This is a genomic window from Stenotrophomonas sp. 05L414_2 (assembly GCF_056397905.1).
In genome coordinates, this window is sequence record NZ_JBFTOJ010000006.1 from 1 (window position 1) to 48,920 (window position 48,920).

A 48,920-nucleotide genomic window follows, 5' to 3' on the forward strand; every position below is an offset into this window, starting at 1 on the left:
GGCATCTTCTGTTCGCTGGCGATCAGTGCCAGCTACTTCGAAGCCGTGCACGTGCTGGGCCTGGACAACGGCGTGTTCTGGTCGGCGCTGCGTGGCAGCGTGGACTTCTGGGACGACTTCGGCGTGGCGATGCTGAAGTCGGCGATCTTCGGTGGTACCGCAGCCCTGGTGGCCGCCTATGTCGGCTTCCACGCCGAACCGACCATCGAAGGCACGTCCGTCGCCACCACCCGTGYGGTGGTCAACGCCTCGCTGCTGGTGCTGATGTTCAACTTCGTACTGTCGGCAATGTTGTTCACCTAACCCCTCCATCGGCGGTGCGCATCGGCGCGCGGCCACCACGACTGATCAGGTAATCCACATGGCCATCCGCGGTCCCAGACTCGAATTCTCCGTCGGCGCCTTCCTGCTGCTGGCCCTGGCCTCGCTGATGGTGCTGGCCGTCGCCTCGACCAACCAGCGCTGGAGCTGGGGTGGCGAAGGCTATGAACTCAAGGCACGCTTCTCCCAGGTCGGCCAGCTGCGCAAGCAGGCGCCGGTGAAGATCGGTGGTGTCACCGTCGGCCAGGTCGCAGCGATCGATCTGGACCCGGTGAAGTTCGAATCGATCGTGACCCTGCGCATGGACAGCAAGGTCAAGGATCTGCCGGCCGATACCTCGGCGGGCATCTTCACCAGTGGTTTGCTCGGCGAGAGCTATATCGGTCTGCAGCCCGGCGGCGATCCCGACGTGCTGAAGCCCGGCGAAGAGATCGTCTTCACCCAGCCGGCCGTGGACCTGATCCAGCTGGTCGGCAAATACATGTTCAGTGGCGGCGCCGGTGGCGGCGCTGCTCCGAAGCCCAACGATGGCGCGCAGGCGCCTGCAACGGAAACGCAACCATGAAGATGAAACTGATCCCGGCCCTGCTCGCCTCGTCGCTGCTGCTGGCTACCCCGTTCCTGGCCCAGGCGCAGGCCGCCGCCCCCGCTGCCGCCGCCCCCCAGGGCCAGGCCGGCAAGGTGGTGATCGACGCCAGCACGCGCATCCTCACCACCCTGCAGCAGCGCCGTGCCGAATTCAGCGGCAACCCGGCCAGCCTGCGCAGCTATATCGACAGCGAGCTCAACCGCACCTTCGACCGCGACTATGCCGCGCGCCTGGTGCTGGGCACGCACGCCCGCGGCGCTGCGGACGCTGACATCAAGCTGTTCGCCAATGCGATGGCCGACAACCTGATGCAGCGCTATGGCTCGACCCTGCTCAACATCCAGGGCAAGCCGAGCTTCCGCCTGAAGGGCGAAAGCCCGCTGCCGGGCAACCGCGGCGTGCGCGTGAGCACCGAGCTGGTGCGTGCCGGCAGCGAGCCGACGCCGGTGGAGTACTGGATGCGCAACGAAGGCGGCCAGTGGAAGATCTTCGACGTGAACATCGAAGGCATCTCCTACGTGCAGACCTTCCGCAACCAGTTCGATGCCCCGCTGCGACAGAAGGGCATCAAGCAGGTGGCCACCGAACTGCGCAGCGGCAGCATGCAGGCTGGGCCGGCCGGCAATGGCAAATAAGGCGCTGGCGCTGCTGGAAGGTGACACCCTGCGCCTGCGCGGGGTGCTCGACCGTGCAGCGGTGATCGCGCTGTGGCCGCAACTGCAGGCCCTGCCTGCGCAGCTGTCGCGGCTGGAACTGGCGGAGGTCGAGCGCGTGGACAGCGCCGGCCTGGCGTTGTTGGCCGAGTTGGCCGCACGCGCGCGCCAGGGCGGCCATCCGCTGACAATCTCCGGCGCCCCCGCCGGCTACAACGAGCTGAGCGCGGCCTACCGGCTGTCGCCCGACCTGGACTTCAACGCTACTTCTGCTGCGAGCTGACATGAACGTCGTGCGCGTTTTCCCTCTGATCCTCCTGGCCGCCGCGCTCAGCGCCTGTGCCGGCAAGCCGGCGCGCAGCGACGCGCCGACCGCCGACACCGTGGTGCCGGCGACGAATACCACCACGGTCGACAACGCTGCTGGTGCGGATGCGCCTGCTGCGAGCGTCGCAGCCGACGCCCCCGTACCTGCTGCGGCCGCGCCGGCACCGGCTACCGCCTCGCAGGGTGCAACCGGCAGTGATGCCACCGCCGCCGCACCGGGCGGCGATGACGACTTCGACGCGCTGTACGGCGCCAATGGCAGCACCACCAGCACTACCRCGTACGACCCGTGGGAACCCTTCAACCGCAAGGTGCACGGGTTCAACAACGCCGTCGACCGCGGTATCGCTCGCCCGCTGGCAACCGCCTATACCCACGTGGTGCCGCGCTTTGCCCGTACCGGCGTGAGCAACTTCTTCAGCAACCTGCGTGCGCCGCTGACCATCACCAACCAGCTGCTGCAGGGCCGCCCCGGCGACGCCTGGGACAGCCTGGGCCGGTTCCTGATGAACAGCACGCTGGGCATCGGTGGCCTGTTCGACCCGGCCAGCAAGGCGATGGTGCCGCGACGCAACGAGGACTTCGGGCAGACCCTGGGCGCCTGGGGCTGGCGTCGTTCGCGCTACGTGGAACTGCCGTTCTTCGGCCCGCGTACCGTGCGTGATGTGTTCGGCCTGGCCGGTGACATCCCGCTGTCGCCGATCCGCCGCATCGAAAGCGACAAGTACCGCATCGGTCTGCAGGGCCTGCAGCTGGTCGATACCCGCGCGCAGCTGCTGGCGATCGACGACCTGCGCGATACCGCGGTGGACGAATACGCCCTGGTCCGCGATGCCTGGATGCAGCGCCGCAACTACCAGATCGAGAACGACCTGCGTGGCAAGCGCGAGCGTGGCAGCGACGATGCGAACTCGCCGATCCCGGTCGATGCGATGCCGATGCCGCAGTGGACCAATTGACCGCTGCCGGCAACGCATGAAAAAACCCCGCCTCGGCGGGGTTTTTTGTTTTACCGACGTCCACCCACCTTCCGGCAGGTGCCAACCTTGGTTGGCACGTCGTCTTCAGGCCGCCAGCGCCGCCTCGACCGCTTCGCGCAGGCGCGCGTCATCGGCGGCAACGTCCGGGGCAAAGCGGGCGATGACCTCGCCATCGCGGCCAACCAGGAACTTCTCGAAGTTCCACAGCACCGCCGGTGCCGGGTGGATCGGAATCTCCTTGCTGGCCAGGCGCTCGCGCAGCGGGCCTTCACCGATCGCCTGCGGCTGCGCGGCGGTCAGCTGCTGGTACAGCGGGTGGGTATCTTCACCGGCCACGCTGATCTTGGCGAACATCGGGAAGCTCACATCGTAGGTCAGCTGGCAGAACTGCTGGATCTCCGCCTCGCTGCCCGGCTCCTGGCCGAGGAAGTTGTTGGCCGGGAAGCCCAGTACTTCCAGCCCCTGCGCGTGCTTTTCCGCATACAGCGCCTGCAGGCCTTCGTACTGCGGGGTCAGGCCGCACTTGGACGCCACGTTGACCAGCAGCAGCACCTTGCCCTGGTAGTCGGCAAGAGAGGACGGCTGGCCGTCGATGGTGGTGAGGGAAATATCCTGGATCGAGGTGCTCACGCGGGGCTCCGGCTACAGTGGGGAAAGGCCCACCAGCATACCGCCGCACGTGACCGGTAGTGCCGGCCGCTGGCCGGCAGCCTCATGAMTCTTCGGGAACGRTCGTGCCGGCCAGCGGCCGGCACTACCGTCAGTCGACGCAGAGGGTGCCTTGTGCCTTGCCACCGTCGATGCGTTGCCGGCAACCGAAGTTCTGGCTGACATCACGCTGGCAGGTGCCGGTTGCCACCGCGCCTGCGGTCACCTCGGCGGACGCCAGGCACTGGCCGCTGCAGTCGCTCTTGCTGCTGCAGGACTTGCCCGCGTCAGCATAGGGAATCACGCACTGCACCCGTTGCAGGCGGCCCAAGGGCTGCAGGGTACCGCCCGCCGCGCGGCAGTCCACATCGCGTGCTTCTTCATAGGCTGCAGCGGCTTCAGGGCTGTCGGCCACCGTGGCTGCCGCGCCTGCATCGTCACTGGCGGGTGGAGCACTGCTGCAGGCGGCAAGCAGCGCGCCCAAGGCAGCGCTGGCAAGGAATCGGAGGCGCATGGCGGTACCTGGTCAGTGAGGACGGCGCCAGCATACGCACCCGGCGATGCAGGTGGCGTGTCAGCCGGCGTTGCCGTCTTCCTCTCCGTCGGCAGAGGTCAACTGCTGCAACGGATCGGGGGTCAGCTCAGGGGGCAACGCGCGCTTTGATTTGCTGCCCAGTTCGGCAAGTCGGCGGGCACGGCTGATGGCTGACTGCGGCGAATCGATCAGGCGGTTGCGCGCGTCGGCGTAAGCCTTGCCTGCATCGTCGAGCTTCCTGCCCATGGCATTGAAGTCCTGCAGGAATCCGGTCAGGGCATCCAGCACCAGTCCACCGGCTTCACTGATCTTCAATGCCTGCTTCTGCACCTTGTCACGTGTCCACAGACGCTCGGCCACCCTCAACAGGGCCATCAGCGTGTTGGGCGAGGCAAACACCACGCGGTTGTCGAAGGCATAAGCCTGCAATGCCCCATCCGCGCCCAGTGCCGCCGACAGTGCGCCTTCGATGGGRACGAAAGCGATGGTGATATCCAGGGTCTCGCTGCCAAGAGCCTTCGGATAGTTCTTTTCGCCCAGATCCTTGACGTGCTGGCGCAGCGCCACCGCATGGCGGCGCAGTGCATCTTCGGACTGTTCCGGCGTGGCGGCATTCATCGCTTCCTGCCAAGCGATCAGGTTGACCTTGCTGTCGATCACCACGCTGCGCTCATCGGGGAACTGCACCACCACGTCCGGCCGCAGGCGCGCGCCCTCATCATCCACCGCGTGCTTCTGCCGCTGGTAGTGGACGCCTTCCTCCAGGCCTGAGCCACGCAGCACGTTGTCGAGCATCAGCTCACCCCAGTCGCCGCGTACCTTGGCACTGCCTTTCAGTGCATTGGTCAGCGCCGAGGCCTGTGCGGCCATGTCCTGGTTGAGGGTCTTCAGTTCGCCCACCGCGCCAAGCAGGCTGGCACGCTGCCGCGCCTCTTCCCCGTACAGCGTGTCGACCCGGTTGCGGAAATCCCCCAGCCTGTCGGCAAAGGGTTTGAGCAGCCCTTCGATGTCCGCGCGTGACTGCACCGTGGCCTGGCGCACGTTCTTTTCGAACTGTTGCCCGCGTTCGTCGAAAACCTTGCCCGCCAGTTCCGCGAAGGCACCGGACAGTTTTTCCTTGGCGGTATCCAGATAGCTGCGCAGCTCGGCGCTGGCGCGTTCGGAATGCTGCAGGTTGGCCAGGGCGCGCGCGTGTTCGCCATGAAGTTGCTGGTAACGCTGCTGCGCCTGCTGCAGCTCCGTGCTGGACTGGGCCAGATCGGCCCGTACCTGCGCCAAGGCAGCTTCGCGCTCGGCCAACATCGCTTCACGACTGGACGCCAACGCGGCCTCCCGCTCCACGCGTGCGGTCAGGGTAGTGACAAGCTGGGCGTGCTGCTGGCTTCGGCCGCGCTCGCTTTCCAGCTCCGCCAGCAAGGTTTCCAGCCGCCCTCTCAGTTGGCCGGCGTCAACCAGTGCGAGGCGATGCTGTTCGCGTTCGGTAACCAGCTGTTGCTGTACTTCGGCAGCGGGTGCGCTGGTGGATGCGCGACGCCACAACAGCACCAGCACCAGCAGCGTCGCCAGCAGCAGCGCCACGGCGACAATCATGAGGACTTCGATGTTCATGCGGCCAGTGTAGCCCCGCTGCGCTAGCCTTGGTTGGACCACGACGGACCCGCCCATGCTTGTTCTCTACGGAAAGCCCACCTCGATCAACGTGCGCAAAGTGCTGTGGCTGTGCGCCGAACTCGATCTGTCGTTCTCCCATGATCCGGCACCTGCGCCGGAGCGCTTGGCTGCGCTGAATCCGAACTTGCAGGTACCGGTGCTGCGCGATGGCGACTTCGTGCTGTGGGAGTCCAACAGCATCTGCCGCTACCTGGCCGCCCGGCAGGGACGAGACGATCTACTGCCGGCCGCTGCACAAGCCCGTGCCCAGGTCGAGCAGTGGATGGACTGGCAGGCCAGCGACCTCAACAGCGCTTGGCGCCACGTGTTCATGGCCCGCGTGCGCCAGCACCCCGACTTCGCGGACGACGCACGCGCCGAGGCAAGCCTGGAACAATGGAACCGCCTGATGACCGTGCTCGACCACCAGCTTGCCGCCAGCAATGCCTACGTGGCGGGCACCGACTTCAGCCTGGCCGACATCGTCCTCGGCCTGTCGACACAGCGCTGGCGCAGCACCCCCGGCAACAAACCTGTGCTGCGCCACGTAGACGCCTGGTTCGAACGCCTGCGCCCCCGGCCGGGCTTCAACGAGCATGTAGACAACGGCGTGGCGTAGCCCGTTTGCTTGGCTTCATCCACGCATGGCGTGGAGCTACTGTGTCGACCAAGGTCGACACCTACCAACAGCGGCGGGAAACCGTCGAAGGCGGGGCGGTGTGGGTTGGCAGGACCGTTGGCGCCATGGATGGCGCCATCGAGCCCCCATGGACGGGTTTACGGCGTGTCCTGCCTGCCCACACCGTCCCGCCAACCCGCAGGAGCCCCGCTTTGGCTTTGGCTTTGGCTTTGGCTGTTGCTGTCGCCTCTGCGGGTGCCGGGCGCAGCCCGGCGTTACCAGCCTTCCAGCACGATCTTGCCCTTGGCCCGGTGGCTCTCCAGCAGCGCATGCGCGCGCCGCAGGTTGGCCGCGTCAATGCGCCCGAAGTGCTCGCCAAGCGTGGTCTGCAGCACGCCAGCATCGACCAGATCGGCCACCCGGTTCAGCAGTTCGTGCTGGCGCTGCATGTCCGCGGTCCTGTACAGCGGCCGGGTGAACATGGATTCCCAGTGCAGCGACAGCGCCTTGCGCTTGAGCGCCATCACATCGATCTGGCCCGGATCATCGATCAGCCCCAGCTGCCCCTGCGGTGCCAGCAGCTCGACGAGCTGCGCATAGTGCTGGTCGGTGTGGGTCAGGCTGGCCACATGGTCCACCTGGGTGATGCCCAGCCGGGCCAGGCCCTCGGCCAGCGGCCGGGTGTGGTCGATCACATGGTGCGCGCCCATCGCCTGCACCCAGTCCTGGGTCTCCGGGCGCGAGGCGGTGCCGATCACCGTCAGCTTCGTCAGCCGGCGCGCCAACTGCACCAGGATCGAACCCACGCCACCCGCTGCACCGATCACCAGCAGGGTCTGGCCCTCGCCGCCGCCTTCGGCAATACGCAGGCGGTCGAACAGCAGTTCCCATGCGGTGATCGCGGTCAACGGCAGCGCCGCAGCGGCGGCATCGTCCAGGCTGGCCGGCTTGCGGCCAACGCTGCGCTCGTCCACCAGCTGGTACTCGGCATTGCTGCCCGGGCGATCGATCACACCGGCGTAGTACACCGCATCGCCGGGCTGGAACAGGGTCACCTCGCTGCCGACCGCATCGACCACACCGACCGCATCCCACCCCAGCACGCGCGGGCCGTCGGTGGCGGCGCCGCGCCGCACCTTGGTGTCGACCGGATTCACCGCCACCGCGCGCACCGCCACCCGCAGGTCGCGCGGGCCCGGCTGGGGCAGGGGCAGGTCGAGATCGATCAGGGCCTGCGGGTCGTCGATCGGCAGGCCGGCTTGGGTGTAGGCAATGGCACGCATGGGGGATATCCAGGGAGGAGAGACCACAGCGTGCGCCGTGCGCAGGGGGGCGGAAAGGCGCAGAATCGGTCAACACTTTCACTGCAGCAATGAAAATGGTCCGCTTCGACGATCTGCAGCTGTTTGTCCGTACCGCCGCGCTGGGCAGCTTCTCCCAGGCCGCGCGCGAGGCCGACCTGCTGCCGGGCCAGGTTGCCGCAGCGGTGGCGCGACTGGAACGCGAACTGGACCTGCGTCTGTTCGTACGCACCACCCGCAGCCTGCGGCTGACCGCCGAAGGCGCGCTGTACCTGCCCTACGCACAGGAGGTTCTGAGCACCCTGCGCGAAGGCCAGGCGCGGGTGCAGGGCGAGGACGCCGAACTGCACGGCACCCTGCAGTTGTCGGCGCCGTCGGACTTCGGCCGCAACCTGCTGCTGCCGTGGCTGACCGCGTTCCGCGCGGCGCATCCACGGCTGCGCCTGCACCTGCGCCTGTCCGACGAAGTGGCCGACGTGTTCCGCGACCCGGTCGACGTGGCCATCCGCATCGGCCACTTCGACGACGCCAGCTACGTCGCCCTGCCCTTGCTGGAACAGAACCGGCGGGTGCTGGCTGCGTCGCCCGGGTACCTGCGGCGGCGTGGCACGCCCAGCCGCCTGGAAGATCTGCGCGAGCATGATTGCCTTGTCTACCAGCTCGGCGGCCGCGCCTACGATCGCTGGTCGTTCGAGATCGAGGGGCGCCGCGTGGTGATCCCGGTGCGCGGGCCGCTGGTCTGCGACGACGCCGACGTGGTGCGGCGCTGGGCGGTCGCCGGCGAAGGCATCACCTACAAGTCCTGGCTGGACGTCCGCGACGACGTGCTGGAAGGGCGCCTGCAGGTGCTGCTGGATGGCATCGGCAGCCACATTCCCCTGCAGCTGGTCTGCCCCCATCGCAAGCAGTTCTCACCGGCGGTGCGGCAACTGCACGCGCAGCTGCGCCAGCATCTGCAACCGCTGCTGTCCGCCATGCCCGGCAATGGCGACACGCCCCTGTCGCCTGCGCCAGCACTGGCCGACAATGGCGCTCCCCCGTTGTAAGAGAGTCGCGCCATGCCGTGGATGGGCATCCAGGATCTGTGGACCTTCCTGCTCGCTGTGCTGGTGTTTCTGGCGCTGCCCGGGCCGGGCACCTTCACCCTGCTGACCGCTACCGGTCGCGGCGGTGTGCGCGGCGGCTACACGGCGCTGGCCGGCCTGCTGGTCGGCGACCAGATCCTGATGTGGCTGGCACTGGCCGGCGTGGCCGCGCTGCTGAAGGCCAATCCGACGGTGTTCCATGCCGTGCAGTATCTCGGCGCGGCGTATCTGGTGTGGGTAGGCATCAGCCTGCTGCGCACGCCCAAGGGTGACGGTGCCGACGTTGGCCCGGTGCGCATGCAGCCCGGACGCTACTTCCACCAGGCGATCCTGGTCAGCCTGCTCAATCCGAAAGCGATCCTGTTCTACATGGCCTTCCTGCCGTTGTTCATCGACCCGAAGGCCCACCAGGGCATCGCTACGTTCGCCGCGCTGGCCGGGATCATCTTCGTGGTCAGCATCGCCTACTGCTCGCTGCTGATCTGGGTCGGCAACCTGGCCCGCCGCCGGTTGATCCAGCACCCGCGGGTCAGCGATGCGCTACGGCGTGTTGCCGGCCTGTTCCTGGTCGGCTTCGGCATCCGCCTGGGCCTGAACGGCTGAGATCCCGTCGGCCTGGCAGGCCGCGCGCAGGTGGTCGATGAACACCCGCAGCTTGGGCGCCATATGCTCGCGCGCCGGGTAGTACAGATGAAAGCCGGGGAACGGCGGCTGCCAGTCCTCCAGCACGCTGCGCAGGCGGCCGGCAGCCAGGTCGTCGGCGACCAGTGAGGCGAACCCCTGCGCCATGCCCAGCCCAGCCAGCACCGCCGCATAGGCCAGTTCGGCATCGTTGAACACCAGCCGGCCCTCGACGGCTACGTCCAGGTCACGCCCCTCACGGCTGAATTCCCAGGGCATCAGCCGGCCATTGGCGCGGCGATGGACGATACAGTCGTGGCCCTGCAGCTCCTGCGGGCTCTGCGGCACACCGTGGCGCGCGAAGTAGCCCGGCGTGGCCACCACCACCTGGCGCTCGGGCGGCCCGATCGGCACCGCGATCATGCCCTGCGCCAACGATTCCCCCAGGCGGATGCCTGCGTCGAAACCCTCGGCGACCAGATCGGTCAACGCCGGTTCCACGCACAATTCCACCTCCACCTGCGGATACCGGGCCAGGAAGGACGGCAGCGCCGGCAGGACCCGGCGCTCGGCAACGATGCGTGGCAGGGTGATGCGCAGCCGACCGGCCGGCACGGTCCGCGCGCTGTCCAGGTCCTCGAAGGCCGATTCGATCTGTGCCAGCCCGCCACGTACGCGCTGCAGGAAGCGTGCACCGTGCTCGGTCAGCCCCACCCGGCGCGTGGTCCGTTGCAACAGGCGCACGCCCATCCGCGCTTCCAGCGCGCGCACGCTCTGTGACAGTGCCGAGGTCGAGACACCAAGCGCATCTGCGGCGCGGGTAAAGCTGGCGTGGTCGGCCACGTGGACAAACGCGACCACCGCCGACAGCGGTGCGGAGGGATCCATTGTGAAGCGTTCCTTCATTGTCAGTTCGGCTGTGTCCAGTTTATCCACAGGATCATCGGACGGATGCTTTCCCTCCCGGCGGCACACCGCCTCCTCCGATGGAATGCCACATGTCACTTGATCACTACCGCCTGCTCGGTCGCTCCGGCCTGCGTGTCAGCCCGATGGCGCTGGGCACGATGACCTTCGGTGCCGACTGGGGGTGGGGCGCGGACGAAGCCGAGGCCCGCCGCATCTTCGATGCCTACGTCGAACGCGGTGGCAACTTCGTTGATACCGCAAACAACTACACCAATGGCAGCGCCGAGACGCTGCTCGGGCGATTCGCCCAGGGCCGCCGCGAACGGCTGGTGATCGCCAGCAAGTACACCCTGGCGACCGTGCCCGGCGATCCGAACAACGCCGGCAACCACCGCAAGAGCATGATGCGCTCGGTGGAGGACAGCCTGCGCCGGCTCGGCACCGACTACCTGGATCTGCTGTACCTGCACGCCTGGGACGACACCACCGGGGTGGACGAGGTGATGCGCGGTTTCGACGATCTCGTGCGCAGCGGCAAGGTGCTGTATGCCGGCATCTCGGACACGCCGGCCTGGCAGATCGCCCGCATGCAGACCCTGGCCGACCTGCGCGGTTGGGCGCCGCTGGTGGCCCTGCAGATCGAATACAGCCTGATCCAGCGCAGCGTCGAACAGGAGCTGCTGCCGATGGCCGAGGCGCTCGGGTTGGGCGTGGTGGCGTGGTCGCCGCTGGGCAGCGGGGTGCTGACCGGCAAGTACAGCGCGGCTGATCTCACCGCGGCCGAGCCGCCGGAGGCTACGCCGGGCGGTTCCCGGCGCAACGTGGCCCTCATCAATGGCGCGTTGACGCCACGTTCGTTGAACATCGCCGGGGAAGTCGCTGCCGTCGCGGCGGAACTGTCGCACTCGGCTGCGCAGGTCGCTCTGGCCTGGCTGCTGCAACGACCCGCGGCCGGGGCCATGCCGATCGTCGGTGCACGCACCCTGGACCAGTTCGAACACAACCTGGCGGCGCTGGATCTGGCGCTGCCGGCTGAGGCGCTGGCACGGCTGGATGCGATCAGCGCGGTCGCGCCTGCCTTCCCGCACGACTTCCTGCAGATGCCGCTGCCACGCATGCTGATGAGCGGCGGTACGCGTCTGCAGCCACGCGCGCTGGGCAGGTAACAATGGGGGCGCGCTATGCTGGCGCCCCTCGTGGGACAAAAGCGCCATGGCCGCAACACCAACGCTCGCGGTCGCAGCAGCCCTGGTGCTGCTGCTTGCCAGTGGACCGGCCACGGCCGCACCGGACCACCGCTGCCTCAGCGATGGCCGCGACAACACGATCCACCTGGAATGGCGCTGGCTGGACGATGGCCGCGCCGATGTGCGCTACGCCGGGCACAGCGAGCGCCTGCCGCTGCGGCGGGTCTCCGAACAGACCACGGTGCTGGACGAAGACCGCCCCTACCAGTTCGACACCGTCTGGGAAGAGCGCGTGGACGGTCGCATCAACGGTCACTACACACTGAGCACGCAGGGCACACGGATCTACAGCTTCAGCTACGTGCGTGCCCGGGACGGTCGCCGCGCGGACTTCGACGAAGACGTCAACGCCTTCCAGGACGACGGCTGTCACTGGTAGGCGCCTGCGCTGAGGCCGTTTGTGCCGTTTCCGGCAGAGTGCCCAGCGTCCAGCGCGCGCTGTGTCGGCCATGACCCCCGTCAGTGGCAATGCTGCGCTGCGTTCGGTCACACTCGGGGACTTGTCGTTCTCAGTCACCCCTTCCGAGGCCTGCATGTCCCTGCTCCGGCGCAAGTCCCTAGATTCCGTCACCGTCCATGAAGCCGGCCGGCGTCTGGTCCCGACCCTCAGCTGGCCGCACCTGATCGCGCTGGGCATCGGCGCCATCGTCGGCACCGGCATCTACACCCTGATCGGCGTGGGTGCCGACCGCGCTGGCCCGGCCTTGCTGATCTCCTTCGCCATCGCCGGCGCGGTGTGTGCCTGCGCGGCATTGGCCTATGCAGAGCTGTCCACGATGATGCCTGCCGCCGGCAGTGCCTATACCTACAGCTACAGTGCCCTGGGCGAAGTGTTTGCCTGGGTGGTGGGCTGGAGCCTGATCCTGGAGTACTCGCTGGTGGTGAGTACCGTGGCGGTCGGCTGGTCCGGTTACTTCGTCGGCTTCCTGGAATGGGTGCATACCCAGTTCGGCTGGGACCTGCGCCTGCCGGCGATGCTCGCGGCAGGCCCGCACGTCGATGGCGGCATGATCAACCTGCCCGCCATCGTCATCACCTGGCTGGTGGCCCTGATGCTGATGGCCGGTACCAAGGAAAGCGCCACCCTCAACGCGATCCTGGTCGTGTTCAAGCTGATCGCGCTGGCGATCTTCGTGGCGGTGGCCCTGCCGGCGTTCGACGCCAACAACCTGCAGCCGTTCATGCCTTACGGATTCGCCAAGACGCTGGGCCCGGATGGCGTCGAGCGCGGCGTGATGGCGGCGGCGGCGATCATCTTCTTCGCGTTCTACGGCTTCGACGCGATCTCCACCGCCGCCGAAGAAACCAAGAACCCCGGGCGCGACCTGTCCATCGGCATCATCGGCTCGATGGTCGGCTGCACCATCGTGTACGTGCTGGTGGCGCTGGCTGCGATTGGTGCGATGAGCTACACCGTGTTCRGCCAGAGTGCCGAGCCGCTGGCATTGATCATGCGCCAGCTGGGCCAGCCCACCGCCGCGATGCTGATCGGCGTGATCGCGATCATCGCCCTGCCGACCGTGCTGCTGGCCTTCCTGTACGGCCAGAGCCGCATCTTCTTCGTCATGAGCCGCGATGGACTGCTGCCGCGTGGCCTGTCCAAGGTCAACGCACGTACCGGCACGCCGGTGGCGACCACGCTGTTCACCGCCCTGGTGGTGTCGGCACTGGCCGGCGTTGCACGCCTGGACGAGATCGCCGCACTGGCCAATGCCGGTACCCTGGCCGCGTTCACCGCCGTTGGCATCTGCCTGGTGGTGCTGCGCGTGCGTGAGCCGAACCGCGAGCGCACCTTCCGCACGCCTTTGGCCTTCATTGTCGGCCCGCTGGCGGCACTGGGCTGCATCTACCTGTTCATCAGCCTGCCGCACACCACCCAGCTGTACTTCCTGGCGTGGAACGTGGTCGGCCTGGTGCTGTACTTCGCCTACAGCCGTCGCAACGCGCTGATCGGCCGGTAAAGGCAGCGCCGGGCCATGCCCGGCGGTCTTTGGGTCGTGCCGGCACTACCGCAGGGCGGCTAACCGCCCTGCTTTGCCGCGTAGTCCTGCGCCTGGCGCATCACCCGCAACAGGTTGCCGCCCCAGATGGCGGCGATCTGTTGTTCGCTGTACCCCTTGCGCAGCAGCCACGCGGTGATCTTCGGCAGCTGGCTGACATCGGGCAGGTCGCTCAGGCCACCACCGCCATCCCAGTCCAGACCGATGCCGACGTGCTCGGGGCCGACCACCTTCAGGATGTGCTCGAAATGGGCGAAGAAGTCGTCCAGGCTGGCGTGGCGCACCGGGTGTTCGTGGTCCAGTGCCTGCTCGGCCTTCTGCAGCGCCACGCCCTGTTCGATGGTCATGCCTTCCCAGCCACCCAGCTGCTTGCTCAGGGCTTCTTCGGCCTGCTTGCGCTCGGGCGACTTGGCGGTGTCGATCAGGTAGCCGCCGTACGCGTTCACCTGGATCACCCCGCCAGCCTTGGCCAGCTTGCGCAGGCGCGCGTCATCAAGATTGCGTGGGTGGTCGTAGACCGCCTTGGCCGAGCTGTGCGACAGCACGAACGGCACCGGCATCATCGCCAGCAGATCGTCGAACACGGCATCGGAGGCGTGCGACTGGTCGATGACGATGCCCAGCTTCACCGCCTCGCGCACCAGGTCCTTGCCAGCCGGGCTCAGGCCCTTCCATTCAGCCCCCTTGGGATCGGTGACCGAATCGGCGAACTCGTTGTTGGCGAAGTGCACGGTGCTGAGCAGGCGCAGRCCCGCACGGTGATAGAACGACAGCAGGCTGGGATCGGCCACCAGCGGACTGGCGTTCTCCATGCTGATGTAGACCACGCGCTTGCCGGCGGCCTTGATCCGCGCCGCGTCATCGGCGGTCAGCGCCAATGCGAAGCGCTCGGGATTGGCGGCCAGCATCTGCCGGATCTCCAGCAACCGCTGCAGGCCGTGGTCGCGCTCGGCCAGATGCGCGGCGGCCGTGCGGTCGCCCTGGTCGGTATAGATCGCCCAGAAGCCGCCATCAAGCGCACCTTCGACCATGCGCGGGTAGTCCACCTGCGAGAGTGCGTTGCGGTCGTGCCGCTGCTCGATGTCGAAGCCGTCGCGGCCGAAATTGGCCGGCGTATCCAGATGACTGTCCAGGGTCAGCAGGCGCTGCTGCAGTGCCTTGGCACGGGCCAGCTCCTGCGCGCTGAAGTCGATGGCATGGGCGGACAGCGGCGCACTCAGCGCCAGGGCGAGCAGCAGGGACAGACGACGCAACGACGGCATGGGCATCCACCGGCAATGGGAAGGACACGACCATAGCGCCGCGACGGCCAACGCCGGTAGTGCCGTATTGATCCGCCAGCTCCATTACACTCGCCGGCAGCCGATAAGTCAGCGTGCAGCACCGCGTGCTGCGTCGACCATGGAATGGAAGCATTGATGTCGAACTCCCAGCCTCCAGCGCTGCCCGCGCAGGGCCAGGCCCCCGTCCCCGCCAGCACGGTCACCGTCGAACAGCTCAAGCGTGATGTGCTGCCAACGTTGTTTGCCGGGCGTACCGACATCGGCCGCTATGGCCCGGCCGACCTGGCCAGCGCCAGCGCCGAGCCGGCCTGGCAGGATGGCAGCGCCAACGCACTGGCCCAGGCGCTTGCCGAACTGGTCAGCCGGCTGTCCGAACACGATCCCAATGCGCTGCTGCAGCGCGCGGGATGGTGGGAGCGGTTCACCGGTGCCGATATCGAAGAACGCCTGCGCCGTCGCATTGCCATGGGCAGCAACGGCGACGTCCTGGCCAGGATCGAGCGCGAAGCCATCGCCGTGCGGGCCAGCGTCGATCGACTGGATGCGCAGCTGCTCGAGCATGACGTGCAGGGGGTGCGACTGCAGGTGTACATCGATGCAGGCGTGCAGTTCCTGCAGGAGCTGCCAGCGGCCGTCGACAGCGACGATGGCGCGCCGGTGCTCGACCGTCCGGTCGAGCGGCTGCAACGCCGCGTAGCCAACCTGACCGCGCTGCTGGCCAGCCATTCGATGAGCCGGATGCAGGTGCAGCTGGCACGCAGCCATGCCATCGACCTGCTGGACCGTTACAGCGAGACGGTGCAAATCCTGTTGCCGATCTGGCGCCAGACCATCCAGGCGCTGCACAACAGCGACAACGCCAGCCCGCAGATGATCGCCAGCGCGGCCCAGGCACAGGACCAGCTGAAACAGGCCCTGCAGCAGTTGCTGCGCACATCGGCGGTGCCGGCATGAGCGCGCCGGTACGCGATCCGCTGCAGATCCCGCCGGATCTGCAGGCGCGGGTGGAGGCTGTTCCGGGCCTGCGCGCGTTCTACCGGCGGGCCTCGCTGCTGCGGGTCTTCGGCCTGGCCTGCCTTCCGCTGGCGGCAACGGCGCTGTCCTGCATGGCGCTGGCATTTACCGGCACCGAGCTGGGCCCCCCGTCGTGGGCACAGGTGCCGGCCGGCTATGGGTCGAAGGACACGGGCAGGCAGTTGCTCATCCTGCTGGTCATGACCCCCTTGCTGCTGGTGTGGATGTTCTTCGGCGTGCGCGACCTGCTCAGCCGCCATCGCCTTCGCCGCTTCGCCTGGTCATTCGCGCTGGGTTCGATGCTGCTGTGCGGTGCCTGGGGAAGCATGGGCATCACCGCACCCGCCATCGGCCAGGGCGATCGCCTCGACTATCGCCAGCTGGACGCGCTGATCGCCAGTCCAGACTTCAGCGGCTTCAGCCCCCAGTGGCAGGCCTATCTGCGTGCACAGCAGGAGCTTCCCTACGGCGTCGCCTCGTCGGCCGTGGTCGCCACTGCCCGTGCGTTGGCCAATGGCGAAGACATCGGTGTTCCGGTATCGCCGGCAATGCAGTCCCGCTTCGAGAAGGCAGCAGGGCTGCCCCGCTCTGAACGGTCGCAGCGATTGCATCAGCAGCGTCTGCTGGGCTGGCTTCTGTTCGACGTCGGCTGGGTGCTCGCGCTGCTCGCGGTTCCGGCGCTGCTGGCGCTGGGCGCGGTGGCGATCGTGCTCGGCCACCATCTGCGGCGCAGGTCCGAGGTGATCAACGGGTTGCTGCAGCAGCTGCAGCCGGTTCCTGCGCCGCCACGCGCGCAGCCCTGAGGCTGGCGCGCGGGGGCAGTCTTCGGCGCTGTGTGGGGGAGCCGGGCATCGCCCGGCTCCACACCCCGTAGGTCAGTCCACCACGCGGCAGAACACGGCCTTCAGGTAACGCGATTCCTGCACGTGGGCCATGAACGGATGGTCCGGGCCGGCGCCGGCCACCTTCAGGATCTGGATGGTGCGGCCGGAGAAGTACGCCGCACGACGCAGCATGTCCAGGAACTGGTCCTCGGCCACGAGGCCGGTGCAGGAGAACGTGGCGAACAGGCCACCGGGCTTGACCACGCCCAGCGCCAGCTTGTTCATGTCCAGGTACTTCTTCAGCGCGGTGATGACCTGGTCGCGGTCGCGGGTCATCTTCGCCGGGTCCAGGATCACCACGTCGTACTGCTCACCGCGGTTGGCCGCATCGCGCAGCCACGGGAAGATGTCGGACTGGACGAACTTCGGGCGCACGTTGTTCAGACGTGAATTGCCCTTGGCGATCTGGATGACGTCCTCATCGATGTCGATGCCGACCACTTCCGATGCACCGCGCGCGGCCGCGTACACGGCGAAACCGCCGGTGTTGCAGCACAGGTCGAGCACGCTCTTGCCTTCCACCTGCTGGCTCAGCCACTCACGGTTCTCGCGCTGGTCGGCAAAGAAACCGGTCTTGTGCGCACCGGCCGGGTCGGCACGGAACTTGATGCCGTACTCGGTGATCACCGACGCTTCGGTGGTGGTGTTGCCGTGGAAATCGAAGCTTTCCTGCTTCTGCACGTGTTCGTCGGCGAAGCTGTGGAAGCGGCAACCCGGGAACTGTTCACGCAGGGCGTCGTAGATCCATTCGCGGTGGCGGAACATGCCGGCGGCGAAGAACTCCACCACTACCAGGTCGCCGTAGCGGTCGACCACCAGGCCGGACAGGCCATCGCCCTCGCTGTGCACCACGCGCCAGGCGTCGGACACCGCATCGAGCTTCAGCACCTCACGACGCAGCGACACCGCCTGGGCGATCTTGCGCGAGAACCAGCCGGCATCCAGCGGGATCTGCGGGTCGGTTTCGAGGATGCGTACGGCAATACGCGAATGCCCGTTGTAGAAGCCACGGCCGATGAACTCGCCATCCACGCCGACGACATCGACGAGGGAGCCGGGCTTGGGCCGGACGGTCGGCTTCTCGACCAGTTTCTGGAAGATCCACGGGTGGCTGGAACGCCACGCGTTCTTGAGGCGGACAACGGGAAGGGGGGTATTCATCCACCTATTGTAGCCGGGGGGCATGGGGCGCCGGAAATCCGGTGAAGGCCCGCCATTTGACGCGGGCCCGGCCAGGCCGCAGAATCGGCTGCAGAAGGGGAGTAGCTCCCAGACGTTGTCGCCGTCAATTCGAGCCCGCAGGCTCCGGTGCAACGGCAGTTCCGGCCCATCGGAACTGCGAGCGAGACCTTCGCCGTACTGGCGAAGCTCTGTCCCTGGATCCCCTCCCGATCCTCCGTTGCAGATCCTCGCCGTCCGGCTTGAGGCATTTTTCATTTCCCAACGGACAAACCCATGCAGACGATCGGTAATTTGTGGTTGTGGGGCGGCTTCGCAGCGGTGGTGGTCATCGCCCTGCTGGTCGACCTCGTATTGATGCGCCACGGTGGCCCGCACAAGGTCACTTTCAAGGAAGCCCTGTGGTGGTCCATCGGCTGGGTCGCGCTGGCGCTGGCCTTCAACGGCGGCCTCTGGTTCTACCTGAACGAGACCGCCGGCCAGGTCGTGGCCAACAAGGTCGGCCTGGAGTTCCTGACCGGCTATCTGGTCGAGAAGGCGCTGGCGGTGGACAACATCTTTGTCTTCCTGATGATCATGAGCTACTTCGCGGTGCCGGAGGAACAGCGCCAGAAGGTGCTGATCATCGGCATCCTGGGCGCGATCGTGCTGCGTACGATCATGATCTTCGCTGGTAGCGTGCTGATCACCCAGTTCCACTGGCTGCTCTATGTATTCGGCGCCTTCCTGCTCTTCACCGGCTGGAAGATGTGGTTCGCCGCGGGCCAGGAGCCTGACCTGGAAGCCAACCCGGCCCTGCGCTGGATGCGCAAGCACCTGCGCCTGCTGCCGGACTACGAAGGCAACGCGATGAGCGTCAAGCGCGACGGCGTGCGCTGGTTCACCCCGCTGTTCGCGGTGCTGATCCTGATCGCGGTGACCGACGTGATCTTCGCAGTGGACAGCATCCCGGCGATCTTCGCGATCACCACCGACCCGTTCATCGTGCTGACCTCCAACGTGTTCGCGGTGCTCGGCCTGCGTGCGATGTTCTTCCTGCTGGCCGGCATGGCCGACCGCTTCCACCTGCTGCCGTACGGCCTGGCCCTGGTGCTGGCCTTCATCGGCATCAAGATGATGATCATCGACCTGTTCAAGATCCCGACCCCGATCTCGCTGGGCGTGGTCGCGGTGATCATCGCCGCCACGGTGGTGCTGAGCCTGAAGAACCCGCCGAAGGAAGGCGGCGCCTGATCCTGGCCGATTGAACGCTGCGGCCGGTGGATTGTCCCGCCGGTCGCAGCCACTCTCCCGCGGCGGTGGCCTTGGTTTCGCGCCAGCCACCGCCATTGCTGAGGGTATGAACACGAACGCGCCCCTGCCCGCCGGCGACGCGCCGGCCGCCCGCAACGACCGCACGCGCATCCTGCGCGCCTTCAATGCCAGCCTGGCCGCCGTGCTGGTGCTGGTGGCCGTGTTCGCCCTGCAGGACCATTTCGACTGGCGGCCCTGGGCGGTCGCACCGCTGGAAGCCAAGGGCCTGCTCGGCCTGATCGGCGGACCGCTGCTGCATGGCTCGGTCGAACACATTGCCGCCAACAGCTTCGCCATCCTGATCCTCGGCACCCTGGCCGGCAGCGTCTATCCCAAAGCCACGCTGCGTGCACTGCCCCTGCTGTGGCTGGGCTCGGGCATCGGTGCGTGGATGCTCGGCAACCCCGGCAGCTTCCATCTCGGCGCCAGTGGCGTCACCCACGGCCTGATGTTCCTGCTGGCCAGCCTTGGCCTGCTGCGCCGCGACCGCGCGGCGATCGCCACCGGGCTGATCGGCATGCTGTTCTACGGCGGCATGTTGATGACCGTGCTGCCGCATGCCGACGGTGTGTCCTGGCAGTCGCACATGGGCGGAGCCTTCGCCGGCATCATCGCCGCACTGCTGTTCCGCAACGCCGACCCGCTGCCGCCGCGCCCGCGTTACAGCTGGGAGGACGAGGAAGACGAGGTCGAGCCGCTGGCCGATGACGAACTCGAGCCGCCGTCGCCGCAGCGCGTGCCGGTGCTGTGGCAGCCGCGCGAAGGGCAGGACTATGTGGTGATCCCGTTCCGCCGGCCGGAAGACCCGCGCTCGTGATGCAACGGTAGTGCCGGCCGATGGCCGGCAAGCTCCTAAGCGTGTCGAGGTCGGATCCCCGAAGGGGCTCTGACCCTGGGCGCCGCATTCTCGCGTTCCGGTAGTCGCCGACCTTGGTCGGCGCTCATGCGTCCGGCGTTCCCATGCTTCCTGCTGCGACCGCGTGCCAACCAAGGTTGGCATCTACAGAGCGGGTCAGTTCGCCGCGTTCGCCGCCGCGCCCGTTCCATCCACCGCCTGCCGGCCCAATGCCGGGTCATCGGTGAAGAAGGCATCGATGCCGGTTGCCAGGTAGGCACGCATCTCCGCGATCGACCCCTCCGCGTTGCGCGCATTGTCCGCGCCCTTGCGCAGGTTGCTGGCCTGGAAGTGGTTCTCCGGGCGGAAGGTGTACGGAATCACCATCAGGCCCACCGCGTGCGCATCGCGCACCAGCGCCGTCGGCGTGCCCAGCGCACCGTTGGCATCCAGCGGGATGATCGAGCGCAGCTCCGGGCCTATGCCGTCGGCATAGGCCGCGATGTCCTTCAGCCCCGCCGGGGTCATCATCTGCGCATAGGTCAGCGCGCCGCCGGCCTTGGCGATGTCGGCCGGCTGGGTATCGCCCTTCCACAGCAGCTGCAACAGGCGGATGTTGCTGCCACGCGGGATCTTGCCGCGCAGGTAGCGCAGGTTGGCCGTCTCGAACGACTGGATGGTGACCGGGCCGACGTTGGTATAGGCGTTGCCGCGCAGCGCGGCCAGCAGCGTGTCTTCCATCGGCAGGCCGATCGACTGGAAGTAGGTCGGGTGCTTGATCTCCGGCACCAAGCCGATGCCACGGTTGGCACGACCGGCCTGCTGGACCAGGAACGCCAGGATCTCGTCCAGGCTGGCAATGCGGAACTGGCCGTCATAGGCGGTGCTGCGGAACTCCGGCAGGCGCTCGCGGGCGTACAGCGTCTTCAGCTCGGCCAGGGTGAAGTCTTCGGTGAACCAGCCTTCGACCGTCTGCCCGTCGATGACCTTGCGGGTCTTCCGCTTGGCGAATTCCTTGTGCTCGGCCACATCGGTGGTGCCACCGATCTCGTTCTCATGGCGGGCCACCATCACACCGTCCTTGGTCATCACCAGGTCCGGTTCGATGTAATCGGCACCGTCGGCGATGGCCTGCGCATAGGCCGCCAGCGTGTGCTCGGGCAGCAGCGCGCTTGCACCGCGGTGGCCGTAGACCGACACCTTGGGCGCGGCCGGAGGGGAGGATTCAGCACTCATGGCCACCGATGGTGCCACGGCCAGCGACAACAGCAACGCACGACCCCACGACTTCACTGCGACTTCCTCAAGCGGTTTGTGATGGGCGTCAGTATGCGGCGGGAATGTGACAGGTTTGGGGGAGATGATTTCCCTGGATTGCCGGCCAGCGGCCGGCACTTACCAAGCGCTACTTGCCGATGCAGAAGCTGGAGAAAATCTTGCCCAGCAGATCATCGGCACTCATCTGCCCGGTGATTTCGCCCAGCGCGTCGTGCGCCAGACGCAGCTCCTCGGCAGCCAGCTCCAGGTGCTCGTGCACCAGCTCGCCATCCGCCCGCTGCGCGTGTTCCTGTGCGCGTTCGATCGCATCGACGTGGCGGGTGCGTGCGGAGAATTCGCCCTCCACCTGCTCCCCTGCCCCGGCCGAAGCGATCGAACGCAGGCGCGCATGCAGCTCGTCCAGTCCCGCGCCGGTGGCAGCGGAGACGAAAACGCGGTCCGGGTCGTCCCGCACCGGCATCGCATCCAACAGATCCGACTTGTTGTGGATGTAGACCTTGTGCGGCACCGCCAGTACCGCTTCGCCGATCGCGGCTTCGCCGGCTGCCGGATCGCGTGCATCCAGCACGATCAACGCCAGGTCGGTGCGCTCGATCTCGGCGCGCGCGCGACGCATGCCTTCGCGTTCGATGGCATCGCCGCCATCGCGCAGGCCGGCGGTATCGACCAGGGTCAGTTCCAGCCCATCCAGGCGGATGGTCTCGCGCAGCGTGTCACGGGTCGTGCCGGCGATGTCGGTGACGATGGCACGCTCGCTGCCGGCCAGCGCGTTCAACAGCGAACTCTTGCCGGCATTCGGTGGGCCGATCAGCACCGCATGCAGGCCATCGCGCAGACGACGGCCACGCTCTGCGTCGCGGCGCAGCAGGGCCAGATCGCTGCGCGCCTGTTCCAGGCCACGCCGCACCTGTGCACCGCCGAGTGTGTCCAGCGGTTCGTCGGCGAAATCGATGGCTGCTTCCACGTGGATGCGCAGCAGCACCAGCTGTTCGACCACCGCCTCGATGCGGCGCGAGAACACCCCGTCCAGCGAGCGTCGTGCCGCGCGCGCCGCTCGGTTGTCGCCGGCCGCGATCAGATCGGCGATGGCTTCGGCCTGTGCCAGGTCGAGCTTGCCGTTGAGAAACGCGCGCTCACTGAACTCGCCGGGCCGSGCCTGCCGCGCSCCCAATGCAATGCAGCGTGCGACCAGCTGCTGCAGCAGTACCGGGCTGCCATGGCCCTGCAGTTCCACCACTTCTTCGCCGGTGAAGCTGGTCGGCGCCGGGAACCACAGCACGATGCCATCATCGATCACCTCACCGTCTGCATCGCGCAGGCGCGAGTAGTGCGCGTGGCGCGGGCGCAACGTCGGTGCGCCGAGTGCGTTGGCAATGGCTGCGGCACGCGGGCCTGACAGGCGCAGCAGGCCCACGCCGCCCGCACCGGGTGCGCTGGCAATGGCCACGATGGTTTCGGTGCGCTTCATATCGTTCATCGCTCAGAGCTTCTCCAGCTGCGCGCGCGCCTGCGCCGCACCAGTGCCCTGCGGCTGCAGTGCCAGGTAGGTGGTGTAGGCCTGCTTCGCCTTGGCCTTGTCGCCTGCGTGGAAGTACGCGTCACCCAGATTCWGATGGGCCACCGCGCGCGACGGATCGATCTTCAGTGTGTTCTCCAGCCAACGCGCCGCTTCGGCGTAGCGTTGCTGGCGGTAGTAGACGAAGCCGAGATTGTTGGCCGCCTGGGCAAAATCCGGGCGCAGCTTCAGTGCCTCGGCGAACTGCACGGCGGCTTCGTCGTAGCGCTTCTCGCGGTACAGCTGCAGGCCACGGTCGTTGGCCTGCTGCGAGCGCTGGCGGTCCGAGGCCGGTCCGGCCGTCGGCACCACCAGCTTGGCCTTGCCGCCCTGCAGGTCGGCCACGGTCACTGGCGCTTCGCTGTTCTTGGCGTCCTGGGCAGCGTCGACCTTGTTGTTCAGGGCGATCGCATCGGCAGTCAGCTGGCGCGTATCGGCGTTGAGGTATTCCTGGCTGTCCGGCACCTGGAACACGAACTCGCCCCCCTGCGAGCCGGGCAGGCTGCCGAAGGCCGGCGTCTGCTGCGAGACCGCCGACACCGCCGGCGCCACATAGGCGGCCAGCTCGGTACCGGTGATCAGGCCATCGCCATTGAGATCGCCCTTGCCAGCCAATGCCTGCAGCAACACCCAGGTAAACACCGAGTGGCCGTTCGGGCCGGCATCGGCCACCTGCTGGTCGGCACCGCCGGCGGTCAGCATCTGCCGCGCGCTGCGGCGTGCGTTCTCGCGCAGGAACGACGAGGACGACGGGCCGCCGCGGGTCAGACCAAGGCCGCTGTAGCAGGCATCCATCACGAACATCACATGCTTGGCCTGCATGCTCTCGGCGATGTTCTGGATRTCGGTCATCGCGATSGCRTCGGTGGCAAATTCCTTCGGGTCCGAATCAACCGGAATGATGTAGCCGAGGTCGCGCCCGGATGCCAGCTGACGGGTAGCACCGTGGCCGGCGAAGAACACGAACACGCGATCATTCCTGCCGGTGCGGTCGTCGGACAGCCGGTCGTGGAAGGCGGCCAGGATGTTGTTGCGGGTGGCCTGCTCGTTCTTCAGYACGATCACCTGCGASGACGGGAAGCCGAACTGCCCGGTCAGSGTRTCGGCSAYGGCCTGKGCATCGTGGCTGGCGTAYTCCAGCTTCGGCCACTTSGCGTAGTYRTCGATGCCGAYCACGATCGCCCACGATTTTTCATAGCCGGTGGTGACGGTGGCATCGCGGTCGCTGCCCTTGCGCGGTCGGGCGACGCTGAAGTCGCGGCCATTCCAGCCGGCGAACTGGTAGCCGTCGGCGATCAGCCGGTCCAGGATCTGCGGCAGTGCCTTCACCGCGCGGTCGTGGATATCGTGGAACAGGATGATGCCGCGCTGTTCCTTGTTCACCTGGTCGAGCACGCGCTGCACGATCGATTCGGGCACCGGGTCGGCCCAGTCCATCGAATCGATGTTCCACATGATCGACTTCAGGCCCGCCTCGTTGAGCAGCTGCAGGCCTTCGGCGTTGCGTGCGCCATACGGGAAGCGGAACAGCGGCGCGCGCTTGCTGTCCACGTCCTTCAGCAGGGTGTCGGTGTCCAGCACCTGCTGGCGCAGCGCATCGCCGGTGGTGCGCGACAGCTGCGCATGGGTCAGGCTGTGGTTGCCGACGGCGTAGCCCTCTTCCATCAGGTTGCGGCTGATCTTGGCCATCGGCCCAAGGCTGACCTTGCCGTCGGTGTCGACCTTGCCCAGGTTGCGACCGACCTCGAAGAACACGCCCGGTACGTCGTAGCGCTTGAGGATGGCCACCACTTCATCGGTATAGGCCTTGTGCGGGCCATCGTCGAAGGTGAGCACCACCGTCTTCGGCGGCAGATCGCGGCCGAAGATCTCGCGGTCGCTGTCCTTCATCGACATCGGGTACGGCTCGATCACGCCGTAGTCGCGCAGGATCGCTTCGCGGCTGTAGTCCTTGTGCAGGTGCGCGATGTAGTCGTCCCACTTCTCGCGCTTCAGTTCGATGGCACGGGTGCGCTCGAAGCGGCTGAAGATGCGGGTCAGTTCCTGGTTGTAGTTGCGCTCGATCTCGTCCAGCGCCTCCAGGTCTTCACCGATGCGCTGGTGCAGCTTCACCGCCGGCAACGAGGAATCGGCGCCGATGCGTTCGTGCAGGTCACGCAGCACCTCGCGGAACGCCAGGCGATCGGCATCGAACAGTTCGGGCGCCGACTCGATGTAATCCAGCACCGTGCCCAGGGTAGCGAAGCGCTGCGGGCTGGTGCCGCGCAGCAGGGTGTCGAACTGCGTGGCAATGGCGCCGCGCTGTTCCAGGCCATCGTGGAACAGCTGCTGGCCGATGCGGGTGGAAGTGGTGCGATCGGCCGCGGACTGCTGTTCCTCATCGGCCAGCAGCACGATGATCCGTCGATAGCCGTCGAGCTGCTTCTGCAATGCGCCCAGCAACGGCGCGGCGGCCGGGTCGGCGGCAGCGGCAGCCTGTGCGCTCGGCTGGGTAACCGCCGCCGGTGCCTGCGCGTCCTTGTCGCCACAGCCAGCAACGAGCAGGGTCAACAGCAGGCTGGGCAGAAGCAGGCGGAACGACGGCGCACGCGGCATGGCGGACTCGAACAAAGGGGAATGGTGTGCCGGCGATTCTAACGCCGCATGCGAAAAGCCCGCCTTGCGGCGGGCCTTTGCTGGGCCGGCCGGCCGGCGGCCGGCTCTACCCGTCGGCGCAGACGCGCCTTACTTTTTCTTGGCCGGAGCGGTGGCTGCCGTGGCCGGCACCGGATCGCTGCCGTGGCGCTTGGTCATCCACCACTGCTGCAGCAGGCCCAGTCCACCATTGACCACCCAGTACAGGACCAGGCCGGACGGCATGAAGGCCATCATGACGCCGAACACCAGCGGCATGAACTGCATCATCTTCTGCTGCATCGGGTCCATGCCCGGTGCCGGCGTCAGCTTCTGGGTGAACCACATCACCGCTACGTTGATCACCGGCAGGATGAAGTACGGGTCACGGGCGGTCAGGTCCTGGATCCAGCCGAACCAGGGCGCCTGGCGCAGTTCGACCGAYTCCACCAGCACCCAGTACAGGGCGAAGAAGATCGGCATCTGGATGAGGATMGGCAGRCAGCCGCCCATCGGATTGATCTTTTCCTTCTTGTACAGCTCCATCATCGCGGTCTGGAACTTCTGGCGGTCATCGCCATAGCGTTCCTTCAGCTGTGCGATGCGCGGCTGGAAGCGACGCATCTTGGCGCCACTCTTGTACTGCGTCGCCGACAGCGGGTACAGCACGATCTTCAGCAGCACCACCAGGCCGACGATGGCCCAGCCCCAGTTGCCCACCAGCTTGTGCACCTGGTTGAGCACCCAGAACAGGCCCTGGCCGATCACCGCCATCATCGAGAAGCGGCTGTAGTCGACCACACGGTCCAGACCCGGCACGTCTTCCTTGGCGATCAGGTTGACCAGCTTCGGGCCGACCCACAGGCGGGCCTCGGTGCTGGTGGACTGGCCCGGGGCCACGGTGAAGGCCGGGCCACGCGCTTCGATCAGGTCACGACCGGCCACCTGCGACAGCACGTAGTGGGCGGTCTGGTCCTTCTGCGGGATCCAGGCGGTGAAGAAGTGGTGCTGCAGCATCGCCAGCCAGCCGCCGGTGATGTTCTGGTTCAGCGCGCCATCGTCCAGGTAATCCTTGAACGCACGACGCTGGTACTTCTTGTCGTTGTCGTACCAGGTGGCACYGTTGAAGCTGAACGAGTCCGGGTTGGTCATGCTCCGCGACAGGATCGTCGGGCTGCGGTCCAGGGTGCGGTAGACGTAGCCGTTCCACGGCGCGGCGCCGGCATTGCTGACTTCATCCTTGAAGCGGATCGCATACTCGTTGCGGCCCACGATCAGGGTGCGCTTGATGGTCACGCCGTTGTCGGCGGTCCATACGAACGGAACCTGCAGTTCGTTCTGGCCCTTGGCCAGCACGAAGTCGCGGGTGTCACCGACCAGCTTGAAGCCGTCGGCACCCGGCACCGGGGTGTTCTTGTCTTCGCTGGCCCAGCCGCTGATCGCGCTGTAGGGATGCGCGGGATCTTCGGTCAGCAGGCGCACCGGCGGGCTGCCTTCGTCCTTGCTCTGCGGGAACTGCAGCAGTTCGGCGTCGAGCACGCGGCCGCCATCGAGCTTCAGGCGCAGCACGTCGGTGGTGATGGTCACGGTCTGTGCGGACGGGGTGGCGCTGGCCTGGGCCTGTGCAGCGGCCTGACCCGGGGCACCGGGAACCTGCGCGCTGGGGATGCTGCCCGGGGACGCGCCGGGGACGCTCTGGGCGGCGGCCGGGGCCGAGCTGGTCGTCGGCGCCGGGGTCGGGGCGGACTTCTCACGGCTCCACTCCATCCACAGCAGCACGGCCACCATCAGCCAGGCAAAGATCAGGAAAACACGGGTCTGGTTCATCAGCAGGCAGGCTCAGCGGGGCCGGGACGCGGTGCCGGCTCGGTGACGGAGGAAATGGCAATGCCATCAGGCGGCGGCATTGTGCCGTCCACGCCCGGCGCGGGCAATGCGCGCAGGCGCCGCAGCAGGCGCAGGAAGGCCTGGCGGATATCTTCGTTGCTGGCATGACGCGCAGCAGTACGAGCCACGACGACGAAGTCGCCTGGCTGTATGTCGGTTCGTGTCTGACGCAAGGCGTCGCGCAGGACGCGCTTGATCCGGTTACGCCCAACGGCGTGAGGATCGACCTTGCGGGAAACCGCCAGACCCAGCCTGGCCGGCCGGTCAGCCGGTAGCCAGTGCAGGGTCATCAGCGGATCGGACACACGGCGGGCGCCGTTGAAGACCGTTGAATATTCGGCACGCGTGCGAACCCGCGCAGAGCGAGGGAATCGCTTGCGCGGGTCTGCAGTATTCACTGTCGAATGGATTGCGTCTGCCGCTGGATGCGGCATGGCAATCAGGCGCTCAGGACTTTGCGGCCCTTGGCGCGGCGACGCGACAGGATCTTGCGGCCGTCAGCGGTCTTCATACGGGCACGGAAGCCGTGGTCGCGCTTACGCTTGAGGTTGCTGGGCTGGAAGGTGCGCTTGGTGGCCATGTGGGCCTCTCGTATGAATGGGACGGAAAGAACCGGAAATTTTAGAGAGGTGTCCCCCCTCCCGTCAACCCCTGTCTGCTACGCCAATTCACCGGGCTGTGCAATAGCTGTGGATCTTTTTGTGAATAAGTAGGGGACAAGCATTCCGAAGGCGGGCGCTCGGTGGTAGGCTGAGCCATCCATTTCCCCCCTTTCAGGCCTGTGTTTGGGCGCCTTTTCGCGCCTATGCATCGGCCACCGGACAATTATTGCTGATGGATGCCTGGTCACGTAGTCTCGAGCGACTCGAGGCGGAGTTCCCGCCCGAGGATGTTCACACCTGGTTGAAGCCGCTGCAGGCAGATCTGCGCGCTGACAGCCTGGTGCTGTATGCACCGAATGCCTTCATTGTCGATCAGGTGCGCGAACTGTACCTGCCGCGGATCCGCGAGCTGGTCACCCACTTTGCCGGTTTCGGCGACGTATTTCTTGAAATCGGCTCGCGTCCGCGGCCCGTGGACGCGCAGATCGCGCCGGTTTCCAGCCATTCGGCGCAGGCGCCGGTGCAGCCGCAGGTTCCCTTTGCCGGCAACCTGGACAACCACTACACCTTCGCCAACTTCGTGGAAGGCCGCAGCAACCAGCTGGGCCTGGCCGCAGCATTCCAGGCGGCGCAGAAGCCGGGCGACCGCGCGCACAATCCGCTGCTGCTGTACGGGGGCACCGGCCTGGGCAAGACCCACCTGATGTTCGCCGCCGGCAACGCGATGCGTCAGGCCAATCCGGCCGCCAAGGTGCTGTACCTGCGTTCGGAACAGTTCTTCAGCGCGATGATCCGGGCCTTGCAGGAAAAGACCATGGATCAGTTCAAGCGCCAGTTCCAGCAGGTCGACGCGCTGCTGATCGATGACATCCAGTTCTTCGCCGGCAAGGATCGCACCCAGGAAGAGTTCTTCCACACCTTCAACGCGYTGTTCGATGGCAAGCAGCAGATCATCCTGACCTGCGACCGCTATCCGCGCGAAGTCGAAGGCCTGGAAGCGCGCCTGAAGTCGCGGCTTGCCTGGGGCCTGTCGGTCGCCATCGAGCCGCCGGACTTCGAGACCCGCGCTGCGATCGTGCTGGCCAAGGCCCGCGAGCGTGGTGCCGAGATTCCCGATGACGTTGCGTTCCTGATTGCCAAGAAGATGCGCTCCAATGTGCGCGACCTCGAGGGTGCGCTGAATACCCTGACCGCCCGCGCCAATTTCACCGGCCGTGCGATCACCACCGAATTCGCCCAGGAAACCCTGCGCGACCTGCTGCGCGCTCAGCAGCAGGCGATCAGCATTCCCAACATCCAGAAAACCGTTGCCGATTACTACGGGCTGCAGATCAAGGATCTGCTGTCCAAGCGTCGGACCCGGTCGCTGGCCCGGCCGCGCCAGGTTGCCATGGCGCTGACCAAGGAACTGACCGAACACAGCCTGCCCGAAATCGGCGACGCCTTTGCCGGTCGCGATCACACCACGGTGCTGCATGCCTGCCGGCAGATCCGCACCCTGATGGAAGCCGACGGCAAGCTCCGCGAGGACTGGGACAAGCTGATCCGGAAGCTGAGCGAATGATGCACGTACGCCGATGAGGCGTCACCGCATAAAACGGTGCAGAATCCGGTAGCAAGCGCGGGACAGGGTGTGGATAAAAATGCCGTTGGATTTCCCGGAAGATTTATCCACAGCTTTCCCCACCCCTTGGGGGCTGGTAATGCAGAGGGTTTCGAAGCCTGAAACCCTTTTGTTTACAAAGACTTAGCTGTGTTTTCCAGCGATTCTGGCTCTACCAGCACCACCAAGCTTTTGATTTATTCCACATTTTTTTAAAGCATAGGGGCACGGAACCACATGCGTTTCACACTGCAGCGCGAAGCCTTTCTCAAGCCGTTGGCACAGGTCGTCAACGTGGTCGAACGCCGCCAGACCCTTCCGGTTCTGGCCAATTTCCTGGTGCAGGTGCAGAACGGCCAGCTGTCGCTGACCGGTACCGACCTGGAAGTGGAGATGGTGTCGCGGATCGCGGTTGAAGATGCCCAGGACGGCGAAACCACCATTCCCGCCCGCAAGCTGTTCGAGATCATCCGCGCCCTGCCTGATGGCAGCCGGATCACCGTCTCGCAGACCGGTGACAAGATCACCGTGCAGGCAGGACGCAGCCGCTTCACCCTGGCCACCCTGCCCTCCAACGACTTCCCGTCGGTGGACGAAGTGGAAGCCACCGAGCGTGTTGCGATCGGCGAAGCAACCCTGAAGGAGCTGATCGAGCGCACTGCGTTCGCGATGGCCCAGCAGGACGTGCGCTATTACCTCAACGGCCTGCTGTTCGACCTGCGCGGAGATGCGCTGCGCACTGTCGCCACCGACGGTCATCGGCTGGCCCTGTGCGAAACCGATCTGGCCAAGCCCAGCGGTTCCAAGCGCCAGATCATCGTGCCGCGCAAGGGCGTGACCGAGTTGCAGCGCCTGCTGGAAAGCGGTGATCGCGAGATCGAACTGGAAGTCGGCCGTAGCCACGTTCGCGTGAAGCGCGACGATGTGACCTTCACTTCGAAGCTGATCGACGGTCGCTTCCCGGATTACGAGGCAGTGATTCCGATTGGTGCCGACCGCGAGGTGAAGGTTGATCGCGAAGCACTGCGTGCCTCGCTGCAGCGTGCTGCGATCCTGTCCAACGAGAAGTACCGCGGCATCCGCGTGGAAGTTTCGCCGGGCAACCTGAAGATCAGCGCGCACAACCCGGAGCAGGAAGAAGCCCAGGAAGAGATCGAGGCCGACACCACGGTCAGCGACCTGGCCATCGGCTTCAACGTGAACTACCTGCTGGATGCCCTCTCCGCCCTGCGCGACGAAGAAGTGATCATCCAGCTGCGCGATTCCAATTCCTCGGCGCTGGTGCGCGAATCCAGCAGCGAGAAGTCGCGTCATGTGGTGATGCCGTTGCGTCTCTGACAGCTGCGCCGTTCCACGTGGAACACATGGACGCCCGGGATCTCCCGGGCGTCTTTTTTTGTTCCACGTGGAGCATCGTTGCGAATGCTTACCGCCGCCCTTGGCGGCTCCTGCAGATGAGAGAATCCACGTTGCCCTGATGGGTTGTCGGCGCATGGAACCCACGATCCCGGGAAGCCAGCTGTGGAATCCACATGCTGAGATGACGAGACACGTTGGATATGAGCACGCAGCGGGATCCGATCCAGCGGCTTCCGCTTGCGTGCTGACCTCTCTGTCCACAGGCCTCGTTCGTAGGAATTCGGCGCTTCCCTAGCTTCTAAATCTGGGTATAAATCAAAAGCTTGGTGGTGATGGTAGGGCCAGATTTCATGTAAAAGTAGGCTATGTGCCTGTTTTAAAAAGCTTTTATAGGGTTGAAACCCCCTGTATATAGGCCATCAAGCCTGGGGGGGAACCTGTGGATAGTTTTACAGCCGAGGAAAAGTGCCTTTTTTATCCACAGTTCGCCCACACCTTGTGTATAAGTCATACAGACCCGCTGTGGATGGCGTGGAACTGCCGCTTTGAATTTCTTGAAATCTGTGGAACCTGGCAGGGGCCTTGGCCGCAGATTTCAAGAAATCTGGGGAGCACTGACTGCAATCTCGGTGGAGTCAGGCCATGAGCCGGGGAAACCGTCTTCGGAATGGCGAAATCTGGACGCCTTGAGCCTTGGCTTCCTGCCGGATTTGAACGATTTCGGCCACTGTCTCCGGCCGCCTGCATGCCGGCAGGCCTCCGCCACGTGGAACCCGTGTTCTCCAAGGCTGCAACGCCCCGCTGATGCCGGTCCACGTCCGATCCACGCTGGCTGGCTTGACCAATGCAGTAAGCTGGGAGATTCCCCGCCCCTCTACCGCCATGTGCGGATGGTCTGTCGCATCCCATGCAGATTCGTCGTCTTGCCCTCCACCAGTTGCGTCGTTTCGATGCGGTGGAGCTGTCGCCCCAGCCAGGGGTGAATCTGCTGACCGGTGACAACGGCGCTGGCAAGACCAGCGTCCTGGAAGCGTTGCATCTGATGGCCTATGGGCGGAGTTTCCGCGGGCGGGTACGCGATGGCTTGGTGCGTCAGGGCCATGAAGCCCTGGAAGTCTTCGTGGAATGGGACGAGCAACGCGGTGATCTGCCCGTGCAGAGGCGAAAAGCCGGGTTGCGGCACAGCGGGCAGGAGTGGAAGGGGCGGCTGGATGGCGAAGACGTCGCCCAACTCGGAAACCTGTGTGCCGCCCTGGCTGTGGTGACCTTTGAACCGGGCAGTCACGCCTTGGTGAGTGGTGGTGGCGAGCCGCGTCGGCGCTTTCTGGATTGGGGCCTGTTCCACGTGGAACCAGACTTCCTATCCTTGTGGCGGCGCTACTCGCGCGCGTTGAAGCAGCGCAATGCCCTGCTCAAGCAGGGCGGGCCGTCGCGGATGCTCGATACCTGGGATCACGAGCTGGCCGAGGCGGGAGAACCGCTGACCAGCCGTCGGCAGCACTACCTGGAGCGGCTGCAGTCCCGAACCATCGCCCTGGCCGAGGCATTGGCTCCGCAACTGGGAATCGTCGGCCTGAATCTGAGTCCCGGCTGGCGCCGGCACGAGGTTCCGCTGGCAGATGCCCTTCTGCTGGCGCGCGATCGCGACCGTCAGGCGGGTTACACCTCGCTGGGCCCCCACCGGGCGGACTGGAGCGTGGCGTTCCAGAGCATCCCGGGTCGCGATGCGCTGTCACGCGGCCAGGCCAAGCTCACCGCCCTCGCCTGTCTACTGGCCCAGGCGGAGGATTACGCCGAGCAGCGTGGCGAGTGGCCCGTCATCGCGCTCGACGATCTGGCCTCGGAGCTGGATCGCACCCACCAGGCCCGGGTACTGCACCGCCTGTTGGCGGCACCGGCGCAGATATTCATCACTGCAACAGAAACGCCTGCAGCACTGGAGACTCTGAGCAACATCACCCGGTTCCACGTGGAACATGCACAGATCGTGGCTGTGCCATAGTGGGCACGGCAAGGCCGCTCAGCCCCGGCTGGTATAATTCAGGCTGCTATCCCTTCATTCTCGGCACATCGCTCAAAGCGGTGTCCGACCTGCGGAGCCTACGGCAAGCGCAATGACCGACGAACAGAACACCCCGGCAAACAACGGCAACTACGACGCCAACAGCATTACGGCCCTGGAAGGCCTGGAGGCTGTCCGCAAGCGCCCAGGTATGTACATCGGCGACGTCCATGACGGCACCGGACTGCATCACATGGTGTTCGAGGTCGTCGACAACTCGATCGACGAAGCCCTCGCCGGCCATGCCGACCACGTGTCGGTGACGATCCATGCCGACGGCTCGGTCGGAGTGTCCGACAACGGTCGCGGCATTCCGACGGGCAAGCACGAGCAGATGAGCAAGAAGCTCGACCGCGACGTGTCTGCAGCCGAAGTCGTGATGACGGTCCTGCACGCAGGCGGCAAGTTCGACGACAACAGCTACAAGGTTTCCGGCGGCCTGCATGGCGTGGGCGTCAGCGTGGTCAACGCGCTGTCGCAGAAGCTGGTCCTGGATATCTACCAGGGCGGTTTCCACTACCAGCAGGAATACGCCGACGGCGCAGCACTGCATCCGCTCAAGCAGGTCGGTCCCAGCACCAAGCGCGGTACCACCCTGCGCTTCTGGCCGTCGGTAAAGGCTTTCCACGACAACGTGGAATTCCACTACGACATCTTGGCCCGTCGCCTGCGCGAACTGTCCTTCCTCAATTCCGGCGTCAAGATCGTGCTGGTGGACGAGCGTGGTGATGGCCGCCGCGACGACTTCCATTACGAGGGCGGCATCCGCAGCTTCGTGGAGCATCTGGCGCAGTTGAAGACGCCGTTGCACCCGAACGTGATCTCGGTAACCGGCGAATCCAACGGCATCACCGTGGAAGTGGCGCTGCAGTGGACCGACTCCTACCAGGAGACGATGTACTGCTTCACCAACAACATTCCGCAGAAAGACGGCGGTACCCACCTGGCCGGCTTCCGTGGCGCGTTGACCCGCGTGCTCAACAACTACATCGAGCAGAACGGCATCGCCAAGCAGGCCAAGATCAACCTGACCGGCGATGACATGCGCGAAGGCATGATCGCGGTGCTGTCGGTGAAGGTGCCGGACCCGAGCTTCTCCAGCCAGACCAAGGAAAAGCTGGTCAGCTCGGATGTGCGTCCGGCCGTGGAAAGCGCATTCGGCCAGCGCCTGGAAGAGTTCCTGCAGGAAAACCCGAACGAAGCCAAGGCCATCGCCGGCAAGATCGTCGACGCTGCCCGTGCCCGCGAAGCCGCGCGCAAGGCCCGCGACCTGACCCGCCGCAAGGGTGCGCTGGATATCGCCGGCCTGCCGGGCAAGCTGGCCGACTGCCAGGAAAAGGATCCGGCGCTGTCCGAACTGTTCATCGTCGAGGGTGACTCCGCAGGTGGTTCGGCCAAGCAGGGCCGCAACCGCAAGAACCAGGCGGTGCTGCCGCTGCGCGGCAAGATCCTCAACGTGGAACGTGCACGCTTCGACCGCATGCTGGCGTCCGACCAGGTGGGTACGCTGATCACCGCGCTGGGCACCGGCATCGGTCGCGACGAGTACAACCCGGACAAGCTGCGTTACCACAAGATCATCATCATGACCGACGCCGACGTCGACGGCGCGCACATCCGCACCCTGCTGCTGACGTTCTTCTACCGTCAGATGCCGGAGCTGATCGAGCGTGGTTATGTCTATATCGGCCTGCCGCCGTTGTACAAGATCAAGCAGGGCAAGCAGGAGCTGTACCTGAAGGACGATCCGGCGCTGGACAGCTATCTGGCCAGCAGCGCAGTGGAGAACGCGGGGCTGGTGCCGGCCAGCGGCGAGCCGCCGATCGATGGCGTGGCGCTGGAAAAGCTGCTGCTTGCCTACGCTGCCGCGCAGGACACGATCAACCGCAATACCCATCGTTACGACCGCAACCTGCTCGAAGCGCTGGTCGACTTCATGCCGTTGGAGCTGGAAAACCTGCGCAACGCAGGTCCCGGCGAAGGCCTGGACGCGCTGGCCAAGCACCTCAACCAGGGCAACCTCGGCAGCGCCCGTTTCACCCTGGAACTGCAGGAACCCAACGAGCAGCGTCCCGCTGCGGTGCTGGTCACGCGCAGCCACATGGGCGAACAGCACATCCAGGTGCTGCCGCTGTCGGCGCTTGAAAGCGGCGAGCTGCGTGGCATCCACCAGGCAGCGCAGCTGCTGCACGGTCTGGTCCGCGAAGGCGCGGTCATCACCCGTGGCGCCAAGTCGATCGAGGTCGAATCGTTCGCGCAGGCCCGCAACTGGCTGCTGGACGAAGCCAAGCGCGGCCGTCAGATCCAGCGATTCAAGGGTCTGGGCGAAATGAATCCGGAACAGCTGTGGGACACCACCGTCAATCCCGATACCCGTCGCCTGCTGCAGGTGCGTATCGAAGATGCGGTGGCCGCTGACCAGATCTTCAGCACCCTGATGGGTGATGTGGTCGAACCGCGCCGCGACTTCATCGAAGACAACGCGCTGAAGGTTGCCAACCTGGATATCTGACACAATCGGATGGTGGCCGGCGCGCGGGGAGGCGCGCCGGCTTTTGTCCCTTGATCGCAGGTAATCGATGTCCGCTTCCGCCCCGGCTTCCGCTCCGCCGCCGGTTCCACCGGCTACTGTCACGCCCCGCGCCTCCTCGCCGCTGGCGGGCTTCTTCATCGATCTGGGAATCGCCGCCGTCACCCTGTTCGGGTTGAGCCTGGTGGGCGGGCTGATCTGGGGACTCTATCGCGGCATCGTTGTGGGATACGCCAGCGCCAAATCCGGCGGTGGCACGCCTGACCCGGCAGCGGTCACCCAGCAGCTCGGCCAGCCCGGTGCTCTTGGGCAGATCCTGATGGCACTGGTCGCTACCGGCGGCGCAGCACTGCTGGTGTATTTCTGGCGCCGACCGGCCAACGCTGCCGAACGCCAGCGTTCGCGCGACGCGCTCCGTCGCCCCTCCACCTGGGGTTGGACCCTGCTGGTGGCCAGCGCGATCGTGATCGGCAGCAACGGTATCGCCTTCGTGGCCAAGCAGATGGGCATCGAGCCCGTGCCGACAAACCTCGAACTGATGCAGAACGCGGTTGCCCGCTTTCCGCTGTTCCTGACGTTGTTCGCCGTGGTACTGGCACCTGCCTACGAGGAACTGCTGTTCCGCCGGGTCCTGTTCGGGCGCCTGTGGCAGGCCGGACGGCCGTGGCTGGGGATGATCCTGAGCAGCCTGGCGTTCGCGCTCATCCATGAAATTCCCGGTACCAGCGCCAATGGCCCGGCCGAGATCGCCCAGCTATGGCTGGTCTATGGCGGCATGGGCGCTGCGTTCTGCTGGCTGTACCGCCGCACCGGCACCTTGTGGGCAGCGATCGCCGCCCATGCGCTGAACAATGCCGTGGCGCTTGCGGCCCTGGTGTTTTTCGGGGCAACGTAAGGCGCTGTCCGCTTGACGAAAGATTAAGCAGACCCGTTACACACTGGGCTTCTGAACACGGGGGTGGGTCCATGAAACAACTGCTGCTGGCCATCGTCATCACCACTCTGGTCAGCGCCTGCGCGACCACCACTTCACCCACCGGCCGTCGGCAGATGGTGGGCGGTGTGTCGCAGGCACAGCTGGACCAGCTGGGTGCGCAGGCGTTCGCCGAAACCAAGCAGAAAGAGAAGATCAGCAGCGATGGCCGCCAGAACGGCTACGTGCAATGCGTGGTCAACGCGCTCGTTGCACAGCTGCCGCCTCAGTACCGTGGCGTACAGTGGGAAACGGCGGTGTTCGTCGACAAGGAACCCAATGCCTTCGCCCTGCCCGGCGGCAAGGTCGGGGTCAACACCGGCATCTTCAGCGTTGCCAAGAACCAGGATCAGCTGGCAGCGGTGATCGGCCATGAAATCGGCCACGTGATCGCCCGCCACCACGAAGAACGCATCACCCGGCAGATGGGCGCGCAGACCGGATTGGCGGTGCTGGGCGCGCTGGCCGGCGCCTATGGCGGCGAAGGCGCAGCCAGTACGGTCAACCAGCTGGGCGGGATGGGGGCGCAGACCGCGTTCCTGTTGCCCGGCTCACGCACCCAGGAAAGCGAGGCTGACGTGATCGGTCAGCGGTTGATGGCCGAGGCCGGATTCAACCCCGCCCAGGCCGTCGATCTGTGGCAGAACATGATGGCCGCCAGTGGCGGTCGCAGCCCGCAATGGTTGTCGACCCATCCCGATCCGGCCAATCGGATCAGGGAGTTGCAGCGTGATGTGCCGGCGCTCGGCCCCGTCTACCAGCAGGCGCAGGCGGCCGGACGCCGGCCAAAGTGTGGCTGAGTGCGCAGATTCATGCTGTATTGCAGCACATAAAACGATTTCTCACGCCATCTGTTTCTGATACGTTTGGCGGCTCAGATTTTTCTGACAGTCCGACTTTGCCGCTACCGGCGGTTCGATCGAGGTGAACGATGATTTTCCGTAACCACAAAGCTGTGCTTTCCGTCCTCATCGCCACTGCCCTGACCGGCGCCGTGGTCACCGACGCGTTCGCGCAGTCCTCGCGTTCGTCCGAGCGTGGCAACCGTGGCGGCAAGCAGGCCAAGGCCGAAGTGCTGTTCCCGAACGCGACCCGCCAGGAACCGGCAGCGAAGTCGTCGGCCAAGCTGGGCAGCAAGCTGCAGAAGATGATTGACAGCTACAACAAGGAAAAGTTCCCGGAGACCCGCACGCTGGCCGACGAGATCCTGGCCACCGACGGCGCCAACGAGTACGACAAGTCGCTGGCCGCGCAGCTGGCATCGCAGGCCGCCTACCAGACCGACGACACCGCCGCGGCCATCGCGTACCTGAAGCAGGTGCTGCAGTTCAACGGCCTCGACAACAACGGCCACTTCCAGTCGATGCTGATGCTGGGCCAGCTGCAGATCCAGGAAGACCAGACCGCTGAAGGCCTGGCGACCCTGGACAAGTACTTCGCCGAGAGCAAGTCGACCAAGCCGGAAGAGCTGATCATCAAGGGCCAGGCGCTGTACCAGCTGGAGCGCTACCAGGAAGCGATCCCGGTGCTGAAGCAGGCCATTGCCGGCGCTGCCGAGCCGAAGGACAACTGGAACCAGCTGCTGATGGCCGCACTGTCCGAAGCGGGCCAGACCGGTGAGGCCGTGCAGGCCGCCGAAGCGCTGGCGGCCAAGAACCCGAACGACAAGAAAGCGCAGCTGAACCTGGCCAACATGTACATGCAGGCCGACCAGATGCCGAAGGCCGCCGCGGTGATGGACAAGCTGCGCAGCAGCGGCCAGCTCACCGAAGAGCGCGAGTACAAGCAGCTGTACTCGATCTATGCCAACACCGAGAACAAGGAAAAGGACGTCATCGCGGTCATCAACGAGGGGTTRCAGAAGGGCATCCTGAAGCCGGATTACCAGGTCTACCTGGCACTGGCCCAGTCCTACTACTACTCCGACCAGGTGCCGCAGGCGATCGATGCGTGGCAGAAGGCCGCCCCGCTCTCCAAGGACGGTGAGACCTACCTGAATCTGGCACGCGTTTTGCACAGTGAAGGTCGTGTCCCGGAGGCCAAGCAGGCCGCCCAGCAGGCGCTGGCGAAGGGCGTGAAGAACCAGGCGGATGCCAAGAAAATCATCAACCTGAAGTAAGTAGGAATAACGCCTGAACGCCTGCCCAGTTGATGCGCAAGCGCTCAGGATTGGTATAAGCTTGGAGGTTCCTGCGGTGTCATGCACCGCTGATCAGGGATCCCGCCCCCGGGATTCCGGCCCCACTATTGAGCTCTTGGCGCATGACGGAACAACTAGTCGTTCACCGGTACGAACAACCCGATGACAAGGGGCTGAGCTGGCCTCGCATCGTCGGTATCGCGTTTGTAATCGCCCTGCATCTGGCCGCCTTCATGATGCTCCTGATTCCTRCCGTGGCTCCCAAGGCCGTGGCGGAGAAGGAGCGCAACGTCATGGTGACCATCGTCGACGCACCGCCGCCGCCGCCACCGCCGCCGCCGCCGCCGCCGCCGCAGGACACCCCGCCGCCGCCGGTGAAGAATCTGTCGCCGCCGAAGCCGTCGCCCGTCCCGCCGCCGCCGCAGGCGCCGGTCGTCGACGTGCCGGAACCGCGCCCGAACGATATCGTCACCCCGCCGTCGCCGCCGTCGCCGCCGGCACCGCCGACCTCGATCGAGGCCAGCGTGGACATCTCGTCGAAGGCCATGAATCCGCCGCGCTATCCGCCGGCCGCCTTCCGCGCTGGTATCCAGGGCGAAGTGATCCTGATCATTGATGTCGATGCCAGCGGCAACGTCACCAATGTCACGGTGGAAAAGTCCAGCCGTAACCGCGATCTGGACCGTGCTGCGATGGAAGCTGCCCGCAAGTGGCGTTTCAACGCCGCCGAAGCTGGCGGTAAGAAGGCTGCTGGCYGCGTCCGCGTCCCGGTCAACTTTGCGCTGAACTGATGCGCCCGGGTGGCCGCCTGGCCACCCTCGCCTCCAGTTCGATTGTTTAGCTTAGCTACACCCTTTATCACCACACACAACAAAGGTAAGCGTCATGCTGCAGGAAATTTTCATCGCCGCTGCTGCCGGGGGCAATCCGTCCAACGCCCTGTCGCAGATGGGCTTCGAGCATCTGATCCACGAAATGACCACCAAGCCGGGTGATTTCGCGGTTTCCTGGGTCGTGCTGCTGACCCTGGTCGTCATGTCCGCCATGTCCTGGTACTGGACCGTCATCAACATCTTCCGTGCTACCCGCCTGAAGAGCGCCGCTGATCGCGTCGTCAGCCTGTTCTGGGATACCCCGAACGCGCAGGACGCCATCCGTGCAATGGAAGAGCAGCCGGCTTCGGAGCCGTTCTCGAAGATCGCACTGGACGCTGCCCAGGCTGCTGCGCACCACCAGCGTGCTGAAGGCGGCGCTGTCGGCGGCGTGGGTGAGAACCTGAGCCGTTCGGAGTTCGTCGACCGCGCTCTGCGCCAGGCCGTGACCCGCGAAAGCAACAAGCTGCAGTCGGGCATGACCCTGCTGGCCACCGTCGGTGCAACCGCTCCGTTCGTCGGTCTGCTGGGTACCGTGTGGGGCATTTACGGCGCGCTGATCAAGATCGGTGCCACCGGCTCCGCTTCGATCGACGCCGTTGCCGGCCCGGTGGGTGAAGCACTGATCATGACCGCCATCGGTCTGTTCGTCGCGATCCCGGCCGTGTTCGCCTTCAACTTCTTCAGCAAGATCAACAGCGCGACCATCAGCAAGTTCRATACCTTCGCGCACGACCTGCACGACTTCTTCGCCACCGGTTCGCGCGTCCGCTAATTGCGACGCGCTGTACCCGCGAGAACGTAGTCACCAAGATCTAGACGGAGCCCGTTATGGCTTTCAGTAGTGGTAACAGCGGCGGCCCCATGGCCGACATCAACGTTACGCCCCTCGTGGACGTGATGCTGGTGCTGCTGATCATCTTCATCRTCACGGCGCCGCTGATGTCCCACAAGGTCAAGGTGGATCTGCCGGAGGCCAATCTGGTCCAGAAGCCGGACGACACCAACGACCGCAAGGGTCCCATCACCCTGGCAGTCAAGGAAGACGGTTCGATCTACTGGAACGACGAAAAGATCGACAAGCAGACTCTCGAGTCGCGCTTGGCGACCGCCGCCCAGCAGACCCCGCAGCCGCCGTTGAACCTGCGTGGTGACCGCACCACCAAGATGCGTGTCATCAACGAGATGACCAAGGTCGCGCAGGAACAGGGCATGCTGGACGTCGGCTTCGTGGCGACCAAAGAGAAGGGGCAATAAGCCATGGCATTCAGTAGTGGTGGTGGCAAAGGCCCCATGGCAGACATCAACGTCACGCCCCTCGTGGACGTGATGCTGGTGCTGCTGATCATCTTCATCGTCACCGCGCCGATCATGACGTATCCGATCGCCGTGGACCTGCCGCAGCGCGTGCTCAACCCACCGCCGCAGCTGGTCGAACCGCCGCCGCCGATCGAGCTGAAGATCGACGCCAGCAACCAGGTCTCGTGGAACAACAGCCCGATCGGTACGCACGAACTGCAGCAGCGGATGGAGCAGGAGGTCCAGCGTGACCCGACCAACCAGCCGGAACTGCGGATCGATGCCAGCCCGGATTCGGAGTACGACGTGATGGCCAAGGTTCTGGCCGCCGCGAAGAATGCTCAGATGAAGAAGATCGGCTTCGTGCAGCAGTAAATCGCTACACCGCAATACATCAGTCATGACGCGACTGCAGACGCCCCTGGAAACAGGGGCGTCTTTTTTTGTGCGTGCAGGCGTCTTCCCGGCAACGCCGTTGGCAATGAATGCCTCTGGCCGGTGCCTGTCCCCGCTATGATCGGCGGATGCTCGCCCTCTTCGATTCCGTGCGCCATTGGCTTGATGGCATCGCCCACCTGGGAACGATCCTGGCGGTGGCCTATCTGCTGTATCTGCTGGCGTTGACGGGCTGGATCATGCTGCAGAAGCGCGAGCCGGTGGCCACGCTGAGCTGGATCCTGTCGCTGGCGCTGCTCCCCTACCTCGGCCTCTTCATCTACTACCTGCTGGGCCCACAGAAGGTGAAGCGGCAACGGCTGCGGCGCGGTCGCGCGCGCTCGGGCATGGAGCACTACAGCGATGTCTGCCCGCCCGATGCCGACTGCACCGAACTGGCCAAGATCGCGCAGGCGACCACTGGGCTGGCGCCAAGCACAGCCACCGAAGTGACCTGGCTGGTCGACGGCGCGGCCACCTACGCCGCGCTGCTGGAAGCGGTGGCACAGGCGCAGGACCATGTGCACCTGGAGTACTACATCTTCAATCCCGACCACGCCGGCACCGCGTTGCGGGATGCGTTGGTGGAACGGGCCAGCGCCGGCGTGCAGGTGCGGCTGCTGCTGGATGCGGTAGGTTCTTCGGCCGTGCGCCAGCGCTTCCTGCAGCCGCTGTTGAACGCCGGCGCGGAAGTAGTCTGGTTCCATCCGCGGCAGCTGTTGAAACCATTCAAGCGACCCTGGTTGAACCTGCGTACGCACCGCAAGCTGGTGATCGTCGATGGCCGGCTGGCATTCACCGGCGGCATCAACATCACCGACGACGAAGACGAAAGCCGCAACCCGGATGCTTACCGCGATCTGCACATGCGCCTGCGCGGGCACGTGGTGCGCAGCCTGCAGCTGGTGTTCGCCGAGGACTGGTTGTACGCCAGCGGCCAGGACCACTCGCGGTTCGATATCGCCCGGCTGTGGCCCAGCGACATGCCCCTGCGCGGCGACGGCGCGATCAACGCGCAGGTGCTGGTGTCCGGCCCGGATTCGGGATGGGAGACCATCCATCGCCTGCACGTGGCCGCCATCCAGGAAGCACGTGAGCGGGTCTGGCTGGTCACCCCCTACTTCGTACCCGGCGAAGCGGCGCGGATGGCGTTGACCTCGGCCGCACTCGGTGGCCTGGACGTGCGCATGCTGGTGCCGAAGATGAGCGACTCCTGGTTCGTGACCCAGGCCGCGCGCTCCTATTTCGACGAGCTGCTGCATGCGGGGGTGAAGATCTACGAGTACGGTCCACGCATGCTGCATACCAAGGCGTTCATCGCCGACGACGATGTCTGCATCGTCGGCAGCGCCAACTTCGATCACCGCAGCTTCCGCTTGAATTTCGAGCTGTCGATGATGATCAGCGATCGTGGCCGGGTGGCGGAACTGTCTACGTTGCTGCAGTCCGAATTCGAGCGTGCCACCCGTGTACATGACCAGGCAGGACGCTCGCTGTGGCTGCACCGGCTGCCCGAAGCCTTCGCGCGATTGGCCTCGCCGCTGCTGTGAGGCAGCGCTACACTGCGGCGGTGGCCCGGGGAGACTGACAATGTACTGGCTGTACCTGCTGCTGGCGCTGGGCTGCTTCGCCTTTGCGCTGAAAACACCGAACATGGGCCTGATGTCGCTGGCCCTGCTGGGTACCCTCGCCTTCCTGCTGGCATGGGTGCGCGGGAGATACGCCGCACGCTTCGGCGACCTTCAGCGTGATCCGGCGACACTGGTGGACAGCGATGAACTCAGGCGTCTGCGCGAGCAGGCCAAGGTTGCTCCGGCCGACGGCAGCGACCCTCCCTCTCACTCCCCGTAGTCCCGTTCCATGACCCAGCTCAGCGTCAACGTCAACAAGATCGCCGTCCTGCGCAACTCGCGTGGCGGTACCGAACCGGACGTGGTGCGTGCCGCCCAGGCCTGCCTGGATGCCGGCGCGCATGGCATTACCGTGCACCCGCGGCCCGACCGCCGGCACATCACCGCCGAGGACGTGCTGGCGCTGTCGGCGCTGACCCGTGCCCGTGGTGTGGAGTTCAACATCGAAGGCAACCCGTTCGCGCCGCCGCGTGAGGGCTACCCCGGGTTGCTGCCGCTGTGCGCGCAGACGCGCCCGGCGCAGGCCACGCTGGTTCCCGATGGCGATGGCCAGATCACCTCCGACCATGGCTTCGACTTCGAACGCGATGCGCAGCGGTTGCGCCCGCTGGTGGCCGAGCTGAAAGCGATGGGATGCCGGGTGAGCCTGTTCGTGGATGCCGGCAATCCGCTGCTGGAGCAGGCCGCCGATGTCGGCGCCGACCGCGTCGAGCTGTACACCGGCCCGTATGCCGAGGCCCATGCCGCCGGCGACGCCCGCGCCATGCTGGAACTGTTCGCCACGGCCGCGCGCCGTGCACAGGCCGTCGGCCTCGGTGTGAATGCCGGGCACGATCTGTCGCAGGACAACCTGCGTGACTTCCAGGCCGCCGTGCCGGAGGTGCTGGAGGTGTCGATCGGCCACGCGCTGATCGGCGAGGCGCTGTACGACGGCCTCGATGCCACGGTGAAGGGCTACCTGGCACTGCTGTAGCAGTGCGTGGGACTTCCCCGCTGGGTTGAAGCCCGAAGACGTGCGGCAGGTCCCCGTGTTCCGGCCTGGCAAGCGCCCCTGTAGCCGATGTTCCCATCGCAGCTGCTGAGACACCCGTGGCCCATGCTGGCCTGCCGCGGCGATGGCGCGTGCCCGGTCCCAAGCCATGCAACCCTGTGGACAAGTCTGGGGTCAACGTGCGGTCCCACGTGCCTGCGCGCCTACAGCTACGTGAATCCTGGCCGCTTGCGCCACCTGTGGTTAGCAATAATACTAATATCCCGTAACGGCCGGAGGGCAACATGCAGCACCCCCCTCGCAACGCCCAGGCCGCCATCAAGGGCCGGGGTTCCACGTCCCATCTTGCGGGGCGTTTTGAAAGCACCGTCAGCGAAGCGGTGGACGACGGCTGGGCAGTGGACGACAGCGAGGAGTTCCTCGCCCCGCGCCTGCGCACGGAAGTACGCGCGGAGACCGCTCGCAGCATCATCAGCCGCAACAACTCCCCGGACGTCGGCTTCAGCCAATCGGTGAATCCGTATCGCGGCTGCGAGCATGGTATCAATACCCCCTGATTGTTCACCAGACAAATGGATATAGATCAATAGTTTAGAGGAGTATCAGTAAACACATCGGCTTGGCAGGAGCGCGCGCAGCAACGACGAGCTCGCCCCTCTCGGACGAGCTGGCCCTCGCTCTTTAGCTGCGAAGAAAGTTAGAGACCTGCGGCGCGTAGCAAGGCTGACATCGACGTGCCCAGACCATCAGCCACGCGCTCCAAGGTAGCGAGAGTGACGTTCTTTTCGCCACGTTCGATCTTGCTGTAGTAGGCGCGGTGCATTTCGATGTGGTCAGCAAAGACTTCCTGGCTGACACCCAGAGCAATACGATGCGCGCGGATCACATCTGCAAGTTTCGCTTGATTCGTATGCTCGACCATACGAAGCAGCTTGTGGTCCCGGTACTTTAAAGACTACGCCTCTAAAGGTAGTCTACTTATAAGTACTAATTGCCCATCTCATGAACTTTTACCTCGTATGTCCGGAACTGGAGTTCACGCTTGAGGTTCCCTTCTCGCCCATGGGCAGGGAGCAAGTTGCAATGCAGGTGCGTCGGATGCAGGAGGAGGAAGGGCAAGCCAGGGGCTTCGAATGCCGCTTGGCAGAAGAGCTGTCAAAGCTCATCCCGCAACTCACAGATTGGGACATCAAGCCACCCACGGGTGCACAGATGGCGTACGCGACTTCGCTCTGCGCGCAGTTGGGTATTCAACTGCCTGCAGCAACACGTCGATCGCGTGCATTGATGCAAACCTTCTTGGCCGAAGCCAAAGCGCTCCACGGTCAACGTAGCTGACAAAGACTGCACAAGCCGAAGTTGTGGATAAGTTTGGGTAAAACTTTCTCGCCAGATTACCCAATGGMCTACAGCTAGCTGAATTCCAGGGTGTTGCGGTGGCTGTGGTTAGCAATAATACTAACAACCTGACCTTCCCAAGTTGTTGCCATGGAACAGGATGCTCGAAAGGCCCAAGTTCCCCTCAAAGGTAGAGGGGCAGCATCGCGTGTCGCGAGCCGTTTCGATACCACTGCAACAGTGGGAATCGACGATGGCTGGGAATCGGTCTACCAGGAGATGGAAGACGCGCCGCAGTTGAGAACTCAGGTACAGGAAGAGCGAGCGCGAACGGTGATCAGCCGCAACACATCCCCCGACGTTGGCTTCAGCGCGTCGGTAAATCCGTACCGCGGCTGCGAGCATGGGTGCGTTTACTGCTTTGCCCGCCCCTCCCATTCCTACTTGAGCCTTTCACCGGGCTTGGACTTCGAGACGCGCCTATTTGCAAAGACGAATGCCCCAGAGCGGCTCAGAGCGGAGATTAGCAAGTCGAACTACAAGTGCGCCCCAATTGCTCTGGGAATAAACACAGACGGCTATCAGCCAATTGAAAGGAACTACCAAATTACACGCCAATGCCTTGAGGTGCTTGCTGATGCCAAGCATCCGGTGAGCTTCGTCACCAAGAGCGCCCTGATCACCAAGGACATCGAACTGCTGGCGTCGATGGCCAAGGACAGGTTGGTTACGGTCTACTTCTCGGTCACTACGCTCGACAGGAAGCTATCGGCAAAGCTGGAACCGCGAGCTGCCGCTCCCCACGCCAGGCTGCGAGCAATGAATCAGCTGCACGATGCAGGGGTCCCGGTTGGGGTTCTGATCGCGCCTGTCATCCCCATGATCACGGACCATGACCTAGAAGCTATCCTTCAGGCCGCGCACAAACACGGTGCCCGGGCAGCTGGCTACGTGCTTCTCCGGCTACCTAACGAGATCAAAGAGATCTGGAGAGAATGGCTCGAGCTGCACTACCCTGATCGGGCCGCGCACGTGCTTAGCTTGATGCGACAGATGCATGGCGGGAAGGAGTACGACGCCAGCTTCGGCACCAGAATGTCCGGAACTGGACCGGTGGCGGACTTGATCCGCAAGCGATTTGAAAAAAAGCATCGTGAGCTCGGATTCACGAGGCTGCCTGCGCTCGCCACTCATCTGTTTCAACCTCCCCAGGAGAAGTCGCCACAAGGTCAACTTTTCTAACCAGACGAAAAGCGTGGTAGCACCATCAGTTACGAGCGAAGGATCCAGTCGGAGCGGTGCTCACAGGGACAAGGAGTAACAGGCTCCCGAGTGCTGATACCATCTCCCCGAAACTGAACTAGACCCTCCTGCGTAGTAAGCTCAGACGGCTCTCTAAACGTATTTGGTTATCCCGCTTCCTCATGACAAGGACTAGCGTATGCCCAAGCAAGTGAGAGGTTTATCAGTCTACCGAAGCACGATTGAGCGATTGCCACAATTTCGTCTCCTTAGCAGCCCACTCACAGTGGACCAAGCGGCGATGCTGGGATTTGACGGCGTTCCGCAAGCGGGTGCTTCCATTGTGCCAAGCGCCGAAGGGCCCGCGACGTTCTTCAATGCCCGAGGCAAAGAGATCGTCAGAAAGGACCTTCCGATGATCACCAAGTCTCGATCGATCAACACGTCGTGGAAGGACTGGCACGGGCAAACCCACCACGGCACTCAGACAAGATCTTACGAAACCTATCCCCGGGAACACATTGCACCACCTGGTGAATTCCTCACCGCCGTGGAGACAGACGGTGGTATCGCAATGGCTACGAGGATCATTGATCGGACGGAGCTAGAAGAGAGCATTGCAAATCTCCTCAACCTCTACCTGGAATGCTTCCCACACTTTGAAATCGTTGACCCGAACCTTGCGGTGCCAGTCAGGGTCGAGAAGGTCAACTGGCGCATTCTTCCTCCTGGGAAGTTCCCGTTCGATCGAGCGATGCAGGTGCTGGATAACTATCTGGAGCAGCTTACCGAAAGCGATCGCGCAGCCGCTAGACAGCGTATCCGGACCATCACTCGTCACGAGCCAGACTTTATGGCAGTAGGACTAGGCGGTTTCAGTGAGTACATCGTCTTCGGGTTCACGCGAAAGAATCGGTACGTGTTCGAGAGCCCGGAGACAGGCAACGCCACCTACATCTTCAGGAACGAATGGGAGGAGGTGTCTCAGCTCACCAAGCGCCAGATCCTCCAAGAGCAGCTACAAGAGGCCCGGATCATCCACACCTCTCGTTGGGCTATAGAAGTCTCAGAAGCAATCCAGCGGAAGTGAGTGGTCGCGGAACGCTCCAGGATGCGTAAACCGAACCAGCATGATTCGCTCTACGCAGTAGGCAGTCACCTAACGACACGATTACTCTGGGTCGAAAGATCCCAACAGGAACTCCTTATGAAGCCAACCATCCTGGCGTTGGACCTCGAGGGTACGCTCATCTCGAACGCAGTCAGTCAGATCCCTCGCCCAGGCCTATATAGGTTCCTTGAGGATGTCCGATCTCAGTTCGAGGAACTTGTGCTGTTCACCAYGGTTCCCGAAGCCCTCGCCCGAAGCATTGCGGGAATGCTGGCTACGGAAGGCAGTGTACCGGTATGGTTTTCCGGACTTCGCTACATCCATTGGTCTGGAAAGACAAAGGATCTCTCCTATGTCTCCCCCCGCTTGGGCGACGCCCTTCTGCTGGATGACCACGGCCCATACGTGCATGACGGCCAAGAGAGCCTATGGATCGAGATACCGTTGTTTGGCTCTCCGTACTCGGCGGACGACGACGGGTTGCAGATCGCATCTGCACGCCTGACTGATCGCATCATGCAACTGGAGAGTGCATCCAACCCGGCCCGCAGGACCGAAGGTTAGCTTCAATGACAGCGTCGTCTCGATGGCGCTTCGCAAGAGCACACATGTACGGATGGTTCTCTCCCAAAAATGGAACAGATATGGACCACCATGCGAACAAGCCTCAAGTAGGTCTTCCATAGGGTTCGTCTTGGAGACGCCGGAGACGGCAATCGAGAGGCCGCTCTCAGTGGAGGTGCTGCAGGCCTTCTACGGCACCCCTATCTGCGCCGGCAGAAACTAATGTGGAAGCGCCGCACGCACACGTCGTTCCAGCCGATACGATTCGCCGAAGGATGCGCAGTAGCAGGCGCGTCGTCTCCGATTTGCTCATGCCAACTCACTGCCAGCGCGCTTCGGTAGCCATAGACCGCGTGCTATCGACTGCCAGGGTCAAGCGGACCCCCAAGTTGGTAGCGAAAGCGAAAATCTCGAGTACGCGATGACCGAATCCGGTGGGCTTCTGCGCACATCGCCCCTGCTAGAGTTTGGGCTGTCCTTCACATCAAGCGTACCAGTAGGCTCACGATCAGGCGTAAACCACTGAATCAATGACAGTAAAAAACACATCTGATTCTCATTCCATTTGTTAATGTACCGTAAGGCTCACGCGCCAAAAAATTTTTCGCGTACCTGATAGCTTTCGGCGCCATGGCCTACGACGTCGAAATCTGCACCGCGCATGCGATCACTTCACCAGCGACGGTGACAACGGGTGAGCAAGGCGTGCCCTTGCCCGAGGGCTTCTGCTTTCTAGTCAGCAGGTCGGACGGATCACTCGTTCAGCCTGCTTTTGAGTTCTTTGCAGATTCTCATCTCACCATTGACCGGAATCCAAAGCTTGCATGCAGCAAGAATACGACGGCAGCAATAGCGGCTGACC

The 48,920-nt window shown here is 64.8% G+C and carries 48 protein-coding genes and 1 pseudogene; 35 read left to right on the top strand and 14 right to left on the bottom strand.

What is annotated here, in order from left to right:
- From AC1DJN_RS01830 to AC1DJN_RS01850, 5 genes are all read left to right on the top strand, one after another.
- Positions 1 to 303: ABC transporter permease (locus tag AC1DJN_RS01830; protein WP_478038679.1), on the top strand; the 303-nt coding region annotated here is incomplete at its 5' end.
- 58 nt (positions 304 to 361) lie between these two features.
- Positions 362 to 886, top strand: coding sequence for an outer membrane lipid asymmetry maintenance protein MlaD (gene mlaD, locus AC1DJN_RS01835; RefSeq protein WP_442251390.1), 525 nt, complete (start codon positions 362 to 364; stop codon positions 884 to 886).
- A complete protein-coding gene (locus AC1DJN_RS01840; protein ID WP_025875629.1) occupies positions 883 to 1,545 on the top strand; it encodes an MlaC/ttg2D family ABC transporter substrate-binding protein in 663 nt (220 codons plus the stop codon). The genes mlaD and AC1DJN_RS01840 overlap by 4 nt, the downstream gene beginning before the upstream one ends.
- Positions 1,535 to 1,846, top strand: coding sequence for an STAS domain-containing protein (locus AC1DJN_RS01845; protein ID WP_025875628.1), 312 nt, complete (start codon positions 1,535 to 1,537; stop codon positions 1,844 to 1,846). Before AC1DJN_RS01840 ends, AC1DJN_RS01845 begins: the two co-directional genes overlap by 11 nt.
- 1 nt (position 1,847) lies before the next feature.
- On the top strand, positions 1,848 to 2,849 hold the full coding sequence (locus AC1DJN_RS01850) for an MlaA family lipoprotein (protein ID WP_478038681.1): 1,002 nt from the start codon (positions 1,848 to 1,850) through the stop codon (positions 2,847 to 2,849).
- Positions 2,850 to 2,954: 105 nt separating this feature from the next.
- Here the strand turns inward: AC1DJN_RS01850 and AC1DJN_RS01855 are convergent, their stop codons facing one another.
- From AC1DJN_RS01855 to AC1DJN_RS01865, 3 genes are all read right to left on the bottom strand, one after another.
- Complete coding sequence (locus AC1DJN_RS01855; protein WP_442251391.1) at positions 2,955 to 3,500, bottom strand: glutathione peroxidase; 546 nt, start codon at positions 3,498 to 3,500, stop codon at positions 2,955 to 2,957.
- A gap of 130 nt (positions 3,501 to 3,630) precedes the next feature.
- Positions 3,631 to 4,032: a hypothetical protein gene (locus AC1DJN_RS01860; protein ID WP_312401772.1), complete on the bottom strand. Its 402-nt coding sequence runs from the start codon at positions 4,030 to 4,032 to the stop codon at positions 3,631 to 3,633.
- Between the two features lie 60 nt (positions 4,033 to 4,092).
- Positions 4,093 to 5,661, bottom strand: a complete 1,569-nt coding sequence (locus AC1DJN_RS01865; protein WP_025875621.1) for a DNA recombination protein RmuC — start codon at positions 5,659 to 5,661, stop codon at positions 4,093 to 4,095.
- A 55-nt stretch (positions 5,662 to 5,716) separates the two neighbouring features.
- On the opposite strand from AC1DJN_RS01865, the gene AC1DJN_RS01870 reads away from it, so the two are divergent.
- Complete coding sequence (locus AC1DJN_RS01870) at positions 5,717 to 6,322, top strand: glutathione S-transferase family protein (protein WP_442251392.1); 606 nt, start codon at positions 5,717 to 5,719, stop codon at positions 6,320 to 6,322.
- Between the two features lie 275 nt (positions 6,323 to 6,597).
- On the opposite strand, the gene AC1DJN_RS01875 is transcribed toward AC1DJN_RS01870, so the two are convergent.
- Positions 6,598 to 7,605 (bottom strand): zinc-binding alcohol dehydrogenase family protein, encoded by a 1,008-nt coding sequence (locus tag AC1DJN_RS01875; RefSeq protein WP_080150189.1) that lies wholly within the window; start codon positions 7,603 to 7,605, stop codon positions 6,598 to 6,600.
- A gap of 89 nt (positions 7,606 to 7,694) precedes the next feature.
- Between AC1DJN_RS01875 and AC1DJN_RS01880 the strand changes: the two genes are divergently transcribed.
- The gene (locus AC1DJN_RS01880; RefSeq protein ID WP_081794606.1) at positions 7,695 to 8,669 is read left to right on the top strand and encodes a LysR family transcriptional regulator; all 975 of its coding nucleotides are present in this window, start codon (positions 7,695 to 7,697) and stop codon (positions 8,667 to 8,669) included.
- A 12-nt stretch (positions 8,670 to 8,681) separates the two neighbouring features.
- Positions 8,682 to 9,311 (top strand): leucine efflux protein LeuE, encoded by a 630-nt coding sequence (gene leuE, locus AC1DJN_RS01885; RefSeq protein WP_025875614.1) that lies wholly within the window; start codon positions 8,682 to 8,684, stop codon positions 9,309 to 9,311.
- Here leuE and AC1DJN_RS01890 read toward each other — a convergent pair.
- Positions 9,249 to 10,217, bottom strand: a complete 969-nt coding sequence (locus AC1DJN_RS01890; RefSeq protein WP_051585166.1) for a LysR family transcriptional regulator — start codon at positions 10,215 to 10,217, stop codon at positions 9,249 to 9,251. The genes leuE and AC1DJN_RS01890 overlap by 63 nt on opposite strands.
- A 110-nt stretch (positions 10,218 to 10,327) precedes the next feature.
- Here AC1DJN_RS01890 and AC1DJN_RS01895 point away from each other — a divergent pair, with 110 nt between their 5' ends.
- From AC1DJN_RS01895 to AC1DJN_RS01905, 3 genes are all read left to right on the top strand, one after another.
- Positions 10,328 to 11,404: an aldo/keto reductase gene (locus AC1DJN_RS01895; protein WP_081794605.1), complete on the top strand. Its 1,077-nt coding sequence runs from the start codon at positions 10,328 to 10,330 to the stop codon at positions 11,402 to 11,404.
- Between the two features lie 46 nt (positions 11,405 to 11,450).
- On the top strand, positions 11,451 to 11,864 hold the full coding sequence (locus tag AC1DJN_RS01900; protein ID WP_032978506.1) for a hypothetical protein: 414 nt from the start codon (positions 11,451 to 11,453) through the stop codon (positions 11,862 to 11,864).
- A gap of 154 nt (positions 11,865 to 12,018) precedes the next feature.
- Entirely contained in the window at positions 12,019 to 13,446 is a 1,428-nt protein-coding gene (locus AC1DJN_RS01905) for an amino acid permease (protein ID WP_478038683.1), read from the top strand.
- Between the two features lie 59 nt (positions 13,447 to 13,505).
- On the opposite strand, the gene AC1DJN_RS01910 is transcribed toward AC1DJN_RS01905, so the two are convergent.
- Positions 13,506 to 14,747, bottom strand: coding sequence for a dipeptidase (locus AC1DJN_RS01910; protein WP_032978500.1), 1,242 nt, complete (start codon positions 14,745 to 14,747; stop codon positions 13,506 to 13,508).
- Positions 14,748 to 14,903: 156 nt separating this feature from the next.
- Here AC1DJN_RS01910 and AC1DJN_RS01915 point away from each other — a divergent pair, with 156 nt between their 5' ends.
- Both AC1DJN_RS01915 and AC1DJN_RS01920 read left to right on the top strand, forming a co-directional pair.
- A complete protein-coding gene (locus AC1DJN_RS01915) occupies positions 14,904 to 15,722 on the top strand; it encodes a protein klaA (protein ID WP_032978497.1) in 819 nt (272 codons plus the stop codon).
- Positions 15,719 to 16,585 (top strand): hypothetical protein, encoded by an 867-nt coding sequence (locus AC1DJN_RS01920; protein WP_282280080.1) that lies wholly within the window; start codon positions 15,719 to 15,721, stop codon positions 16,583 to 16,585. The genes AC1DJN_RS01915 and AC1DJN_RS01920 overlap by 4 nt, the downstream gene beginning before the upstream one ends.
- 72 nt (positions 16,586 to 16,657) lie before the next feature.
- Here AC1DJN_RS01920 and AC1DJN_RS01925 read toward each other — a convergent pair whose 3' ends face one another.
- The gene (locus tag AC1DJN_RS01925; protein WP_025875598.1) at positions 16,658 to 17,827 is read right to left on the bottom strand and encodes a class I SAM-dependent rRNA methyltransferase; all 1,170 of its coding nucleotides are present in this window, start codon (positions 17,825 to 17,827) and stop codon (positions 16,658 to 16,660) included.
- Between the two features lie 294 nt (positions 17,828 to 18,121).
- On the opposite strand from AC1DJN_RS01925, the gene AC1DJN_RS01930 reads away from it, so the two are divergent.
- Complete coding sequence (locus AC1DJN_RS01930; protein ID WP_025875596.1) at positions 18,122 to 19,078, top strand: TerC family protein; 957 nt, start codon at positions 18,122 to 18,124, stop codon at positions 19,076 to 19,078.
- 106 nt (positions 19,079 to 19,184) lie between these two features.
- Positions 19,185 to 19,955 carry a rhomboid family intramembrane serine protease gene (locus AC1DJN_RS01935; protein WP_032978492.1) on the top strand — a complete coding sequence of 257 codons (771 nt, stop codon included), beginning with the start codon at positions 19,185 to 19,187 and terminating at the stop codon, positions 19,953 to 19,955.
- Positions 19,956 to 20,150: 195 nt separating this feature from the next.
- On the opposite strand, the gene AC1DJN_RS01940 is transcribed toward AC1DJN_RS01935, so the two are convergent.
- The 6 genes from AC1DJN_RS01940 to rpmH all read right to left on the bottom strand — a co-directional run bounded on the left by AC1DJN_RS01940 (position 20,151) and on the right by rpmH (position 27,886).
- Positions 20,151 to 21,266 (bottom strand): glycerophosphodiester phosphodiesterase, encoded by a 1,116-nt coding sequence (locus AC1DJN_RS01940; protein ID WP_282280081.1) that lies wholly within the window; start codon positions 21,264 to 21,266, stop codon positions 20,151 to 20,153.
- Positions 21,267 to 21,378: 112 nt separating this feature from the next.
- Complete coding sequence (gene mnmE, locus AC1DJN_RS01945) at positions 21,379 to 22,728, bottom strand: tRNA uridine-5-carboxymethylaminomethyl(34) synthesis GTPase MnmE (protein WP_442251397.1); 1,350 nt, start codon at positions 22,726 to 22,728, stop codon at positions 21,379 to 21,381.
- Between the two features lie 3 nt (positions 22,729 to 22,731).
- Positions 22,732 to 25,401 carry a polysaccharide deacetylase family protein gene (locus tag AC1DJN_RS01950; protein ID WP_478038687.1) on the bottom strand — a complete coding sequence of 890 codons (2,670 nt, stop codon included), beginning with the start codon at positions 25,399 to 25,401 and terminating at the stop codon, positions 22,732 to 22,734.
- A gap of 129 nt (positions 25,402 to 25,530) precedes the next feature.
- Positions 25,531 to 27,246, bottom strand: coding sequence for a membrane protein insertase YidC (gene yidC, locus AC1DJN_RS01955; protein WP_478038689.1), 1,716 nt, complete (start codon positions 27,244 to 27,246; stop codon positions 25,531 to 25,533).
- Positions 27,246 to 27,740, bottom strand: a complete 495-nt coding sequence (gene rnpA / locus AC1DJN_RS01960; RefSeq protein WP_025875580.1) for a ribonuclease P protein component — start codon at positions 27,738 to 27,740, stop codon at positions 27,246 to 27,248. Before rnpA ends, yidC begins: the two co-directional genes overlap by 1 nt.
- A gap of 5 nt (positions 27,741 to 27,745) precedes the next feature.
- Positions 27,746 to 27,886: a 50S ribosomal protein L34 gene (rpmH, locus tag AC1DJN_RS01965; protein ID WP_006404565.1), complete on the bottom strand. Its 141-nt coding sequence runs from the start codon at positions 27,884 to 27,886 to the stop codon at positions 27,746 to 27,748.
- A gap of 254 nt (positions 27,887 to 28,140) precedes the next feature.
- Here rpmH and dnaA point away from each other — a divergent pair, with 254 nt between their 5' ends.
- The 15 genes and pseudogenes from dnaA to AC1DJN_RS02040 form a co-directional block, all read left to right on the top strand.
- On the top strand, positions 28,141 to 29,472 hold the full coding sequence (dnaA, locus tag AC1DJN_RS01970; protein WP_025875573.1) for a chromosomal replication initiator protein DnaA: 1,332 nt from the start codon (positions 28,141 to 28,143) through the stop codon (positions 29,470 to 29,472).
- A 276-nt stretch (positions 29,473 to 29,748) separates the two neighbouring features.
- A complete protein-coding gene (dnaN, locus tag AC1DJN_RS01975) occupies positions 29,749 to 30,849 on the top strand; it encodes a DNA polymerase III subunit beta (RefSeq protein ID WP_005411731.1) in 1,101 nt (366 codons plus the stop codon).
- Positions 30,850 to 31,777: 928 nt separating this feature from the next.
- Positions 31,778 to 32,872 (top strand): DNA replication/repair protein RecF, encoded by a 1,095-nt coding sequence (recF, locus tag AC1DJN_RS01980; protein ID WP_032978486.1) that lies wholly within the window; start codon positions 31,778 to 31,780, stop codon positions 32,870 to 32,872.
- 112 nt (positions 32,873 to 32,984) lie between these two features.
- Positions 32,985 to 35,444, top strand: coding sequence for a DNA topoisomerase (ATP-hydrolyzing) subunit B (gene gyrB, locus AC1DJN_RS01985; protein WP_033832640.1), 2,460 nt, complete (start codon positions 32,985 to 32,987; stop codon positions 35,442 to 35,444).
- Positions 35,445 to 35,511: 67 nt separating this feature from the next.
- A complete protein-coding gene (locus tag AC1DJN_RS01990; protein WP_442251400.1) occupies positions 35,512 to 36,357 on the top strand; it encodes a CPBP family intramembrane glutamic endopeptidase in 846 nt (281 codons plus the stop codon).
- 71 nt (positions 36,358 to 36,428) lie between these two features.
- Complete coding sequence (locus AC1DJN_RS01995) at positions 36,429 to 37,235, top strand: M48 family metallopeptidase (protein WP_442251401.1); 807 nt, start codon at positions 36,429 to 36,431, stop codon at positions 37,233 to 37,235.
- A 131-nt stretch (positions 37,236 to 37,366) separates the two neighbouring features.
- Positions 37,367 to 38,554 (top strand): tetratricopeptide repeat protein, encoded by a 1,188-nt coding sequence (locus tag AC1DJN_RS02000; protein ID WP_025875554.1) that lies wholly within the window; start codon positions 37,367 to 37,369, stop codon positions 38,552 to 38,554.
- 143 nt (positions 38,555 to 38,697) lie between these two features.
- Positions 38,698 to 39,366 carry an energy transducer TonB gene (locus AC1DJN_RS02005; RefSeq protein ID WP_478038691.1) on the top strand — a complete coding sequence of 223 codons (669 nt, stop codon included), beginning with the start codon at positions 38,698 to 38,700 and terminating at the stop codon, positions 39,364 to 39,366.
- A gap of 94 nt (positions 39,367 to 39,460) precedes the next feature.
- The gene (exbB, locus tag AC1DJN_RS02010) at positions 39,461 to 40,222 is read left to right on the top strand and encodes a TonB-system energizer ExbB (protein WP_478038693.1); all 762 of its coding nucleotides are present in this window, start codon (positions 39,461 to 39,463) and stop codon (positions 40,220 to 40,222) included.
- A 56-nt stretch (positions 40,223 to 40,278) separates the two neighbouring features.
- The gene (locus AC1DJN_RS02015; RefSeq protein ID WP_478038695.1) at positions 40,279 to 40,704 is read left to right on the top strand and encodes an ExbD/TolR family protein; all 426 of its coding nucleotides are present in this window, start codon (positions 40,279 to 40,281) and stop codon (positions 40,702 to 40,704) included.
- A 3-nt stretch (positions 40,705 to 40,707) separates the two neighbouring features.
- The gene (locus AC1DJN_RS02020) at positions 40,708 to 41,121 is read left to right on the top strand and encodes an ExbD/TolR family protein (protein ID WP_025875547.1); all 414 of its coding nucleotides are present in this window, start codon (positions 40,708 to 40,710) and stop codon (positions 41,119 to 41,121) included.
- Between the two features lie 149 nt (positions 41,122 to 41,270).
- Positions 41,271 to 42,731: a cardiolipin synthase gene (gene cls, locus AC1DJN_RS02025; protein WP_442251402.1), complete on the top strand. Its 1,461-nt coding sequence runs from the start codon at positions 41,271 to 41,273 to the stop codon at positions 42,729 to 42,731.
- Between the two features lie 40 nt (positions 42,732 to 42,771).
- The gene (locus AC1DJN_RS02030; RefSeq protein ID WP_025875543.1) at positions 42,772 to 43,032 is read left to right on the top strand and encodes a membrane protein; all 261 of its coding nucleotides are present in this window, start codon (positions 42,772 to 42,774) and stop codon (positions 43,030 to 43,032) included.
- A 9-nt stretch (positions 43,033 to 43,041) separates the two neighbouring features.
- Positions 43,042 to 43,785, top strand: a complete 744-nt coding sequence (locus AC1DJN_RS02035) for a pyridoxine 5'-phosphate synthase (RefSeq protein WP_442251403.1) — start codon at positions 43,042 to 43,044, stop codon at positions 43,783 to 43,785.
- A gap of 302 nt (positions 43,786 to 44,087) precedes the next feature.
- Positions 44,088 to 44,345 (top strand): annotated as a pseudogene (locus AC1DJN_RS02040) (hypothetical protein); the annotation flags it as partial.
- Between the two features lie 155 nt (positions 44,346 to 44,500).
- On the opposite strand, the gene AC1DJN_RS02045 reads toward AC1DJN_RS02040, so the two are convergent.
- On the bottom strand, positions 44,501 to 44,725 hold the full coding sequence (locus AC1DJN_RS02045) for a helix-turn-helix domain-containing protein (RefSeq protein WP_049412847.1): 225 nt from the start codon (positions 44,723 to 44,725) through the stop codon (positions 44,501 to 44,503).
- 80 nt (positions 44,726 to 44,805) lie between these two features.
- Here AC1DJN_RS02045 and AC1DJN_RS02050 point away from each other — a divergent pair, with 80 nt between their 5' ends.
- The 5 genes from AC1DJN_RS02050 to AC1DJN_RS02070 form a co-directional block, all read left to right on the top strand.
- Complete coding sequence (locus AC1DJN_RS02050) at positions 44,806 to 45,141, top strand: hypothetical protein (protein WP_049412845.1); 336 nt, start codon at positions 44,806 to 44,808, stop codon at positions 45,139 to 45,141.
- A gap of 150 nt (positions 45,142 to 45,291) precedes the next feature.
- Positions 45,292 to 46,383, top strand: coding sequence for a PA0069 family radical SAM protein (locus AC1DJN_RS02055; protein ID WP_059065724.1), 1,092 nt, complete (start codon positions 45,292 to 45,294; stop codon positions 46,381 to 46,383).
- A 301-nt stretch (positions 46,384 to 46,684) separates the two neighbouring features.
- Positions 46,685 to 47,473: a hypothetical protein gene (locus AC1DJN_RS02060; protein ID WP_238582229.1), complete on the top strand. Its 789-nt coding sequence runs from the start codon at positions 46,685 to 46,687 to the stop codon at positions 47,471 to 47,473.
- Between the two features lie 117 nt (positions 47,474 to 47,590).
- The gene (locus tag AC1DJN_RS02065) at positions 47,591 to 48,058 is read left to right on the top strand and encodes an NIF family HAD-type phosphatase (RefSeq protein ID WP_478038697.1); all 468 of its coding nucleotides are present in this window, start codon (positions 47,591 to 47,593) and stop codon (positions 48,056 to 48,058) included.
- 630 nt (positions 48,059 to 48,688) lie between these two features.
- Positions 48,689 to 48,920: hypothetical protein (locus tag AC1DJN_RS02070; protein ID WP_478038699.1), on the top strand; the 232-nt coding region annotated here is incomplete at its 3' end.

What these genes read in the sequence shown, in the direction of transcription:
- mlaD (WP_442251390.1), top strand. Translation starts at nt 362, where the DNA reads ATGGCCATCCGCGGTCCCAGACTCGAATTCTCCGTCGGCGCCTTCCTG.
- AC1DJN_RS01840 (WP_025875629.1), top strand. Translation starts at nt 883, where the DNA reads ATGAAGATGAAACTGATCCCGGCCCTGCTCGCCTCGTCGCTGCTGCTG.
- AC1DJN_RS01845 (WP_025875628.1), top strand. Translation starts at nt 1,535, where the DNA reads ATGGCAAATAAGGCGCTGGCGCTGCTGGAAGGTGACACCCTGCGCCTG.
- AC1DJN_RS01860 (WP_312401772.1), bottom strand. Translation starts at nt 4,032, where the DNA reads ATGCGCCTCCGATTCCTTGCCAGCGCTGCCTTGGGCGCGCTGCTTGCC.
- AC1DJN_RS01870 (WP_442251392.1), top strand. Translation starts at nt 5,717, where the DNA reads ATGCTTGTTCTCTACGGAAAGCCCACCTCGATCAACGTGCGCAAAGTG.
- AC1DJN_RS01875 (WP_080150189.1), bottom strand. Translation starts at nt 7,605, where the DNA reads ATGCGTGCCATTGCCTACACCCAAGCCGGCCTGCCGATCGACGACCCG.
- AC1DJN_RS01880 (WP_081794606.1), top strand. Translation starts at nt 7,695, where the DNA reads ATGAAAATGGTCCGCTTCGACGATCTGCAGCTGTTTGTCCGTACCGCC.
- leuE (WP_025875614.1), top strand. Translation starts at nt 8,682, where the DNA reads ATGCCGTGGATGGGCATCCAGGATCTGTGGACCTTCCTGCTCGCTGTG.
- AC1DJN_RS01890 (WP_051585166.1), bottom strand. Translation starts at nt 10,217, where the DNA reads ATGGATCCCTCCGCACCGCTGTCGGCGGTGGTCGCGTTTGTCCACGTG.
- AC1DJN_RS01895 (WP_081794605.1), top strand. Translation starts at nt 10,328, where the DNA reads ATGTCACTTGATCACTACCGCCTGCTCGGTCGCTCCGGCCTGCGTGTC.
- AC1DJN_RS01900 (WP_032978506.1), top strand. Translation starts at nt 11,451, where the DNA reads ATGGCCGCAACACCAACGCTCGCGGTCGCAGCAGCCCTGGTGCTGCTG.
- AC1DJN_RS01915 (WP_032978497.1), top strand. Translation starts at nt 14,904, where the DNA reads ATGTCGAACTCCCAGCCTCCAGCGCTGCCCGCGCAGGGCCAGGCCCCC.
- AC1DJN_RS01920 (WP_282280080.1), top strand. Translation starts at nt 15,719, where the DNA reads ATGAGCGCGCCGGTACGCGATCCGCTGCAGATCCCGCCGGATCTGCAG.
- AC1DJN_RS01925 (WP_025875598.1), bottom strand. Translation starts at nt 17,827, where the DNA reads ATGAATACCCCCCTTCCCGTTGTCCGCCTCAAGAACGCGTGGCGTTCC.
- AC1DJN_RS01930 (WP_025875596.1), top strand. Translation starts at nt 18,122, where the DNA reads ATGCAGACGATCGGTAATTTGTGGTTGTGGGGCGGCTTCGCAGCGGTG.
- AC1DJN_RS01935 (WP_032978492.1), top strand. Translation starts at nt 19,185, where the DNA reads ATGAACACGAACGCGCCCCTGCCCGCCGGCGACGCGCCGGCCGCCCGC.
- rnpA (WP_025875580.1), bottom strand. Translation starts at nt 27,740, where the DNA reads ATGCCGCATCCAGCGGCAGACGCAATCCATTCGACAGTGAATACTGCA.
- rpmH (WP_006404565.1), bottom strand. Translation starts at nt 27,886, where the DNA reads ATGGCCACCAAGCGCACCTTCCAGCCCAGCAACCTCAAGCGTAAGCGC.
- dnaN (WP_005411731.1), top strand. Translation starts at nt 29,749, where the DNA reads ATGCGTTTCACACTGCAGCGCGAAGCCTTTCTCAAGCCGTTGGCACAG.
- recF (WP_032978486.1), top strand. Translation starts at nt 31,778, where the DNA reads ATGCAGATTCGTCGTCTTGCCCTCCACCAGTTGCGTCGTTTCGATGCG.
- gyrB (WP_033832640.1), top strand. Translation starts at nt 32,985, where the DNA reads ATGACCGACGAACAGAACACCCCGGCAAACAACGGCAACTACGACGCC.
- AC1DJN_RS01990 (WP_442251400.1), top strand. Translation starts at nt 35,512, where the DNA reads ATGTCCGCTTCCGCCCCGGCTTCCGCTCCGCCGCCGGTTCCACCGGCT.
- AC1DJN_RS01995 (WP_442251401.1), top strand. Translation starts at nt 36,429, where the DNA reads ATGAAACAACTGCTGCTGGCCATCGTCATCACCACTCTGGTCAGCGCC.
- AC1DJN_RS02020 (WP_025875547.1), top strand. Translation starts at nt 40,708, where the DNA reads ATGGCATTCAGTAGTGGTGGTGGCAAAGGCCCCATGGCAGACATCAAC.
- cls (WP_442251402.1), top strand. Translation starts at nt 41,271, where the DNA reads ATGCTCGCCCTCTTCGATTCCGTGCGCCATTGGCTTGATGGCATCGCC.
- AC1DJN_RS02030 (WP_025875543.1), top strand. Translation starts at nt 42,772, where the DNA reads ATGTACTGGCTGTACCTGCTGCTGGCGCTGGGCTGCTTCGCCTTTGCG.
- AC1DJN_RS02035 (WP_442251403.1), top strand. Translation starts at nt 43,042, where the DNA reads ATGACCCAGCTCAGCGTCAACGTCAACAAGATCGCCGTCCTGCGCAAC.
- AC1DJN_RS02045 (WP_049412847.1), bottom strand. Translation starts at nt 44,725, where the DNA reads ATGGTCGAGCATACGAATCAAGCGAAACTTGCAGATGTGATCCGCGCG.
- AC1DJN_RS02050 (WP_049412845.1), top strand. Translation starts at nt 44,806, where the DNA reads ATGAACTTTTACCTCGTATGTCCGGAACTGGAGTTCACGCTTGAGGTT.
- AC1DJN_RS02055 (WP_059065724.1), top strand. Translation starts at nt 45,292, where the DNA reads ATGGAACAGGATGCTCGAAAGGCCCAAGTTCCCCTCAAAGGTAGAGGG.
- AC1DJN_RS02060 (WP_238582229.1), top strand. Translation starts at nt 46,685, where the DNA reads ATGCTGGGATTTGACGGCGTTCCGCAAGCGGGTGCTTCCATTGTGCCA.